The organism is Pelotomaculum propionicicum (assembly GCF_048984525.1).
In the GTDB taxonomy this organism is placed as follows: Bacteria; Bacillota; Desulfotomaculia; order Desulfotomaculales; family Pelotomaculaceae; genus Syntrophopropionicum; species Syntrophopropionicum propionicicum_A.
The window spans coordinates 230,686-273,110 of sequence record NZ_JBMGJC010000003.1; the positions used below are offsets into that span (position 1 = coordinate 230,686).

General features: G+C 47.2%; 46 protein-coding genes and 4 tRNA genes (1 of these 50 running past the window's edge). 37 read left to right on the top strand and 13 right to left on the bottom strand.

Annotated features, from left to right (window positions below; all coding sequences use genetic code 11):
- Positions 1 to 231 carry the beginning of an ABC transporter substrate-binding protein gene (locus ACOBQJ_RS04910; protein WP_421070617.1) on the bottom strand. The gene continues 1,350 nt to the left of window position 1, outside the view, so the window shows 231 of its 1,581 coding nt (coding positions 1–231); the start codon lies at positions 229 to 231; its stop codon lies off the left edge, out of view.
- 126 nt (positions 232 to 357) lie between these two features.
- On the opposite strand from ACOBQJ_RS04910, the gene ACOBQJ_RS04915 reads away from it, so the two are divergent.
- Positions 358 to 1,239: a TIM barrel protein gene (locus ACOBQJ_RS04915; protein ID WP_421070618.1), complete on the top strand. Its 882-nt coding sequence runs from the start codon at positions 358 to 360 to the stop codon at positions 1,237 to 1,239.
- 52 nt (positions 1,240 to 1,291) lie between these two features.
- Here ACOBQJ_RS04915 and ACOBQJ_RS04920 read toward each other — a convergent pair whose 3' ends face one another.
- Positions 1,292 to 1,765: a general stress protein gene (locus ACOBQJ_RS04920; protein WP_421070619.1), complete on the bottom strand. Its 474-nt coding sequence runs from the start codon at positions 1,763 to 1,765 to the stop codon at positions 1,292 to 1,294.
- Between the two features lie 184 nt (positions 1,766 to 1,949).
- Between ACOBQJ_RS04920 and ACOBQJ_RS04925 the strand changes: the two genes are divergently transcribed.
- From ACOBQJ_RS04925 to ACOBQJ_RS04970, 10 genes are all read left to right on the top strand, one after another.
- Positions 1,950 to 2,408 carry a pyruvoyl-dependent arginine decarboxylase gene (locus ACOBQJ_RS04925; RefSeq protein ID WP_421070620.1) on the top strand — a complete coding sequence of 153 codons (459 nt, stop codon included), beginning with the start codon at positions 1,950 to 1,952 and terminating at the stop codon, positions 2,406 to 2,408.
- 76 nt (positions 2,409 to 2,484) lie between these two features.
- On the top strand, positions 2,485 to 3,321 hold the full coding sequence (gene speE / locus ACOBQJ_RS04930; RefSeq protein ID WP_421070667.1) for a polyamine aminopropyltransferase: 837 nt from the start codon (positions 2,485 to 2,487) through the stop codon (positions 3,319 to 3,321).
- A 72-nt stretch (positions 3,322 to 3,393) separates the two neighbouring features.
- A complete protein-coding gene (gene speB, locus ACOBQJ_RS04935) occupies positions 3,394 to 4,263 on the top strand; it encodes an agmatinase (protein ID WP_421070621.1) in 870 nt (289 codons plus the stop codon).
- Between the two features lie 122 nt (positions 4,264 to 4,385).
- A tRNA-Asp gene (locus ACOBQJ_RS04940) sits at positions 4,386 to 4,462 on the top strand.
- A gap of 8 nt (positions 4,463 to 4,470) precedes the next feature.
- Positions 4,471 to 4,546, top strand: a tRNA-Phe gene (locus ACOBQJ_RS04945).
- 199 nt (positions 4,547 to 4,745) lie between these two features.
- Complete coding sequence (locus tag ACOBQJ_RS04950; RefSeq protein ID WP_421070622.1) at positions 4,746 to 5,792, top strand: SPFH domain-containing protein; 1,047 nt, start codon at positions 4,746 to 4,748, stop codon at positions 5,790 to 5,792.
- 125 nt (positions 5,793 to 5,917) lie between these two features.
- Positions 5,918 to 6,097 carry an Arc family DNA-binding protein gene (locus ACOBQJ_RS04955; protein WP_421070623.1) on the top strand — a complete coding sequence of 60 codons (180 nt, stop codon included), beginning with the start codon at positions 5,918 to 5,920 and terminating at the stop codon, positions 6,095 to 6,097.
- A 520-nt stretch (positions 6,098 to 6,617) separates the two neighbouring features.
- Positions 6,618 to 8,267 carry a tetratricopeptide repeat protein gene (locus ACOBQJ_RS04960; RefSeq protein ID WP_421070624.1) on the top strand — a complete coding sequence of 550 codons (1,650 nt, stop codon included), beginning with the start codon at positions 6,618 to 6,620 and terminating at the stop codon, positions 8,265 to 8,267.
- A 45-nt stretch (positions 8,268 to 8,312) separates the two neighbouring features.
- Positions 8,313 to 9,944, top strand: coding sequence for a tetratricopeptide repeat protein (locus ACOBQJ_RS04965; RefSeq protein WP_421070625.1), 1,632 nt, complete (start codon positions 8,313 to 8,315; stop codon positions 9,942 to 9,944).
- Between the two features lie 74 nt (positions 9,945 to 10,018).
- Positions 10,019 to 10,771: a hypothetical protein gene (locus ACOBQJ_RS04970; RefSeq protein ID WP_421070626.1), complete on the top strand. Its 753-nt coding sequence runs from the start codon at positions 10,019 to 10,021 to the stop codon at positions 10,769 to 10,771.
- Positions 10,772 to 10,781: 10 nt separating this feature from the next.
- Here ACOBQJ_RS04970 and ACOBQJ_RS04975 read toward each other — a convergent pair whose 3' ends face one another.
- Positions 10,782 to 11,474: an FHA domain-containing protein gene (locus ACOBQJ_RS04975; RefSeq protein ID WP_421070627.1), complete on the bottom strand. Its 693-nt coding sequence runs from the start codon at positions 11,472 to 11,474 to the stop codon at positions 10,782 to 10,784.
- A gap of 469 nt (positions 11,475 to 11,943) precedes the next feature.
- Between ACOBQJ_RS04975 and ACOBQJ_RS04980 the strand changes: the two genes are divergently transcribed.
- The 8 genes from ACOBQJ_RS04980 to ACOBQJ_RS05015 all read left to right on the top strand — a co-directional run bounded on the left by ACOBQJ_RS04980 (position 11,944) and on the right by ACOBQJ_RS05015 (position 19,376).
- The gene (locus ACOBQJ_RS04980; protein ID WP_421070628.1) at positions 11,944 to 12,753 is read left to right on the top strand and encodes a Stp1/IreP family PP2C-type Ser/Thr phosphatase; all 810 of its coding nucleotides are present in this window, start codon (positions 11,944 to 11,946) and stop codon (positions 12,751 to 12,753) included.
- An 85-nt stretch (positions 12,754 to 12,838) separates the two neighbouring features.
- Complete coding sequence (locus ACOBQJ_RS04985; RefSeq protein ID WP_421070629.1) at positions 12,839 to 15,184, top strand: protein kinase domain-containing protein; 2,346 nt, start codon at positions 12,839 to 12,841, stop codon at positions 15,182 to 15,184.
- Positions 15,185 to 15,356: 172 nt separating this feature from the next.
- Complete coding sequence (locus ACOBQJ_RS04990; protein ID WP_421070630.1) at positions 15,357 to 16,124, top strand: DUF4013 domain-containing protein; 768 nt, start codon at positions 15,357 to 15,359, stop codon at positions 16,122 to 16,124.
- A 201-nt stretch (positions 16,125 to 16,325) separates the two neighbouring features.
- Complete coding sequence (locus ACOBQJ_RS04995; protein WP_421070631.1) at positions 16,326 to 17,342, top strand: FHA domain-containing protein; 1,017 nt, start codon at positions 16,326 to 16,328, stop codon at positions 17,340 to 17,342.
- A 43-nt stretch (positions 17,343 to 17,385) separates the two neighbouring features.
- Positions 17,386 to 17,673 carry an FHA domain-containing protein gene (locus ACOBQJ_RS05000; protein WP_421070632.1) on the top strand — a complete coding sequence of 96 codons (288 nt, stop codon included), beginning with the start codon at positions 17,386 to 17,388 and terminating at the stop codon, positions 17,671 to 17,673.
- Positions 17,588 to 17,902, top strand: coding sequence for a hypothetical protein (locus ACOBQJ_RS05005; RefSeq protein ID WP_421070633.1), 315 nt, complete (start codon positions 17,588 to 17,590; stop codon positions 17,900 to 17,902). Before ACOBQJ_RS05000 ends, ACOBQJ_RS05005 begins: the two co-directional genes overlap by 86 nt.
- A 127-nt stretch (positions 17,903 to 18,029) precedes the next feature.
- Positions 18,030 to 19,052, top strand: coding sequence for a DUF3231 family protein (locus ACOBQJ_RS05010; RefSeq protein WP_421070634.1), 1,023 nt, complete (start codon positions 18,030 to 18,032; stop codon positions 19,050 to 19,052).
- Between the two features lie 126 nt (positions 19,053 to 19,178).
- The gene (locus ACOBQJ_RS05015) at positions 19,179 to 19,376 is read left to right on the top strand and encodes a hypothetical protein (RefSeq protein WP_421070635.1); all 198 of its coding nucleotides are present in this window, start codon (positions 19,179 to 19,181) and stop codon (positions 19,374 to 19,376) included.
- A 35-nt stretch (positions 19,377 to 19,411) separates the two neighbouring features.
- Here ACOBQJ_RS05015 and ACOBQJ_RS05020 read toward each other — a convergent pair whose 3' ends face one another.
- Positions 19,412 to 19,579, bottom strand: a complete 168-nt coding sequence (locus ACOBQJ_RS05020; protein ID WP_421070636.1) for a hypothetical protein — start codon at positions 19,577 to 19,579, stop codon at positions 19,412 to 19,414.
- Positions 19,580 to 19,735: 156 nt separating this feature from the next.
- Between ACOBQJ_RS05020 and ACOBQJ_RS05025 the strand changes: the two genes are divergently transcribed.
- Together ACOBQJ_RS05025 and ACOBQJ_RS05030 are read left to right on the top strand one after the other, a co-directional pair.
- Positions 19,736 to 20,062, top strand: a complete 327-nt coding sequence (locus tag ACOBQJ_RS05025; protein ID WP_421070637.1) for a cupin domain-containing protein — start codon at positions 19,736 to 19,738, stop codon at positions 20,060 to 20,062.
- A gap of 51 nt (positions 20,063 to 20,113) precedes the next feature.
- On the top strand, positions 20,114 to 20,770 hold the full coding sequence (locus tag ACOBQJ_RS05030) for a phosphatase PAP2 family protein (RefSeq protein ID WP_421070638.1): 657 nt from the start codon (positions 20,114 to 20,116) through the stop codon (positions 20,768 to 20,770).
- Positions 20,771 to 20,820: 50 nt separating this feature from the next.
- Here ACOBQJ_RS05030 and ACOBQJ_RS05035 read toward each other — a convergent pair whose 3' ends face one another.
- Positions 20,821 to 21,900: an acyltransferase family protein gene (locus tag ACOBQJ_RS05035; protein ID WP_421070639.1), complete on the bottom strand. Its 1,080-nt coding sequence runs from the start codon at positions 21,898 to 21,900 to the stop codon at positions 20,821 to 20,823.
- A 156-nt stretch (positions 21,901 to 22,056) separates the two neighbouring features.
- On the opposite strand from ACOBQJ_RS05035, the gene ACOBQJ_RS05040 reads away from it, so the two are divergent.
- From ACOBQJ_RS05040 to ACOBQJ_RS05060, 5 genes are all read left to right on the top strand, one after another.
- The gene (locus ACOBQJ_RS05040; RefSeq protein ID WP_421070640.1) at positions 22,057 to 22,203 is read left to right on the top strand and encodes a hypothetical protein; all 147 of its coding nucleotides are present in this window, start codon (positions 22,057 to 22,059) and stop codon (positions 22,201 to 22,203) included.
- Between the two features lie 198 nt (positions 22,204 to 22,401).
- Positions 22,402 to 22,476: transfer RNA gene (locus ACOBQJ_RS05045), tRNA-Gly, on the top strand.
- A gap of 8 nt (positions 22,477 to 22,484) precedes the next feature.
- A tRNA-Cys gene (locus tag ACOBQJ_RS05050) sits at positions 22,485 to 22,559 on the top strand.
- A 311-nt stretch (positions 22,560 to 22,870) separates the two neighbouring features.
- A complete protein-coding gene (locus tag ACOBQJ_RS05055; protein WP_421070641.1) occupies positions 22,871 to 25,009 on the top strand; it encodes an acetate--CoA ligase family protein in 2,139 nt (712 codons plus the stop codon).
- A gap of 25 nt (positions 25,010 to 25,034) precedes the next feature.
- Positions 25,035 to 25,658 (top strand): TetR/AcrR family transcriptional regulator, encoded by a 624-nt coding sequence (locus tag ACOBQJ_RS05060; RefSeq protein WP_421070642.1) that lies wholly within the window; start codon positions 25,035 to 25,037, stop codon positions 25,656 to 25,658.
- Positions 25,659 to 25,787: 129 nt separating this feature from the next.
- Here ACOBQJ_RS05060 and ACOBQJ_RS05065 read toward each other — a convergent pair whose 3' ends face one another.
- The 5 genes from ACOBQJ_RS05065 to ACOBQJ_RS05085 form a co-directional block, all read right to left on the bottom strand.
- Positions 25,788 to 26,216 carry a GreA/GreB family elongation factor gene (locus ACOBQJ_RS05065; RefSeq protein WP_421070643.1) on the bottom strand — a complete coding sequence of 143 codons (429 nt, stop codon included), beginning with the start codon at positions 26,214 to 26,216 and terminating at the stop codon, positions 25,788 to 25,790.
- Between the two features lie 287 nt (positions 26,217 to 26,503).
- Positions 26,504 to 26,797 carry a zf-TFIIB domain-containing protein gene (locus tag ACOBQJ_RS05070; RefSeq protein ID WP_421070644.1) on the bottom strand — a complete coding sequence of 98 codons (294 nt, stop codon included), beginning with the start codon at positions 26,795 to 26,797 and terminating at the stop codon, positions 26,504 to 26,506.
- A 46-nt stretch (positions 26,798 to 26,843) separates the two neighbouring features.
- Entirely contained in the window at positions 26,844 to 27,686 is an 843-nt protein-coding gene (locus ACOBQJ_RS05075) for a zinc metalloprotease HtpX (RefSeq protein WP_421070645.1), read from the bottom strand.
- Between the two features lie 375 nt (positions 27,687 to 28,061).
- The gene (locus ACOBQJ_RS05080; RefSeq protein ID WP_421070646.1) at positions 28,062 to 28,358 is read right to left on the bottom strand and encodes a transporter suffix domain-containing protein; all 297 of its coding nucleotides are present in this window, start codon (positions 28,356 to 28,358) and stop codon (positions 28,062 to 28,064) included.
- The gene (locus ACOBQJ_RS05085) at positions 28,355 to 28,708 is read right to left on the bottom strand and encodes a DUF7670 domain-containing protein (protein WP_421070647.1); all 354 of its coding nucleotides are present in this window, start codon (positions 28,706 to 28,708) and stop codon (positions 28,355 to 28,357) included. The genes ACOBQJ_RS05080 and ACOBQJ_RS05085 overlap by 4 nt, the downstream gene beginning before the upstream one ends.
- 297 nt (positions 28,709 to 29,005) lie before the next feature.
- On the opposite strand from ACOBQJ_RS05085, the gene ACOBQJ_RS05090 reads away from it, so the two are divergent.
- The gene (locus tag ACOBQJ_RS05090; RefSeq protein WP_421070648.1) at positions 29,006 to 29,800 is read left to right on the top strand and encodes a S1C family serine protease; all 795 of its coding nucleotides are present in this window, start codon (positions 29,006 to 29,008) and stop codon (positions 29,798 to 29,800) included.
- A 54-nt stretch (positions 29,801 to 29,854) separates the two neighbouring features.
- Here ACOBQJ_RS05090 and ACOBQJ_RS05095 read toward each other — a convergent pair whose 3' ends face one another.
- The gene (locus tag ACOBQJ_RS05095) at positions 29,855 to 30,643 is read right to left on the bottom strand and encodes a L,D-transpeptidase (protein ID WP_421070649.1); all 789 of its coding nucleotides are present in this window, start codon (positions 30,641 to 30,643) and stop codon (positions 29,855 to 29,857) included.
- Between the two features lie 179 nt (positions 30,644 to 30,822).
- Here ACOBQJ_RS05095 and ACOBQJ_RS05100 point away from each other — a divergent pair, with 179 nt between their 5' ends.
- The 4 genes from ACOBQJ_RS05100 (at position 30,823) to ACOBQJ_RS05115 (ending at position 33,052) form a co-directional block, all read left to right on the top strand.
- Positions 30,823 to 31,050 (top strand): small, acid-soluble spore protein, alpha/beta type, encoded by a 228-nt coding sequence (locus ACOBQJ_RS05100; RefSeq protein WP_421070668.1) that lies wholly within the window; start codon positions 30,823 to 30,825, stop codon positions 31,048 to 31,050.
- Between the two features lie 216 nt (positions 31,051 to 31,266).
- Complete coding sequence (locus ACOBQJ_RS05105) at positions 31,267 to 31,647, top strand: hypothetical protein (protein WP_421070650.1); 381 nt, start codon at positions 31,267 to 31,269, stop codon at positions 31,645 to 31,647.
- Positions 31,635 to 31,766: a hypothetical protein gene (locus tag ACOBQJ_RS05110; RefSeq protein WP_421070651.1), complete on the top strand. Its 132-nt coding sequence runs from the start codon at positions 31,635 to 31,637 to the stop codon at positions 31,764 to 31,766. Before ACOBQJ_RS05105 ends, ACOBQJ_RS05110 begins: the two co-directional genes overlap by 13 nt.
- A gap of 146 nt (positions 31,767 to 31,912) precedes the next feature.
- The gene (locus ACOBQJ_RS05115; RefSeq protein WP_421070652.1) at positions 31,913 to 33,052 is read left to right on the top strand and encodes a two-component system sensor histidine kinase NtrB; all 1,140 of its coding nucleotides are present in this window, start codon (positions 31,913 to 31,915) and stop codon (positions 33,050 to 33,052) included.
- Between the two features lie 23 nt (positions 33,053 to 33,075).
- Here the strand turns inward: ACOBQJ_RS05115 and ACOBQJ_RS05120 are convergent, their stop codons facing one another.
- Positions 33,076 to 33,393, bottom strand: a complete 318-nt coding sequence (locus ACOBQJ_RS05120) for a hypothetical protein (protein ID WP_421070653.1) — start codon at positions 33,391 to 33,393, stop codon at positions 33,076 to 33,078.
- Between the two features lie 686 nt (positions 33,394 to 34,079).
- Between ACOBQJ_RS05120 and ACOBQJ_RS05125 the strand changes: the two genes are divergently transcribed.
- The 4 genes from ACOBQJ_RS05125 to ACOBQJ_RS05140 all read left to right on the top strand — a co-directional run bounded on the left by ACOBQJ_RS05125 (position 34,080) and on the right by ACOBQJ_RS05140 (position 38,417).
- The gene (locus ACOBQJ_RS05125; protein WP_421070654.1) at positions 34,080 to 34,796 is read left to right on the top strand and encodes a succinate dehydrogenase; all 717 of its coding nucleotides are present in this window, start codon (positions 34,080 to 34,082) and stop codon (positions 34,794 to 34,796) included.
- Positions 34,793 to 36,619, top strand: a complete 1,827-nt coding sequence (locus ACOBQJ_RS05130; protein WP_421070655.1) for a fumarate reductase flavoprotein subunit — start codon at positions 34,793 to 34,795, stop codon at positions 36,617 to 36,619. The genes ACOBQJ_RS05125 and ACOBQJ_RS05130 overlap by 4 nt, the downstream gene beginning before the upstream one ends.
- A 30-nt stretch (positions 36,620 to 36,649) precedes the next feature.
- Positions 36,650 to 37,399, top strand: a complete 750-nt coding sequence (locus ACOBQJ_RS05135; RefSeq protein WP_421070656.1) for a fumarate reductase iron-sulfur subunit — start codon at positions 36,650 to 36,652, stop codon at positions 37,397 to 37,399.
- A gap of 202 nt (positions 37,400 to 37,601) precedes the next feature.
- Positions 37,602 to 38,417, top strand: coding sequence for a M55 family metallopeptidase (locus ACOBQJ_RS05140; RefSeq protein ID WP_421070657.1), 816 nt, complete (start codon positions 37,602 to 37,604; stop codon positions 38,415 to 38,417).
- Positions 38,418 to 38,632: 215 nt separating this feature from the next.
- Here the strand turns inward: ACOBQJ_RS05140 and ACOBQJ_RS05145 are convergent, their stop codons facing one another.
- Positions 38,633 to 39,484: a zinc metalloprotease HtpX gene (locus ACOBQJ_RS05145; RefSeq protein ID WP_421070658.1), complete on the bottom strand. Its 852-nt coding sequence runs from the start codon at positions 39,482 to 39,484 to the stop codon at positions 38,633 to 38,635.
- 196 nt (positions 39,485 to 39,680) lie between these two features.
- Here ACOBQJ_RS05145 and tyrS point away from each other — a divergent pair, with 196 nt between their 5' ends.
- A complete protein-coding gene (tyrS, locus tag ACOBQJ_RS05150; RefSeq protein WP_421070659.1) occupies positions 39,681 to 40,895 on the top strand; it encodes a tyrosine--tRNA ligase in 1,215 nt (404 codons plus the stop codon).
- A gap of 457 nt (positions 40,896 to 41,352) precedes the next feature.
- Entirely contained in the window at positions 41,353 to 42,018 is a 666-nt protein-coding gene (yunB, locus tag ACOBQJ_RS05155; RefSeq protein WP_421070660.1) for a sporulation protein YunB, read from the top strand.
- The last annotated feature ends 407 nt before the right edge of the window (positions 42,019 to 42,425 follow it).

Below are 42,425 nucleotides of genomic sequence, written 5' to 3' on the forward strand. Positions count from 1 at the left end.
GGGTTTAAAACGGACCAGGCCTTCAAAGATATTGGCGATTACTTTATTGGACTCGTCGTCCTGGGAAAAAGCCGGATCAAGCGTCACCGCGTCCTGGCTCCTGGCATAAATCAATTCGCTGCCTTTTATTCCGGCAATACGCCCGGCGGCCGGCAGGAAACCGGAATGGCTTAAGAAAAAAAACGGTAGAATAATCAGGAGGAATATTGAAATTATTTTTAGTGTGCGCAATATAATCACTCCACGTAGATGTTTATAATATAAATTCTGGAAATATATGTTAATTCCTTTAATTAAGTCCATAAAAATATTGTCCCTGGCATTAGTGCCTATAAATTTTGAGTGGAGGCATCAGATATGGTTGTTCGTTTCGGCCCTGCCGGAGCCTCAGAATCTTTTTACCAGGAGGGCCACAAAACTTCGCTGGAAATGCCGGAGTGGCTGGAGAAGAAAGGGCTGAACGCCTTTGAGTACCAGTGCAGCCGGGGTGTGAATATAGGTGAGGAAATGGCCAAACGGTTGGGTCAGCTCTGTGCTGAGCGGAATATTCAATTGAGCATCCACGCTCCTTACTATATAAACCTTAGCACCAGCGACCCGGACTTAAAAACCAGGACCATGGGGCACCTGCTGAAGTCATTAACCGCCGCGCAGTCAATGGGAGCAAAAGTGGTGGTATTTCACCCCGGCTCCGGCAGCGGTCCGAACCGCTGGGAACTGATGGCCGCGGCCAAAACATTATTCAAGGAGGTCCTGGCGAGGGCGGAGGCGAAAGGCCTGTCCGGCATCCTCCTGGCTCCCGAGACCATGGGGAAAAGAAATATGCTGGGTTCCCTGGAGGAAGTGCTGGAGCTGTGCGAGCTGGGTGACCAGGTAGTGCCGGCTGTTGATTTCGGCCACATGCACGCGGTCAGCGGGGGAAGATTTAAGGACAAACAAACCTATGAAGAAGCCCTTGACCTGATCGTGGAAAGGTTGGGGAGAGAGTACGTGCAGAATCTTCATATCCATTTCAGTCCTGTGGAATTCACCCATGCGGGTGAGAGAAGGCACCGCACCGCGCTTGAAGCGGACTTCGGTCCCGACTTTACCCCCCTGGCGGAAATACTGGCTGAAAGGGACCTGTCTGCCACCATAATATGTGAATCTGCCGGCCGGCAGGCTGAAGACGCCATGATTTACCGGGATATTTATGATCAGCTGCTTCGAGGAAAAAGCGGGGAGGGGGCAAATACCTGAAGGTCAGCCCCCAATTAACAAGGATTCTATAATTAACGTCAGGTTGTTAAATTTAGTGGATCTCGACGTCACGGGCGCCGTTGCGGCGCAGTATGTCCGCGGCACTGTTAATTTTCCCATCTTCTGTGCGGACTGAAGCCAGGATTTTTCCTTCCTTGACCTTATCCTCATAGAACTTGCCCCGTTCAGCGGGGATGCCCCAGTCTACCAGGCCGCCGGCCACGCCTCCGGTGAGTGCTCCGGATACCAGGCCGGCAATTGGACCGGCCGCGATAATAGGCCCGATCCCGGGGATAGCCAGGGCGCCGGCGCCCAGGCCCAGACCGGCCAGGCCGCCCAGCACGCCGCCGGTGGTCACCCCGGAGGTAAGACTCTCACTTCCGGTGTCGCTGGTTTTGTGCACGGTTTTGTCACGGTCGGCCGCCAGAATGGATATTTCATCTTTAAACCCACTGCCGCGCAGTTCCGACGCGGCTTTTTCCGCTTGATCCCGCGAGTCAAAAAGGCCAATTACAGTTTTTAGCAAGGTTCAATCCTCCTCGTAATTTTTTGGTTCTTTTTTATATTGTCCCCGCGGCATATTTCTTATTCTGTTTGCACTTAAGGGATAATTTTTTGAAAAGGATAAACATTAGTATTAAATTTGATTTATGTTTTGATATAATATTGTATGTTGTTGCAAAAAACAGTAAATTTAGAGGAGGATTAAAATGCTGCCGACCCCAAAAAAATTCTTTGTTACCGCGGGGAGCGCTGAGGGTAAGAATCCTTTAAATGCATTCGACAACGCCCTGCTGAAATGCAGGATCGGCAACCTGAACCTGATGCGGGTGACGAGCATCCTGCCCCCGGGCGTGCAATACTGCCCGGGAATGGAAATACCGCCCGGCTCGCTGGTGCCCACAGCTTACGGCTACATCATAAGCGATGTTCCCGGAGAGCAGATAGCCGCCGCGGTCGGCGTGGGTTTCTCCAATGACAGTTTTGGCGTGATTATGGAGTATTCGGGAAAGTGCGGCAGCCAAGAAGCTGAAAGAGCCATAGAAAGCATGTTGAAAGAAGCTTTTGAAACCAGGAATATGGAATTGGCCGGCACCAAAATCGCCGCGACGGAACACCGCGTGGAAAAAATCGGCTGTGCCCTGGCCGCCGTACCTCTCTGGTATTAAATAAGTTTAAATATGGAGGAGTGAAGACTTGGATCCTAAACAAGATGTATGGTTTACAGAAGACCCGGCAAAAGACATTAATTTGTGGTTTACAGAGCAGCAGACAAAAGACATGAGGATCTCTGTCCGGGTAAAACAAATTCTCCACCGGGAAGAGACGCCGTTTCAGAGCCTGGCTGTCCTTGACACGGACCAGTTCGGCCGCATGCTGGTCCTGGACAATATAATCCAGACAAATATTGCAGACGAGTTTGTCTACCACGAGATGATCACCCACGTGGCCCTGAACACCCATGCCGACCCCAAAAAAGTGCTGGTAATCGGCGGCGGCGACGGGGGAGCGGTGCGGGAAATTATCAAGCACCAGTCCGTGGAAAAAGCGGTCCACTGTGAAATAGACGGCGCGGTGATCGAGGCCTCGCGCAGGTTCCTGCCTGAAATCAGCTGCGCTCTGGACGATCACAGGGTGGAGATCATTGTTGATGACGGTATTAAGCACGTCAAAGAAAACAAAAATACCTACGATGTAATCATGGTGGACTCGACCGACCCTATTGGCCCGGCCGTAGGGCTGTTCAGCGCTGATTTTTACAGAGACATATTTGCATCGTTAAAAGAAGACGGTATTTTTGTGGCGCAGACCGAGTCGCCCTTTTTTAACCGCGACCTCATACCAGGGCTTTATCAGGATATATCGGGGATATTCCCCGTCACACGCCTCTATCTTGCCGTAATTCCCACCTACCCGGGAGGCTTATGGACATTTACCATGGGCTCGAAGAAGTATGACCCGCTGAAGGTGGATATTTCCAGGATACCGCCGATGGACACAAGGTATTACAGCCCGGCTGTTCACCAGACCTGCCTTGTCCTGCCCCCGTTCGTAAGAGAACTGCTGGAGCGGCAGGGATAACGTACCTGCCGATTAATTATCGCGATCCTGGAAAAGATACATGAAAAGCAGTGTTTCTGAGGGGTGGCGCGGATGATTGAGTACACGGAAAGATGCCCCGGATTTATCGGCAGCACTGAAAATTACGAACAGGCTGAGTTTGTAATTGTAGGCGCGCCGATGGACCTGACGGTAAGCTACCGCCCGGGTACGCGGCAGGGTCCTCACGCGATACGCCAGGCCTCCCACGGCCTGGAGGAATACAGCGTTGACCTTGACCGGGAACTCGCAAATTACAGTTACTACGATGCCGGGGATGTTGTCCTCCCGTTCGGGGCGGTCAAAGAGAATTTGCGCCGGATAAGCCTGGTAACCGCCGGTATTCTTTCCGACGGGAAGGTGCCGATGGTCCTTGGCGGCGAGCACCTGATCTCCTGCGCCGTAATCAAAGAAGTTGCCGGCAAGCACCCGGGGCTGGCGGTAATTCACTTTGACGCCCACGCCGACTTGAGGGACGAATTTATTGGCGAGCACTTTTCCCATGCCACCGTTATGCGCCGGGCCGTGGAAACAATTGGCGGCAAAAACCTTTACCAGTTCGGCATCAGGTCGGGTACGCGGGATGAATTTGAATTTGCCCGCTCCAACACCAATACCTACATTGACAGGGTTGTGGAGCCGCTGGTGGAAAACCTGCCGCGCCTGAAAGGGCGTCCGGTGTATGTTTCCCTGGATATTGACGTGGTCGACCCGTCCTACGCTCCCGGCACAGGCACACCTGAGCCTGGCGGTTGTTCGGCCAGGGAGATAATAAAGGCTGTCCATTTGCTCGGCGAGTTGGATATTGTGGGCTTTGACCTGGTGGAAGTGAGCCCGCTTTACGATCCCTCCGAAAGGACCGCGCTCCTGGCGGCAAAACTTATTCGCGAGGCGATCATGTCTTATGGCGGGGCAAAATCATAAAAAAAAAAGCCGTCCGGTAATGGTTAAGTGCAAAAATTCCATTTGACTTCAAACGTCTGATTGGTTATACTTATAAATGTCCGCGATGGATGTACGCGAAGACGCTATTGTGGACCGAATGCGGAGCTGTGGTGTAGTGGCCTAACATGCCTGCCTGTCACGCAGGAGATCGCGAGTTCGACTCTCGTCAGCTCCGCCATTTTATTTGCCACGGTAGCTCAGTTGGTAGAGCAGCGGACTGAAAATCCGCGTGTCGCTGGTTCGATTCCGGCCCGTGGCACCAGCTCAAGTCAGACCCCCGCAAGATTTTGCGGGTTTTTTGTTTTTGTGGGGATTTTATCAACTACCCTGCACGGCATAGAGTGCCGTTTTTTTGTTTACTGCCTTGCTAATATTTAGATTAATTGACTAATTGACACATGCCACTTTTTATGATATTTTAATGATATCAAAATGATATCATTAAAATAGGGGGTGGTTAAATGTCCGAGAAACCCGGAACAAGCGAAAGACAACTGCATTATGAGGAAATCAAGGCAAAAAGCACCAGCGGTATGATGATACTGATACTGAACATTGCCCTGATGATCGGTGCTATTATTGGGTTCATTTACGGCATTGGTCCTGTTGACAAAGGCACGGCATCAGGTTTTCCCTGGTTAGGCTTGGTCATAGTTTGCGCTTTTTATTTTTTCCTGATCGGGCCATTCTTGTTTGTGGGGCTGAAAATACTCCAGCCTAACGAAGCGCTGGTGCTCACCCTGTTTGGTAAATATTACGGGACATTAAGGGGAGAGGGCTTTTTCTTTGTCAATCCCTTTGTCGTCGCAGTGAACCCCGCCTCTGCCGGTGCTCCGGCAGGTACGGCCGTTTCCATTGAAAAAACCTCCTCCGGGGGAAAATCAATTCACGGTCACGGAGTCAGCGTGAAGGTTCCCAATAAAAAAATTTCCCTGAAAAGCATGACCATGAATAACGAGACGCAAAAGATCAACGACGAGCTGGGCAATCCGATCATCATCGGTATTGTGGTCATCTGGAAGGTGGTCAACACAGCCAAGGCGGCTTTTAACGTAGATAACTACGTCGAATTTCTGTCCATTCAATGCGATTCGTCGCTTCGTAATATTGTGCGCCTCTATCCCTATGACGCCTCCACGGAGGACGGGGAAAAATCCCTGCGGGGCAGCAGCCAGGAAGTGGCAGAGAAGATTAAAGAAGAAATCCAATCAAGAGTGGATGTCGCCGGCCTTGAAATACTGGAAGCCCGGATTACTCACCTGGCCTACGCTCCGGAAATAGCCGCCGCCATGCTGCAGCGGCAGCAAGCTTCCGCCATCATCGCCGCAAGGCAGATGATCGTCGAGGGCGCCGTTGGCATGGTGGAAATGGCATTGTCCAAGCTGAGCGAGAACAATATTGTTGAGCTGGATGAAGAGCGTAAGGCAGCCATGGTCAGCAATCTCCTGGTTGTCCTCTGCGGGAATAAGGATCCCCAGCCTATCGTCAACAGCGGTACCATTTACTAGGCCAGAGCGGGGCGAGTCCTAAAATATGTTCAACCATTCAACATGGTAAAACATATATAGAATGGGGAGGAAATGCCGGCCAGCTCACTGATTTAAGAACTGTATGCGCGGAGGGGTGATACCGGTTGGAAAATGCGGCTAGCAAAGAAAAGGATAAGAAGCAGATTCTGCTGAGAGTATCACCCTCTCTATGGAAGGAATTAGCCGCCTGGGCTGAAGACGACTTCCGTTCCATCAACGGTCAGATCGAATACCTGCTGACAGAATGTGTCAAGCGGCGGAAAAAAACAAATAGAAATGTTTAAAAGGCGAAGTCTATCTTCGCCTTTTTTTAATCAACATTTGCAGGATAATAACAGTAATTGAAGAGGATTTTACCATAAAAAGCTGAATAGAATAAAATGATTTAACAATATAATCAGCCGCCTTAAAGGTGGCTGTAATATTTGTTATTATTTCGACAATTTCTGACAATTAAATACAATATCTGTTATTAACATGGAAATCAGGTGGTTTAATAAATGATTGTTTTAACATAGATCCATCATCTCTGAGTCATTTGATTAGTTGCGATTTTTACCTACAATAATTATGATACAAAACCGGAAGACATACATAGGCCAATGAGTTCAAGGTAAAGGGTTGACTCAAACTTTGGTCGGGGAAAAACGCTAAGGAGGGAGTGGTCAGTAAAAACTTTTCTGGCTGCTGTGCAGTTAACGCAATTATATTAGGAGCAAGTTTGCATCTTTTGCAAGTAACCAGTTGTTTTATGCTCATTAAAAGATTCTCTTATGATAAACCCTAGATATTGGAGTGAGAAGATTGTATTACATAAAAAGAATATCAGTTTTTTATGTTTTGGCCATGCTTGTCGCCCTGGCCGCCCTTTTTACAGGCTGCAACTGGTTTAACGCCAGCGCCAAGGTGGAGAAGCAGCTGGAGCTGGGGGTCAAATATTTAAGCGAGAACAAGTTTGAAGAAGCGGTCCTGGCCTACCAGGAGGCAATTAAAATCGACAAGAAAAGCGTTCCCGCCTACAAGGGGCTTGGAGTCGCCTATTCCATGCAGGACAAGCCGGACCAGGCCGAGCAGGCATTGCAGGACGGGCTGAAACAGGTTGCCGGCAGTGTGGCTTTGAAACTGGCCCTGGCCGGGTTGATGACAGACCAGAACAGAAAAGACCAGGCCGAGGCGATCTACAAAGAGGTAATCGCCCAGGACGCGAGCAGCCTCCAGGCCTACCAGGCCTACGCCAGGCTGCTGGCCGGCATGAACAGGCAAAACGACGCCGTGGCCCTACTGGAAAAGGCCGCGTCGGGCAGACCCGGGCAGTACCGGATAAGCGCCCTGCTGGCAGAGCAGTATATCAAAACCGGCAGCAGGGAAAAAGCACTGGCCGCCCTCAGCCAGTCGTTGTCAGCGGAGCCCAACCAGGCCGCCGCCTACAAACTGCTGGAAGAGTTCTATAACGGGCGCTGGGCTGAACTGGTTTCTCTTGGAGAACAGTACATCCTGCAGGGTAAACCCTTGCCCGGAACGGTTATAAAACTCACCGGGCTTTACAAGCTCGGCAAATATGGCGATATGGTCAAACTATATGACCAACTGGCGGGCGATATTAAAGCCAGCCCGAAGGTCCGGCTGCTGGCGGCGCAGGCATATCTCAAGCTGGGCCAAAAAGACCAGGGGCTGGCCCTTGGCAGCGACTTAAAGCCGACAGACATAAAAGACCCGGCCCTGCTAGCCGAGATAGCAGCCTTCTACCTGGATGCAGGGGATAAAGCCGCCGCCCGCGGCCTGGCCCTGAGGGGCATCAGCCTGGACGACACGGTTATGGACAACTACATCATCCTCTCCAAAAGCTACGAGGAAGAAGACAAGGCCCAGTCCGGCATCTGGCTGACCAAATACCTGCTGGGCAGCGCCTACAGCGTTAAAGATGCAAAGGCTCTTACAACACCTGGCGCAAATAACAGCCAGGTTGTTACACCTGTGAAAAATGAGGCAGCCAATGTGAAGCCGGTTCAGACACAAATAACAGAGGATTACTCGAAAAATAAAGATATACTGGTTAATGACATCCTGGCTAAGATGGGGTTCAAAATCGGCACACCCCCCAGTGAAATAATCAAAGCCCTGGGCCAGCCAAACGGCAGCGACTGGTATAACGGCGGCCAATACCTTTCTTACAGCAGCAAAGGTATAACCTATATAATCGGCGGTGATTACCAGACGCTGGTAGGCGCCTATATCGGCAATTATGAGCTGAAACCAGGCATCAGGCCGGGCATGAGCCAGGCTGAAGTCAAGCGTATTTTAGGCAAGCCTGATTATGACGACTACAGTGTGGAAGAGGGCGGTTACTACTTAATCTACCATTGCAGCGGGGATTACCACCTGACGTTTTCTGCCGCTGACAGTAATAGCCCTGTCGATGGGGTTGAGATGCATTATAATCCTGACTATTTTTAAAAATTATAATCCCACATTAAGCATGCTTTGGAGGGGACTGACCGGATGAGACCTGACAAGATGAAAACCGTTTTAAAAGTTTTGGCCCTGCTTATTATTCCCGCCGCGTTTCTGGCTGGCTGCAACTGGTTTAACGCCAGCGCCAAGGTGGATAAGCAGCTTGATCTTGCTGTGAAATATCTCAGTGAAAGTAAATTTGAAGAGGCGGTGCTTACTTACAATGATGTTATAAAAATAGACAGCAAGAACCTCCAGGCCCACAAGGGATTAAGCCGGTCCTATGAATTACAGGGCAAGTTCCCGGAAGCCGAAAAGACTCTGCAGGACGGTCTTGCCAAAGTGGACGACAAATACGTGCTGAAGCTTTGCCTGGCAAGCCTTTATATTGATCAGGGCAAGAACTCCGAGGCTGAAAAAACATTTACCGGCATTATTGCGGAAAACAAGTCGCAGGTTTCCGCCTATGAAGGCCTGGCCAGGGTGCTCATGGATCAGGGCAGGGTTGACGAAGCAGTGAAAATAGCCAGTCAGTGCGTCCTGTCCAACAGCGCCAGCGAGAAAAGCTACAACCTGCTGGCCGGTGCATATTTGAACAAAAAGGACCAGAAACAGGTCCTGGACCTGCTTTCCCAGTCGCTCAAAATAAATGCCAACCAGCAGGGGGCCTATATCCTGCTGGAGGTCCTCTATAACAAGGACTGGAACAAAATGATTGAATTCGGCTCCACCCTGATGGTCTCTGACGAGACGGCCGGCAGGACGCTTAAGGTCTACGCTTATTCCAAGGCGGGCCAGCATAACAAAGCAGTTGAAGAATTTGCTGCTTTAAAAGACAGCGGCTCTCGCGCGGACAAAGCCAGGTCTATCGCGGCAATCTCTTACACAAAGGCAGGGGATAACAAATCAGCTGATAAGTTAATAGGTGAAGTCAACCTCAAAAGCTCTAAAAACCCCTTCTTGTATGCCGACGCTGCCAGGTATTACCTGGAGGCGGGCAATTTAAAACAGGCCAGGTCAACCGCCCTGGCAGGGATTGCTCTCGACGATACCTGCGTGGAAAATTACCTGGTCCTGATCGAGGCGGCCAAAAAGGAAAGCCAGGTGGAAGCTGTTTACTACGGTTACATGCTGCTGGTCCGCTCTACCGATACGGCAAAGAACCTGGGACAAAATCTGAAGACATACGGAATAGAGGTTAAAGTCCCCGTGGGTAAAGAGACAGCTGTTTCAGGGCCGGTAGGCAGGAAACCGCTGACAAGAGAAGATTTCACCTTGTACGGCGTCAAGCTTGACATGAAGAAGTCACAAGTCATTGGGATACTGGGCCAACCATTAAATGATATTACAATTGGCGGCGGGTTCAGTCAATTGACTTATAAAGACGGTTTTTTCATAGACTTTCTGAATGATAAACTCATCAGCGTTACGATTTGGAGCAATTTCCTGGTGGATTACCAGCGAAGAATTCCAACTTCAAGAGGGCTAAAATCCGGGGACAATATCAGCAAGTTATATGAACTATATGGTGAGCCGGACAAAATTGATACTGAAAGAGATGATAAAAATACGGATAAGGGGCTCACTTATTGTGACCCGGCTGATAAAGAAAGATTCTTTACCTTTGGCATTAAGGGCGATACAGTCAATGAAATTTTTATGGCCGGACCATTGCCATAAGAGTTCTTAGTAAACAGGTGGAGTGAACAGTAACATGAATTGTTGAGAGTTTGGGTAATAGGGGAGAGGTAATTGTGAAAAAAATATTGATTTTGTTTCTTGTCTGCCTGGTGTCTTACCTGGCAGCCGGTTGTTCTGTCATCAGCGATGAATCCAAACAGAGACTCAGGGACCAGGCGAAGCAGCCAACTGCAAGCGATGTCCAGCAGCCAGGACAAAAACCAGCCGGCAGTGAGCCGGAACAGGCCTCAAAAAATAACGAACTGCAAAGCGTAATTCAAGAAAAAGAAATTGATATGGACATGGATACCAGGAAGAAACTCAATACCTTTTTCTCGAATTTTTCCGAAGTATCACTGGCGCCTTTTGAGAGAGGGAAAATAAGCCAGAGCGAGCTCATAAGGTTCGGTATTTACCACAACTGGCTGAATAACTATAATTTATTCACTATAGAAGGTAGTAAAGCCTATATTGATGAGGCCGCAGTTTATTCATCCATTAAAAAGTATTTTGGCCTGGATGTTGACAAACCCGTAAATGAATTTTCATATAGTAATGGTATGTACCAGATAACTGCTGCTACCGGCGAAGCTTACCGTTTTTCACAAATTGCAAAGCTGGTGGATAAAGGCAATGGATATTATGAGGCAGATGTAAATGTTTATGAGGCTTCTTCCGGCTTTACCGGGAACCCGCACGGTTCCCTGGACGAGTGGAAAAGAGAGGCTGAAGGTCCTTATGACATTCCCGAAGTGATAGGCATGATGAAGGCGACAATTAAAAAAGCTGAAGACGGAAGGTACATTTTAGTTGATTACCTGCCGTAAAAATAGAAGGTTACAAGTCGAGCATATAGCCAAAACGGGGTATGGTAATAATCCTGTGCCCGTGCTTGCCAAGCCTTTTCCTCAGCCGGTAAACCAGCGCTGTGATTTCGTCAGTGCCGACGTCGGGAATCCCTTCCGCAGTGCTTGATAAACGTTCCGGCCATATTTTTATTTTTATTTCATTATAGCTTACTGCTGTACACCTGTTCCTGTGAAGAAGCAAAAGCAGTTCTATATCTTTGCCGGATAAATACAGCTGCCGGCCGTCGATTAATATTTCCCTCCGTTCCTGGTTTATAGAAAATGAATCATGTAAAGTTCCGGGCGATATGGATTTTGAATTTACAAACTCGGATGTTTCTCCCGATACACTTTGGCTGCAATTAAATATAAATATAACTTCATTCTTGGAAAGGCTAATCTGATCACCGTTTCCAAGTATGTAAGGATGGTTTGGAACTATAACGGAACCATTAACAGCTGTGCCATGCTTACTTGACTGGTCGGTTAATGTAAATTGGTTGTTGACATAATTAATGTGTGCATGCCTTTTAGATATGTATGGACTTGAAAAAGAAATGTCCGGTTTGTTTGTTTCCCATTGGCGGCCAAGCAGGGTTTCTTCTGATATCAGTTTGATGCTGCTGCCTTTTTCAAACGGCTCACCTTTTTCAATAATCAAAAACGCTGTCTGAAAAACCATGTTTGGCCTCCCCAAAGGATAAATATTTTATATTATATCACTATTTTAAATGAAATTATTTTTAAACAGGTAAACATTTGAAAACATTGCATAAAAGTAAATTTGTTGCATCTTGCAAGAGGATTTTACAGCAAAAAGCTGAATAAAAGATTCATAGTTTAAAATATAACAGCCGCCTTTTAAGGTGGCTGTAGTATTTGTATAATTTATGAGCATACACGGATTATTGATAAAAATTTATAATTTTGAATCTATATATTTATTCATTAGCGCCATTTATCAAAAATTTCTGTTAATTCATTGATCTATCATGGATTTATCATCTTTATATAATTCTTTTTTATTTTAGCCTTTCCTATAATGATTAAGGGACATTAAATATGAATAGTGGGCTGGTAAAATGTATCATCTATTAGGTATTTCGCGTGTAATAGTATTAATTACATGTATAATTATTGTTTTTTATTATGTGAAAAGAATATTTAACCGGAAAAAGAATTCGCCTTTCGGCACTGTTTTATCAGCAGAAGGCCTCACAGACTGTGGTCTGGTCAGAAATAATAATGAAGACAGTTTTATAATTATACGGAACTCCGGCTGCAGCGATAACATTTCACCTTCCCTCCTCTGCGCCGTAGCTGATGGCATGGGCGGCAAAGATTACGGTGAGTTGGCCAGCTCTAAGGCAGTAGAAATATTGCAGCATGAGTTTAATCAAATTAAAGCCGGCAGTCCTTCAGACTGGAAAGCCTGGCTGCAAAAGTCCTTTCTAAAAGCTCATCTTGTTGTTGCCAAAAAGTCCGGCGAACTCAAAATTAAAGGCGCTATTGGCACGACACTGGTTGCCTTGGTAATAGCCGGGGAGAAAGCTGTCGTGGCCAATGTGGGGGACAGCAGGGCCTATCTTTTCAGGGGCGGGGATTTACAACAGATTACTAAAGACCATTCTCTTGTAAGTTTATTAGTCGAAAAAGAGTTGATTGAACCGGATGAAATCTATACTCACCCCCGCCGCAGCGAGATCATGCGGTTTCTTGGACAGAGCGTGGATTTAGAGGTGGATGTTTTTGAAATAGACCTGGTCAAGGGAGATATCCTTATGTTGTGTTCAGATGGATTGTGGGAAATGGCCAGGGACCCGTTGATAAAAGACATAATGGCTAACAGCCCAAACCTGACGGATGCCTGTACAAAGCTGATTAGATCGGCAAACCAGGCTGGTGGAAAAGATAATATAACAGTTGTATGCGTTAAGGTTGATACAGAATTGGTCTCATAACCTTATAATCTCTTAAAGATACTTAACCGGTTATGTGATAAATGTACAACTATTTTGTTTTTGTTTTGTAGGGGGAGAGATTAATATGCCCACGTGTTCATTATGCGGCACAGATAACCAGGACGATAACAAGTATTGCTCCAACTGCGGGACCAACCTTGCTGATCCCACCGGCCAGCTGGCATCGCAAACTGTCCTTGAAGGCCGCTATATCATAGTGGAGGTCCTGGGGCGCGGCGGCATGGGCGCTGTTTACAAGGCTCTGGACCAGCGGCTTAATAATATGCCTGTCGCTATAAAGGAGATGAGCACAGGAGCAGTCGGCAAGAGAAATCTCCAGGCCTCGATTGATTCGTTTAAAAAAGAGGCCACTATGCTTATCAATCTCAAGCATCCCGCCCTGCCGCACATCACAGATTTCTTCTCGCTGGGGGAAGATCGATTTTACCTGGTTATGGACTATATTGAAGGCCAGACCTTAAAAGAAATCGCTGTCCGGCGCGGCCCCATACCTGAGATTGAGGTGCTGGACTGGCTGGAACAGCTTGGCGATATCCTGGACTACCTGCACAATCAAAAGCCCCCGGTTATTTTCAGGGACCTGAAGCCGTCCAATATCATGCTGACACCGGACGGGACCATAAAACTAATCGATTTTGGCATTGCCCGCCACTTCAGGCCCGACTCCACTTCAGACACCGCCCCTTACGGTTCACCCGGCTACGCCCCGCCCGAGCAGCACGGCAAAACGCAGACTGACGCCCGGTCTGATATATATGCCCTGGGAGCCACCCTGCACCACTTGCTGACGGGGATAGACCCTTCAAAAAAGCCTTTTTTCTTTGAAGTGCCGGGTAAAGTGGTAAAAGTATCCCCGGAGATTGAATCGGCGATCATGAAATCACTTCAATTAAAACTGGAAAACAGGCCGTCAAGCATTAAAGATATGCTTGCTATGATACCCGGTACAGCGGTGCCTGATCAAAAACGAGGCAAAAAAGCGCCCGCTAGCGCGCAAGATCTTGTGCCGGCCGGCGCTGGAATTCAATACGACGACAGGACAGGCACGCTTTACCTGGCAGGGGATATACAGCCAACATTGAGCCAAACCATGCAGGAGACTCAGGAACTGGGCCAATGGCCGGGGCAAGCCGGGGCAAGCGCTCCCACCATGCCTTCGCTGGCTGCGGGCGGCAGCACTCTCCCAATGTCCGGCGGGGCTGAGGCGCCTGCAGTAAAATCAGAGAAAAAAAGCAATAAAGCTGCCCTTATATCTGCGTGCCTGATCGGGCTGGCTATCATCGCCCTTGCCGTTAATTTTGCTTTTGAGAAACACGCGGCGGCTAACGCAAAGTTATACCAGGAGAAAGTAGCCGATGCTATTAAATTCAGCGGCAGCGGCAAGTATGACGAAGCCGAAAAATCGCTCAACGAAGCTTTAAAATACCAGAATAATAAGCTGGAAGTATACCAAAACCTCGGCAGGCTTTATTTAAAAAAAGGCGACCCCCAAAAAGCGATTGAGCTGCTGACCGGGCAGATTGAGAAAGGCGTAATAAAGAACGATAACGCTGCTTTGTATATCCTTGGCTCAGCCTATTTTGATTTAAAAGACTACGAAAAAGCGGCCTCGTATTTCCAGGAAGTAATCCAGGCTAGCCCCGCCTCAGCGGGGGATATCTATGAGACGTCAATGCGCGACCTGGCTGTCTGCAACGGCAGGCTCGGCAAGTACGGCGAAGCAGAATCATTGCTAAAAACTATTGAAAAATCAAAAGGCTCTGCTGACCCAACAGTCAGCTATATACTGGCGGACCTGAACTATGCCAGAAAAAATTACGCCGAATCCGCCAGGTACTACGAGCAGGCCCTAACAGGCGATCCTGCCAATATAAGGTACAAATTAAGCTCAGCCAGGCTGTACAGTTACCTGAGCGCTTCCGCTTCATCAGCGCCTGAAAAGGAGGACGACCTGAAAAGAGCGGTAGCAATACTGAAAGAAGGAGAAGATATTGACCCTTATAATATCCAGCTGCTGACCGATTTCGGCAAATACAACTTTGATCTGGGGGAACTGTACAGGTCAACCGGCAGCAGCGCCAGTACCGGGTATTATCAACAGGCCTTAGTTATTTTCAATAAGCTTAAGGACCTGGGTATAAAAACGGCAAACACTTATTTAAACATTGCCATAGTTCAGGATAAGTTAGGCGGCTACGCAGAGGCGGAAAACGCCTTCCAGCAGGCTCTGAATATTGACGAAGGGGATTCACACACCAATTTCGTTTACGGTTTGTATAACCTTAACCGCAGGGATTATGTAAAGGCCGGTAAATATCTTCAGCGGACGGTAGATTTAAATAAGAACCCGGAAGAAGTTACTTATGCCAGTGGAAAAATCAGAGAGCTTAAGGAAAAGGGTTGGATTTAACGTTGATGGAACGAATTAATTTCAGATGCTGTTACCAGTTTTTATAGCACGGGAAGAAAGTGGGCATAAAGCAGACAAGAATTATCCCGGCAATAAAAATAACTTGTAAGGGGTGATGCTTTGGCAGACAGTGGTGTTTTTCAAGAGCTGTATAAAAAGGAGGCTTTTTAGAATGACTTTTGATAAGATTTTAGCTCTACCGTTCAGAGATGGAGGGATAGTAAAACTCCTTATAGGTGGAATCATTCAGATTATTCCTATCGTCAACTTTTTCTCAATTGGTTATTTTGTTGATTGTTATGAAAGAGGAGCAAAAAACCAACAGTCGATGCCCGAGTGGTCTGACTGGGGCAGGAAATTTGTGGACGGCTTAATTATTTTAGTTATTAATATTGTTTACCTCCTGATACCGATGCTGATACTGGGTTCCATGGGTGTGTTTAAGGCTGTCACCAATCCAAGATACCACCTTGGTTCAGGAACAATATTTCTCGGGGTATTATTATTTATCATATTTACGATCGCGGTGCCAATGGCAATTTCCAACTACGCTGTAAAGAGGAGCTTTTTTGCAGCGTTTGATTTGCTCTATATTTTTAAACTAATTGGACTCTCACTGGGCAGTTATATAGGAGCGTATTTCTTATTGTTCTTTGCCGGAATGTTAACCGGTTTTGTTCTGATGGTCCCGATAATCGGCTGGTTGTTTGCAATCTTTGCCGGTTTTTATTTGGGATGTGTCGCCAGCTTCCTATTCGGTTCAGTGTATGGAAAGGCAAGTCGAAAAGCGGGAGGCAGCAGTTACAAGCCGTTTGCTGAGAGTGCCCGGACAGCTAATGAAACTGCAGCAGCGTCAGTAACATCTTTTTGTGGTAATTGTGGATGCACTGTTTCTCCAGACGCTAAATTTTGTGGTAATTGCGGCTCTAAAATAGGCTAAACCGTGACGGGGTAATGGAAAATTGGATAAGGTTTATCAGAGCTTTATCATTGAGCTGTCATCCCGGGCACATTACGTGATTTTATACTTTTGCTTATTATTATCACAAGAAGAAGTCCTTAGATTTTCGAGGGGGGTAAAAAATGCTGCCAAGGACGATCTGTTTTCCTTACCTGAATAAAGGAGGGGGGGTAAAAGCAAATGGATAAGAAAAAAATATCCCCGGCCATATTTGCCCTCGCCGCGCTGTTCTTCCTGCTCCCGTTTGTTACTGTTTCCTGTTCCGGGCATGAAGTTGCGACTTTAAGCGGCACAGATCTCCTGACGGGTGTAAAAATGCCGACAGGGGGGACCACAGACCCTTACCTGCCGGCAATTATACTGGTGATTCCGGCAATCTGCGGTATCGTTTTCGGCCTGGTCTTTTTGAAAAACAAAAAGTTATCTTTGATATCTGCTGTGACAGGCGCGGTGGGTTTACTGGCCACATTTATAATAAAGTTCTTAATTGACCATGAAGCGTCATCCGAGGGTTTGGGCACGAGCTACCAGGCTGGATTTTATCTGATGCTGCTTTCTTACGCGGCGGCTGCCGGGTTTAACGGGTACATATTCGCCAGGGAAGACAGCAGGGCAGGACAGGGCACGACGCCGGAACGGGCGGCTCCATCAAAAGGTCCCAGTCCTCCCGCGGGTCCCGCACCGGCTCCAACTGCTCCTCCCGCGCCACAGGTTAATGACGGGGGCGGCAGGTTGTGCGTCAGCTGCCTTGCTGTTAATAAACCAGGCAGCAAATACTGTGAAAAATGTGGGAACCCTCTGGTTGAGGCCCCCAAAGAAAACGATGCGGCTCAAAAAAGGGAAAACCCTTTATTCATCGATTTATCCCCCGCCAAGAGGGATGATGAAACGTGCTTATTGTGCCCGCTAATGAAAATCCTGAGCGGCGGCCAAGAGGAAATAATCCCCATAAACAAACCTGAATTCTTAATAGGCAGGGATAAAGACGCGGTGGATTATTGGGTAAAAGACAACAAATATGTGGGAAGAGTACATGCAAAAATAACCTTTGACCAGGGTATCTACTCCATTACTGACCTAAATTCTAAAAACGGAACTTTGTTAAACGGTGAACGGCTTGCAAGCAACAAACCTTATAAGTTGACCGCAGGGGATAAAGCGTCTCTGGCAAACTTTGAGTTTATCTTTATTGCTTAAGCAGGAATAAGAGAGAATATATGCCATAAAGGTGGAAAAAGAAATGGCCTGCCTGGTAGTCACCCTTGGCCCGGACCAGGGGCAAAAAGCCGGTCTGGAGACCGGGACCATATACATAGGAAGGGACGCCTCATCCTGCAGCCTCGTCCTGTCCGACCCTAAAGTATCACGGGTCCATGCCGTAGTGAGGCTCCTGCCTGGCGGCACTGCCGTGGTGGAGGACGGTTTCGGCGGTAGCTACCAATATGGACAAGGCATTGAGCGCGGTCCAGCTGTTATTGATTCCTCAGATTATACTGTCCGGCGCCATAATACCCATGAACGAGGTTAAGCCCGAATTATTTCAAAAAGTTTTTTACCTGGCTGTCAGCAAATGGGGTTATGAACTGGTTGGCGGCGGCATTTGCAGGATAAACGAGAAGGGGGCTGCTTTGAAGCCCCTGCCGGAGTTATCCGGCAGTTTTACCGGCCACTGGTGGGCACTGTTCGGGTTTGTGGTCCTGCTGTATATCATAACCACCTTCGCTTTGCTTAAAAAGGACAGCCAGCAGGTAAGATGATAATATGTCCCCGATTCTGCCGAACTAAATCATATTTATCCAATAGCAGCAAACCCGCTAATGAATAAATCGATGTCTTTTCAGCAAATTATATGTAATATTCGCAATCTGAAAGCGGGGAGCCGTAATGGACCTTTTGCAATATGTTAACATCTTACCGAAAGACCGTAATAAACTTAATTGGGCCGAGGCAAACGGCTTATGGGCGATAGCCAGGAATAAACTGATCGGGCTTTCCACCCTGGAGGTCTATATTGACCAGGCTCAGGATAAAGAACTTAAAATGCTCGTTGAGTTGGGCACCACGAAAAACGCGGTGCCTCATATTAAGATGATCGTCAAGCTGCTGCATGAAGAAGGGCTGGATGTGCCAAGCATGCTCGGCAGGTCATCACTGGAGAACATCGGTAAAAACACCGGGGAGAAGAATTTCTTTAAAGACCATGAAATTGCCGTATCATTAAGAGAGGTTATCAGGTTATCCCTGTTCATTACATTTCGGGCTATAGAGAGCGCTGTCAGAAGTGATGTAATGGACCTTGCGTTTAAGGTATTCAGGGACGATTTCATCGGATTTAGGCAGCTGATAGATCTTCAAACGAGAAAGAACTGGCTGATGTCGTCCCCGGGTGTGGGGACGCAGAACATAAATGCCAGAGAAAGATTAAACTGGGGTGAGGCATGTGGCTTGTGGAGCATAGCCAGAGATAAACTCATCAAACTCAACCTGTATGAGATCTACTTGTCCCAGGTTGTTGATGCGGAACTAAAAAAAGCATTGGAGTCAGCGGCTAAGAAAACTGTTATTCCACATATAAAAAAAATCAACCTTATGCTGCACGAAGAAGAATTTGAAATACCCAGTATGTTTGGCCGGACAAGTTTGGATTTAAACGTCAGAGACACCGGTGACTTGTATTTTCTAAAAGATTACGATATAGCCGTGAACATGAGGGAACATCTCAGGACGGTATTGTTTTTGGACTTTGAAGCGATAATGGATTCTGTGAGAAGTGATGCGATGGACCTGCTGTGGGATATTTTCAGCGAAGATCTGCAGGGCTTAAGGGATATAATAGAAATACAAAAGAAAAAGAACTGGCTGCTTTCTCCGCCGGCTGTCGGCCCGGAGCATAAAGCACAGCGTTAAGCCCCATAAATGTCTGCAGGTGTATTCAGGCGCTCAGGGAAACCATGGGCGTCTATTTATCTGTCCCCGGCAATCAGCTATAATATTTGGTAGTGCTGTGAAATATTTTATAAGGAAGTGATATCTTTGCAGGAATATAAAGTAATAGCGGCTATTACGGAATATCTGGATATCGTAAAATACAGCGCTGGAGCTAACTTATACGGGTTGCTTTTTGCCGCCGGCTCAGCCAGGACTGCTCAGGTTATACAGTATGAAGCTAAAAACGATGATGACGCTATTTTTAAAGGCGCTATGATGGCCAAAGAAAAAGGTTTCTTTTAGGTAAGAATTTTAATTCCAGGCGGGAAGGGTGGTGGTTATTCATCCCCCGGACCCTTTATGTCTGATCTGCCGCCCGCCTTGATTGTGCCGCCAAACCTCCTTCTCGCCAGGAAATAGTATAACAACAGGACTGCTGACACAGCCAGCACAAAAAACAGCGCCGCTATGGAAAAACCGATATATTGGTCAAAAAAACCAGGCAAAATAACCGCCTCCTGCAAACTGAAATTTGAATTAATTATTCCCCCATGATGTTCCCAGTATACTGAACGGCTTTTAAACACAGCGCTTCTTGGGGAGGGTTTTTCTTTTTTTTGGAGAATCATCCTTTGTGTCGGCTAAAAGAGGAGGTAGTGAGCTTGTTTTCTAAACAAAGCAGCCATGGATATATTACAGTCCTTGACGGAATCCAGAGAAAAACTGTTGTCCACGGGGATAATACTTTAATGACTGAATTCCTGCTGAAGAAAGGGAGATTCCTGCCTTTCCACAAACATCCGGAGGAGCAGACCGGCTATCTCGTATCAGGTAAAATAAAACTGAATATTGGCGGGGATGAATATGAGGCTGGACCCGGCGACAGCTGGGTTATTCCAGGCGGCACGGAGCACGGTGCCGATATCATTGAAGACTCTGTGGCTGTAGAGGTGTTTGCGCCCGTCAGAGAGGATTATATTAATAAATAAGGAAAAAGTGGGGGTATAAATATAAAAAAGTCAGAGCACAGGAGCCCCTTTTTGCGCACTTCACTGGACATACTGGGGGCCAACCTGACCTGGGGGATAATAGCCGGGTCGCTGCTCCTGGCATTATTCGCAAAGCTGGCCAGGGATTTAATCGGACAGGAACTGGGTGAATTTGACGCGCTGGTCGGCGGTTTTATCCGCAGCCCTGCCTGCGACAGCTTGGACCACCTGGCTGTTTTTATAACAAATATGGGGTCTGCCACTTTTGAAATTGGTTTATTCCTTATCACGGGCGGCTACCTGTTATATAATCTGAAACAGGTTTGGGAAACATCGATGCTGGCAGCCAGCCTGGCGGGGGGCTGGCTTTTGAACACCGTGCTAAAGGAAGCTTTTCACCGTACCCGCCCGGATATTCAGCACCTGGTTTCGGCGGGGGGTTACAGTTTCCCCAGCGGCCACGCCATGATTGCGACAGCTTTCTACGGGATGCTTGGCTATTTGATATGGATAAACCTGAGGCGGAGCAGCAAACCCTCCTGGTATGTGATGGTATTAACATTTGTTTTGGTTGTGGCTATCGGGATCAGCCGGGTATACCTTGGAGTCCACTTCCCCAGCGATGTTATCGCCGGGTTTGCGGCCGGCGGCGTGTGGTTGTTAGCCTGCGTCCTTGCCCTTGGAGCTGTCAGGCGCCGCAGGGATTGATAAAAAATGCAGACAAAGTATCTATGGTGTCTGAGGCCAGGTCTCTGGCCTTATTTTGTTTTTATCGCAGCCGGCTGGGCGCCGCGGCTCTCCCGCCAGCTGAAAATCCTTTCAGGAACAGGCAGCGGACTCAAGCATCCCATCAGCAGCAGGTTCGTCAGCCAAAAACGCTCGAATAAGATGCCCAGAACTGTTGGAACAGCCAGCCCGATCAGAACAAAATAGAAGGGCCCGAAGATAATATTATAATAATTATGCAGAATGATATTTACAGGCAGGTGCAGATACATTATCGGCAGGGAATATTTGCCCAGTGTCACCAGGATGTCCGACGCTCTAGAAGAGGAGCATTTTTGGCTTACGGCAAACAGCGCCACTGATATGGTGACCGGCACAATCAGATCTAATATCAGGTTACTGCAGGTGCCGTATTTAACGTTTATGGAGTAACTGAATAACTCCAGTACGCTTAAAAATGTCAGCACCGCGGTAAAGGTTATTGAAGCCGCAGACAATATATTATTTAAGCGCTTTATAACATCCCTGGCAAAAAATCCAAAAGCATAATAGGTAAGTGTCAGCATGGCCACGTCTATATCCCATGGGACAATTATCTGCCTGGTTTCAGCAATTGCTGACTCATAGTGAGCCAACAGGTAGAAAGCCCCTATTATCATCAAACAAACGCCGCTGGACTTGAATGTCTTGTGGATGACAGCAAAAACAATCTGGGTTATGTAAAGGCATGTTATAAACCAGAAAGTAACATAGAAACCGCCGATAAATCTCCCGCCGGGGTATAGATTAAAAGTGAAACTGTCGGCAATTTTCTTGTAGTCAAAGGCCCTGTTGCCCAGGTAAAATTCTACAACGACTATAATTGCCAGGAAGGATATATACGGTAAAAGAAGCTGGCAGGTGCGCCTGAGCGACCAGTTAAAAACCGAAAGCCAGTCTTTCAGAGGTTTGAATAAATAACCGCTGATGATAAAGAAAAGGGGCATGTGAAACCAGTACAGGTAATAAGCGGCTCCGCTTCCGGAGTGCCCCGCGGCTACTGCGATAATGCCCAGCCCTTTTGCTATGTCAACCCACTTCTGCCTGTCATTGAAGCCGGACGTAAATACCACTCCAACTAGTTTTTTCTTGTTTATTCGACAAACAAAACCAGCACCCTTTTTTTGGAATTATCAAAAAAAGAGGATAGATTGTATTGTATATTTGAAAAGAGGGATATGTTAACATTTATCGAAATATATTTTGAGGTTTGGAGAGGAGTGTTTTTTATGGATTGGCGTCTGATTATATCAATTATCGTGATTATAGCCTCCCTGGCGGGACTGTTTTTTTCCGTGAAAACCAAAAAACCCAAAGCGGGTTGGATTGCCACTCTAATAGTGGGTATCTACGGGGCTATTGTTTTTTCGATTTAAAAGATGACAGGGACGGGTGTGTTTCAGACATCCATATTTGGTAAGGCGGGGAATAAATAATACTGCCAGTAAATCGAGGTTGACAGGGTGCACCCAGTTGTGCTAATCTATATTTCGCGAGGTTTTAAAGGGCGCGGTTCGCACGAACTGTCAGCGCTGTCCTTGACAAAATAATTTAATATAGTACAATATCAATATGCGGAAGTGGCTCAGTGGTAGAGCATCGCCTTGCCAAGGCGAGGGTCGCGGGTTCGAATCCCGTCTTCCGCTCCATTTTATGTGGCGACATAGCCAAGTGGTAAGGCAGAGGACTGCAAATCCTCCATTCCCCGGTTCAAATCCGGGTGTCGCCTCCATAAGCGAAAATGACGGTCTTCCCGTTAAAGGGATTGGCCGTTTTTTATTTGCATTTTTAGCTGTAGTCCACCAGCCATGAAACGCAAATGTTTTTGGCATTGATGGTATTGGAGCTTCGAAAAATTTCGAGCCTTGCCAACGTTTTATAGCCGTGATACTATGAAAACTGAATATAGTTCACTCTGTATGAGACCTTGTAATATTGAATATATAAAGTGCGATAAATCATATCATGCAAATCATTTAAAAAAACCTTCTGAATTTTGAACGTTATTCAGTTTATGAGTTTTGACAGTAAGGAGGATTTCATATGCTGCCGGAAAGCGTTTACAAAAAGTTAACTGAACCATCGTCAGTCGCGCTGGTTGGAGTGACCAGCCGGACTGGCCTGGGCAGCAACAGCCCGCTGGAAGTATTGCTTAAACAGGGCTACCAGGGGCGGATATACCCGGTCAACCCAAAAGGGGGAGAAATCTTGGGCATGCGTGTCTACACCACCCTTTTGGACGTACCGGAAATACCCGACCTTGCGGTAATTTGCGCGCCGCGTGACGCGGTGGTCGAGCTTTTCGGCCATTGCGCCGCCAAAGGGGTCACAGTTGTGATCATCATCGCCCAGGGCTTTCTTGACGGAGATGAGCAGGGCAAATTAATGCAGCAGGAACTATTTGAACAGGCTGCTAAAAACAATATCCGTATGCTGGGGCCTAACACCCTCGGTATTGTAAACAACTATCATCATTTCTGCACTTCGTTCATGGATTTTGTCAACCCTGTCAAACCCATCGGGATAACCTGCCAAACCGGCACTTTTTTCTTAGGCGCCTCTCAATTATGTACCGGTATCGGAATCATCGTCGATACGGGAAACACCACCGATATCAGTGTCACCGATGTGATTGGCTACCTGGCACGGGATCCCCGCCTGAAAGTTATCAATATCCATATGGAGAGCCTGCGCGACGGGACCAGGTTTATAGAGGCGGCCAGAGACGCTGTGGCGCTAAAACCGGTTATTATATATAAGACGGGAGTCAGCCCCGCCGGCTTACTGGCGGTGAGTTCGCATACAGGCTCCCTGGCCGGGGAGGACCGGGTGTTTGACGCCGCATTTAAGCAGTGTGGCTTGCTAAGGGCGGTGGACATTGAGGAAATCGGCGACCTGAATAAAATGTTCTGCACTTTCAGCGGGATTAAGGGAAACCGGATCGGATTGATTTCGATCTCCGGCGGCGCCGGTGTATGGGCTGTGGATGCCTGTACCCGCTTCGGCCTGGAAATTGCCAAATTCAGCCAGGCTACCATTGAGCGGCTCGATAGGTTGTTTCCCAAGTGGGGGCATTGCGCTAACCCGATGGATATTTGGCCGGCCAGTATGTTTCACGGCTACCATTATTGCTTCCGCCAAGCTCTGGAAGCCTATATGGAAGACCCGGAGATAGACGCGGTAATATGCATGACTGGATCATTCCTGGCTCCGGAAGAAGACTTTTTGGACATCACCGGGATCATCAGGGAAATAGCCGGGAGGTACCCGGAAAAGCCAGTGGTCGTTTCCTCCTGGGGCAATTACTACCGCTACTATGAAGAAGAATTAGAAAAAGACAACACGGTAGTGTATTATTTTTCAGTTGACCGCGCCGCCAGGGCGCTCGCAGGGCTGTATAAATATCACCATCTGATCAAGAATAAAGAGCGCGGGCCGGTAATACTGCCTGCGCATCCGGGGCAAAGCGAGGCCGCCGGGATTCTTGCCGGCAAGACAGGAAATCTGTCTCAAGCCGACGCTTTTAGATTAATGGAAGCCTACGGCATTGCCACCGCCCGCTGGGGTCAGGCGCGGAACCTTGAGGAGGCCTCAGTTCTGGCCGCTCAGATCGGCTACCCGGTGACCATGAAAATTTTGAGTCCTGATATCGTTCATAAATCGGATGTGGGCGGGGTGCGGCTCAACATCCAAAACGCCCGGGAGCTTGAAAAGGCCTTTACGGCCATGCACACTGAAATAGAACAAAAACAACCTGTCGCCCGCCTGGACGGGGTGATTATCCAGGAGCACCTGACCGGGGGGATAGAGCTGCTGCTGGGAAGTAAGAGGGATTCAACATTTGGACCGGTGTTGGCTTTTGGCGCGGGGGGAGTCTTTACGGAGATATTAGATGACATTTCCTTAAGAATTCCACCCTTGAGCAGGGAAGAAATAAAGACAATGATAGAAGAAACAAAAGTAAGCAAAATATTCGCCGGGGCCAGGGGTACCGCAGCGTTAAATTTAGAATTACTGATTGATTGCCTTGCCGGTTTATCTGAATTGATGCTGGCGAACCCGGCCATCTCGGAAATAGATTTAAACCCCATACTGGCCTGTTCAGACCGGGTGGCAGCGCTGGATGCCAGAGTAATCCTGGGTAATCAGCGGGAGCCGGCTGAAAAAGACACTGAACGTTAAAAATTAAAAAGATTGGGTAGTTTATATGCGTAACAAGATAAATAAAAGCGACTTGATCATGAAAGCTGCTTTAGAGATTTTTGACAACAAAAATTTTAAAGATGTCACTATTTCTGAGATAGCAGAGCGGGCAGGCGTTGCGGTGGGCACAGTCTATGAATATTTTAATAACAAAGAAGATCTTTACTTCAGCATACCCCAAAAGACATCGGAACATTTCAATGAACAGCTCAGGCTGCAATTGGATGGCCTTTACAGCTCTGCTGAGAAAATACGGAAGTTTATCTGGTTCTACCTCTATTACTTTGAGAATAATCCCGTTTACACTGAGCTTTTGCTTATGGAGTTGAGGGTTAATAAAAATTTCTTCAATACAGAACATTACCGTGGGCTCAGTGACGGTACTACCGAGATACTTATACTAATTAAGGAAGGCCAGCAGCAAGGAGAAATCAGGAATGACATCAGTCCCTATCTTATCCGTCATATGATTTTAGGAGTGCTAGAGCACATAACCACGAATTGGCTGCTTAAAGGGAAGAAGGGTGATCTGGTTTCATTCAGTAAGGATACGGCAGCATTGGTATTGCCCGGTATTATCCTTAAGCAGGATGATAAAAAGAGGGAAGACGCCAATGAAATTATTTGATTTAAGGTTGCGTTTATTTGACGGTTTTAGTATTACGGCTTTATAAATAAAAAAAGCAGGTCTCATCGTACCTGCCTGTATATTATTTAACTCAGGTACCATGTACCTGAGTTGCCGTACTAAAATTATTTACGACGGCTGGCTTAAAGGCATCTTTATGGATTGTATTTTATACTTTAATTTGCCTCCCGGCGTATTTATCGTTACTTCATCGCCCACCTTTTTCAGCAGCATCGATTTTCCCACCGGCGAAAAAATTGATACGTCGTGGGCTTCCTTGTTGTTGTAAGGTGTAACCATCCGGTAATTAAAAACGTCGTTTGTTTTCATGTCGATGACTTCGATGTCGCTGCCGATGACGACAAATGGCAAGGAGTTGTCCGAATTCTCACCTATACATAAATTATTTGTGATTAATATATCTATTTTAGCTATATAGTTGTCTAATAAGTCCCTAAACCTGTTGCGTTCTTTTGTTTGCCCGGGAAAGTATTCGTCAACCAGCTTGTTTTTATCGTGCTCCAGGTTTACCATGTGCAGTAATAAGTTTTCAAACACAGGTTTCGATAATGTAATTTTTTTTGACGTAAGTACCACCCCTCAATAAAACATTAAATGGTAATTCACGATATAATACACGAGGCATCTCGCGGGGAAGCGAAATGCCCTCTATATGTAAATACAATAACATAATAGTCAATGATTGTCAACAGTGGTTCATGCTTCCATTTAATTGTAGATCATTAATTAAATGTAATTTGCAATGTGGGAAAGGGCCGAGGCAAAAATGCCTCGGCCCTTTTCTAAAAAACTCAATAACTTAGGTACCGGGTACCGCCCTGCTATTAATCGAAAATGTCTGACAGTGTTTTAAACAGGTTCTTTTTCTTGTGTTGACCATACTTGTAATTGTGCTTATCATAATGATGCTTATCATAGTGATCACTCTTGGGCTCTCCGTGATAGGAGCTTTCATAATACTCGTCATATTCCCGCTGATGTTCTTTCATCCGCTCGAGCAGCAGCTCTAATTCGCCCCGGTCAAGCCAGACGCCCCTGCATTTCGGGCATACATCAATCAGGATCCCCGTTTTAGATACCTCATCCATAAATGTGGAACAAACCGGACAGTTTTTCATTCTACGACACCTCTTTCTATTTTTTTGTTATTGATTTGTTTACTGATTAAATCTTTATTTCGCCAAGCCGTTTAACCCTTTCGCTGACAGGTGGGTGGGTGCTGAAAAGCCTGGCTATGGATTCTCCGGACAGCGGGTTGACGATGAAGAGGTGTGACGCTGCCGGGTTAAGCTGCATAGGTATACGCCCCGCGGCGTACTCCAGTTTCTGGAGCGCGTTGGAAAGCCCGCCCGGACTGCCGGCAATGCGCGCCCCGGTATCGTCCGCCTGGTATTCACGCGAGCGGGAGATAGCCATTTGGATAAGCATGGCGGCGATCGGCGCAATAAAGGCCATCAGGATCGATCCCAGAAAGCTGCCGCCTCCTTCTTCGTCATCTCGTCCCATCCCTAAGATAGCCCCCCACTGGATGATATTGGCGATCATTGTAATCGCGCCGGCAAACGCGGCGGCGACGGTACCCACCAGGACGTCCCGGTTTTTTATGTGGGCCAGTTCATGGGACAGCACGCCTTCCAGCTCACTGCGGTCTAATATTTTTAGCAGCCCTTCGGTAACGGCCACAGCTGAATGCTCAGGATTTCTTCCGGTGGCAAAGGCATTTGGCTGCGGTGAAGGAGTGATATAGAGGCGGGGCATGGGCAGGCCTGCCCTTTCTGTCAGCCTCTCTATAATGTTATATAACTCCGGGGCCTCTTCTTTTGAGACCGGCCGGGACCCGGTCATCTTAATGGCAATCTTGTCGCTGTAATAGTAGCTGAAAAAGTTCATGCCCAGTGAAATCAGGAAGAACAGGGCTGCCCCGTTGCTTCCTCCCACCGCGCCGCCGATAAGGACCAGGATTACTGAAAGTATACCCATTAACAACCATACTTTAAAATTGTTCATATTTTTAACCCTCCCCATATTTATAAAGTTGACCTTAACCAGCCCAGTGCTGCACTCAATCACCCCGCATTTATTTAGGACACTATTTCTCATGTTTATAACTTGCACGGGGTACCCAAAAATAAAAGACCTCCGCATTTTCCCTTGAAAATACGAAGGTCTTGCCATGACATTAAAAGTCTCAGAGACCGGGTTTTTACAACCGTACTGACGATCTCTGTCCCGGGCGGACTGCCCGGTGGCTACTCCCCTTGCAGTTAATAAACTTGTCTTAAGAAGTATTATTGCAGTTATTTGGAAAAGTGTCAAGTGTTTTACGACTGCCAAAAACCTTAAAAAATGCTGAAAACAAAGGCTCACTCTAAACGCTTAAGGTTAGCTGTCGCGCTTCTTAAACCACCTGACGGGATTAAGATAACTTCTGTACTTTGTTACTATCTCTTTCCCGAGTATCAGGGCGCCCAGCCAGAACGAAGCTTCCCCTGATACAACGAGCGCGGATGAAATCGCAGCTTTTGTGCCAGTCGTATAAGGGGTAAATGGCACAAGTATAAGGCCAGCGTATAAAACACAAGAGAGTATGACCAACAAGAGCCCAATTTTCTTAATCCGCGGGCTGCCTGTGGCCTCATCTTTTTTTAAGGTTGGTTCTTCCTGGCTCCGTTCACTCATATCGGATGCTTGCTCCTTTTTATATGGGAAATAATGAGGAGAATGCCGATAAGCGTTATGGGCAGGGAAATGATCAAAAGCGTCAGGATGTTTTCATAAGTGTTAAAGCTCAGGGTGAAGAGCAGGCTGAAAAAAATAAACGCTATGCCGCTATGCACCGGATATTTCCAGGAGGCTGCCAGGGTTATGAGCAGGATGAACGACGGCAGCAGGTGAAACACAAAGCCGAGCAGTTCCCGGTAAAACGGGCCCTCACCAGTGAATGCGTCCAGCGCGAAAAGCGACAGGAATAAAATATATAAGATTGCCAGTATGCGCGGGGTCCAGAATAGTTTTATATTTTTGTCCATACCTAGCCACCTTGCAATTGGTATCTTTCCCCCTATTATACATCCAAACCAAAATTCTTAAAAATATATTGGATTTTCCTGTTTTGCGGACCAAATCTTCAATGAGAGCCTGGAATACCGCACCTGATACACTGTAGATGTGATAAGATATATTAATATAATAAAAACACCAATATCCTGGAAGAAGGGGATATCTATCGTACGTTATTCAAGATAAATTAGTGTGGTGATGTTATTATAGCGCCGGATGATAGTGGATTTAATGATGAAGACCTTAAGGCAGCGGATTCTCCGGAATTGGCGCAAAACTATGACGACGGGCAGGATGAATATGAGGAAAAACCGGCCCGCCGCCCGCTGTGGATACGCCTGGTGGCTTTTATGACCGCCCTGGCCGTCCTCGGCCTGGCTGTTGTGACTGCGTTCCCCGGTGACAGGTTGTCTCTGGGCGACCTGGTAAAAAACTCGTTTCAACTAAAGAAAAACGTTGATCCCCAACTCACTGCGGCGGTTGTAAAAATTGACGTGATAACACGCCGGCAGGGTACTGTCTCGGTGGAGAAAAAGCTGGGAACAGGTTTTAATATTGACCCCGGCGGGGTGATAATAACAAATCACCACGTGATCGAGGACGCTTTGAATATGTCTATAACGTTCCCGGACGGAAAGGTCTGCCGGGCTGACCGCTGGTCCAGCCGGCCGGAAGCGGACCTGGCGGTAATCGCCCTGCAGTCGGAAAACCTTCCGGTGGCGCCTGTTGATTTTTCTAGGCTGCCGGCCCCGGGGGATAAAATCAGGGTGGTGGGAAACCCGCTGGAGCTGAATAATATCCTGGTCGAGGGAAAAGTTGAGCAGTATTTGAAAATTAGGGACAGACAGGGTAAGATTTTCAGTATTGACGCCCCCATCTACCCGGGTAACAGCGGCAGCCCGGTGTATAATATGAGCGGGCAGGTTGTTGGCGTCATATTTGGCAGCCTGCAGGGAGAAAAAGACGGGAGCGGCAGGGCTAAAGGGCTGGCTGTGGCCGTTGTTGAGGCGCGCGGGTTAATAGATGCCGTGCTTGCTGAAAAACAGGCTGGGGCAAATTAATATTTATATCTACAGTGGTAGGGCATAATAGAAGGCGGCAATTAAAACCGCCTTTTATGTTTTTTTATGAATATCTTCCACAATATCCACCCTGGTCCCTACTTTAACAAGCGGTTGGAGCTCGCCGATGTCCTGGTTGTTCATCCTGATACAGCCCCCTGAGGCATGGCTTCCTATTGAGCCGGGTTCGTCCGTGCCGTGAATTCCGTATTTCAAGCCTTTGGGAGCCCTGTGGTCAGTTTCCGCCCTTTTGTCATTTTCAAAGGGTACGCCAAGCCCCATCCACCTGGTTCCAAAAGCTTCATCCAGGTCCTCACCGCCAATTTTGTTCATAATTATAAAATTGCCCACAGGAGTGAAATGGGACTCCCTCCCGGTGGCAACCCGGTAGCTTTTGTAGAGTTCACTGCTTTTATAAAAATAAAGCGTGTTTGTATTTTTATCTACTATAATGCTGTCGCCGCCTGCTTCAGGCGCCGGATAGGAGGCTAGGAGCGTCAATTCGGGCTGAGTGTCCGCAATATAAATTCTCCTGCCGCTTAATATTTTAATGCCGTTTAAAATGCTTACACCATACAGGGGAAGTTCCTCCGCCGGCTTGTTTTTTATCGCCGTTATCTCTGCCGGTACGCTGTCGCCGCCGGCCGGCACGGCAAGCTGTTCATTTGTCCTTTTATTTACTAGAATGTACTGGCCTTGTTGGCTGTAAACCGCCAGAGCACCGTCATTATAAAGGGGTTTAATAAAGATAAACTTGCCCTGGGGCGACTGGAGTTTTATAAATGCGGCAGGGAGTGTAAGCGCAAGAGCAGCAAAGATCAATAAAATAGCATATCTTTTCATATTAAGTACCCAGTTTTGATTGTTGTTATCAGTTGATATAAATATTGCTAACATAATAATGTTTCATGATTGAGAGAATAAAAATAAAATGTTTTAGTAAAGGAGGCTGCCAGTTGATCAAGGATTTGACTGTAATAACAAATGACGCTCCCGATTTGATTAAAAATATATCTACCGGTATGATTCCAAAAGATCTGGAGCCATATGTATCACCTGCTTTGGAAGAGTTTAGAAACGAGATGGCCGCCGAGCTTGGCATGCCTGATTATGAAAATATCGACAAGGGCGAGTTGCCTTCCAGGGCCAACGGTAACGTTGGCGGTAATATGACCAGTAAAATGGTGAAATTTGCGGAAGCGGTCCTGGCCTGGAATTATAAAAACCGGCTGATGCTGGACGGCAAATAAAGCGGATAGGCACAGGCATAAGGCAAAAACCAAAATGGCATGTTCCTTAAAGGGACACAGCCATTTATTTTTTTAGCAATTACCCGCCATTATTGTTGTCTATTTAAGTATGGCTATAGAATTCCAATATTTTGCCAAACCGTGTATCAATTAAGATAAAACATACATATAATAATGCAAATAAAATACTTATGGCAGCGCAAAAGAAGGGATAACATGGACAATAAGGACCTGAGTAATATTATAAGATTTATGGATTATAAAATTGGCAAGTATCTTGAGCCTTCGTATACAGACGACGAAGTTATTGTAATGTACACCAAAGGTAAGCAAAAAGCTTGTTTTGATGTAAAAAATTTATTTTTAAAAATACTGTATGATAAATTTCAGCATGTGCCGCTGGCCAAAGAGGATGTTTTGGATTTAATACTCATAATGGACTCTAAAAAAAATAACTGTGATGTAAAATCTTTAAATACCCCAAACGGTTTGCATGATGTCAGCGTTAAAGGCCAAAGCGATCTGTATAGTGAAGTTAAGGGAATATTAGAGGACTTTCTTTGTGAGTACGACGAGGAGTCGCTTTGCCAGCACTGACATACATAACAATCGGAGGGCTGGAGCCAAGCGGATTCAACACCATGGAGACTTTGTCTGCAACCTGGGGCCGGATTAATCCGGCCTTTTCCTTTTCTGCTTACCAGCAGCTTGGTTAAATACTAAAATGGTCGTATTGATATAAGCAGCGGAATATTTAAAAAAATATTAAATATGTTAAAATTCGACAAATTATCTGAAGGTAATTTTTGATCCCTTATTGAACGAATAACACCAATAAAAATTTGTTGATTGGTGGATAAAAATGGTAAGATTGATAGAAAAAGCTGAGCAGCTGACAATTGACGCCATCATTTTTCAGGAGTTAGCGCACGAGATAGAGCAGCCCGGGGAAAGGAGGGCTGTTGACCGCAGGCAGTCAGACAGGGATGTCCGCACATTAAATAAAAAAATCACTTATGTCCTGGAGAATATTACAGACGGCTTATTTATCATTGATAAAAGATGGCGGTTCATTTATCTGAACGCGGAAGCAGAGAAGTTCTGGTCAAGAAAGAAGGGAGAACTTCTTGGGAAGTCTATTTGGGACGAATTTCCCGAGGTTATTTACTCGCCGTTGTATAAATACTTTCACCGGGCCTTCCTGAACCAGGCATCCGAAAATTTTGAGATGTACTGCCCGGGCTGTAACAAATGGGTTGAGGTAGATGTAAACCCTTCGAAGGAAGGTGTTTCTTTTTACTTTCGTGATATAGGCGAGCGGAAGCAGTTCGAAAAGGAAATGTACCGTTTAGACCGTTTAAACCTGATTGGACAGATGGCGGCCGGGATCGGTCACGAAATAAGGAACCCGCTGACTACTGTGAGAGGTTTTCTGCAGCTGTTGTCAGGAAAGGATAACTGCCTGCAGTACAGGGAATTTTTCGGCCTGATGATAGATGAACTGGACCGGGCAAATACCATAATTACAGAATTCCTTTCACTGGCCAAAGACAAGGCTATAGAATTAAAATTGAATAATATTAACAGCATTATAGAAGCGATCAAGCCTTTAATCAGCTCTGACGCCAGTGTAAGCCAGGTCAACATAAATATTGATTTGGCTGAAGTGCCGGATATCCTGGTTGATGAAAAAGAAATTCGCCAGCTCGTTTTGAACCTTGTGCGGAATGGTTTCGAGGCGATGCCCACGGGCGGCGAGCTGTCAATCAGCACTTACGCTGATAACGGCGAAATCATACTGGCAGTCAAGGACCAGGGAAACGGTATAGCAGACGATATAATTGAAAAATTGGGCACCCCTTTTTTTACCACCAAAGATAAGGGCACAGGCCTCGGGCTGGCTGTTTGTTACAGCATAGCGGCAAGGCACCGGGCCAAAATAAAAGTAGAAACCGGAAAAACAGGCACGACCTTTTTTGTGCGGTTTCAACAGGAAAATTAATTTTGCAGTATTATTTGATCAGTTTACGAAGGTTCTTTCCTGGACTTTTCCCAGATGGCGACCCCTATTTGGTCTATTGCTTTTTTCAGTCCCCTGGGGTCATCAAGGCTATAACCCTTTTCCCAGTAATCTGCCAGCACCCCGACAAATTTTGTGAATCCAGTCACTCCCGTCACTATCCAGAGGTGAATATATCCCACATGACGGGGATCGCATGTGTGGTTTTGGTCGGTTTTGTGGGTTATTCTGAAATCTCGCAGGGATTTACCCTCGTCCACCCAGGACAGTGTTCCTTCCTCCACGGTAACTTCTTTTCCACAGGTTTCGCATGTAAATATCACTTTTTTAACACTCCTTATCGATTGATGAAGTAATTTTGAATACATTGTATCCAATATCAAATTATTAATATATCACATAAGTTGTAATAATTCCATAGGCATGTCAGTAAATTATATTATTGGAAAAAGCCAGTAAATAGGATTTTTTTCAAACATTTTAATTTGATTAACAAGAAAATTTTTTATAAAAACTTGTTTTAAATTATTACTTAAAAAAGGATTTTCCGAAGCAACGTCGAAAATCTACAAACAAGGTATATACTTATAAGTTTTCCTTATGATATTAATAATAGCCTGGGGGGTAATAAGCGCTGCTTGCAGTAAGCTCTCTGGTTTATTATCTCTTTTGCATTAAAGATAAGATCTGTTTTACTTATTTTTTTTGAAGGAGGGGATGTGAAAGTAAAAACTATTTAACTGCTATCTTGAGGAGATAGCTTATTTTTTGGTAAGCCCGGAACATTACATTTAAAACAGGAAGGACACCGGCCTTGCCGAAAGGAGGGAAAGTGGAAGTTTAGGTTTTTGCGCATGTCGTGTTGGTAGAGTTGAGTGTTTGGTTTAGAGTTTAGTTTTATTAAAAAGTGTGTTGTTTAGTTTTATTGAGAAGAGTGTTGTTGCATTTCATTGGCCCGGTGTAAGGGGGTTTTAGGTCTTTAAAAGTCCCTTAGGGAAAGGAGAATAATATGGAACTAGCGAAGAATTTGCAGGTGACTTTAAACAGGTCATACGGCAAGACTGACCTGTATGTCGACCTCGCTCAGTCAATCAGTGGAGTAATACTTATAGGTTTCTTATGGATGCACATGCTTTTTGTATCCACCATTATTGTTAGTCCAGCTCTATTTGATACCTTATCTGAAGGCCTGGATAAATATTACCTCGCACAGCTTGGTATACCCGCGACCATCCTGATTATTGTTATCCACATATTCCTTGCAGGGCGCAGGGCGCCGCTCCGCCTTCGCGATTTGAGGATAACCTACCGGATGGCAAAATTGATGGGTCACTTTGACACTTGGGTATGGGTTGGTCAGGTTGTCACCGCGCTGATGGTAGGCATTATGGCCAGCATACACCTGTGGACAATATTAGGCGCATGGCCGCTCAGGGCGGCAACAAGCGCCGCGCGTGTAGCTTCCAGCGGCCCTGCAGATATTACCTGGGGCGGCTTTGCTTTCCCATTCTATATTCTATTTTACGTGGTATTCCTGATTGCAGGAGAATATCACGGCGGTTTCGGCCTCTATCGCATCCTGGTCAAGTGGGGCTGGTGGGAGCGCCACACCATGGGTTATGTTCTTAAAGGTATCACCGTAATAATCGTTGCTCTTGGTTTTATTTCCTTATATACCTTTACTAAGATAGCTGCTAATCCGGCGATTGGAGGTGCCATACATTGAGCGCAAAAAATACCCATGTATGTGATGTTTTAGTTATCGGCGCTGGCTTGGCTGCCAACCGTTCAGCTATTGAGGCTGCCCAAGCCGGCTTAAGTGTTATTATCCTAAGCTTGGTACCACCGCGCCGTTCCCACAGTACTGCTGCCCAGGGCGGTATGCAGGCTTCCCTTGGGAACATCGCGATGGGCAAAGGCGACAACCCTGAGACCCACTTTGCAGATACTGTGAAGGGTTCGGACTGGGGCTGCGACCAGGAAGTCGCCAAGATGTTCTGTGAAACTGTTCCTTCGATGATTAGACAGCTCGATTACTGGGGCGTGCCCTGGAACCGGGTTACCGCCGGCAAAAAGAAATACGCCAGCGGCATTGAAACCGAAGACCCCAAGGAAAAGGAAGGTTTAATCACCGCCCGTGACTTCGGCGGCACGGCCAAGTGGCGCTGTTGCTATACTTCAGACGGCACTGGCCATACAGTAGTGTTTGTGGTGGACACCGTGGTCTGCAAGTTGGGGATCCCCGTACATGACAGGATGGAAGCTATTTCTCTTATTCACGACGGAGAAACATGCTATGGCTGCGTGGCCAGGGACCTGCGTAACGGCGAACTGAATGTTTACCTGGCTAAATCAACCATTATCGGCACCGGCGGCGCGGGACGTATTTACGCTGCTTCTACCAACGCCGTCATCTGCGAAGGAACCGGGGGGGCTATCGCCCTCAACACCGGCCTCGTACCCCTCGGCAACATGGAAGCGATTCAGTTCCACCCGACTGGGATGCCCCCGGTATATATCCTGATGACTGAGGGCGCCCGTGGTGACGGCGGCTACCTGCTGGACAAGAACATGCACAGGTTTATGCCCGACTACGAGCCCAAGAAGAAGGAACTTGCCTCCCGTGACGTTGTTTCCCGCCGCATGGTCCAGCATATCCGGGCCGGCTACGGCGTAGACAGCAAATATTCCACCCAGCAGCACCTGTGGCTGGACATCCGCCACCTGGGCCGCCAGTGGGTCTGGAAAAACTTGCGTGAGATCGCCACTATCGCCACCAACTTCAACGGAATTGACCCGGCCAAGGAACTGGTGCCGGTTATCCCGACCCAGCACTACACCATGGGCGGCATCCGCACCAACAAGGACGGCGCCGCGTACGGACTCAAAGGGCTGTTTGCCATGGGCGAAGCGGCCTGCTGGGACCTGCACGGATTCAACCGCCTTGGCGGCAACTCGCTGGCTGAGACTGTCACCGCCGGCTATATTTGCGGCAAGCAAGTCGCCAAGTACACACTTGGCGAGACTCGCAACTTCAACATGAAACTGGTTGAAGACTTCGTCAAGATAGAAGAAGAAAAGATTAAAAACCTCATTTCCGGCAAAAACGGCAGGGAAAACGTGTACGATATCAGAGCCGCTATGGGGACAGCCATGATGGACCATGTCCACATTTTCCGGACTGGTAAAGCCCTGGAGCAGGGCGTGGCGAAGCTGCAAGAACTTTACAGGCGTTCACTGAAGATCGGCCTCCGTTCCTCCGGCCAGGGCGCCAATCCGGAACTGGCCCTTGCGATCAAGATGCCGGGACAGGTCCGCACAGCGCTCTGTGTTGCATATGGCGCGTTAATGCGTACCGAGAGCCGCGGCAGCCACTTCCGGGAAGACTATCCGAAGCGGGACGACGTGAACTGGCTCAAGCGTACACTGGCTTACTGGAAAGAAGGGGCCGACCTGCCCACGCTTGACTATGAGCCTGTACCATGTCCGATACTGCCTCCGGGCGACCGCGGATACGGCGAAGCGAGCGCGGGACCCAAGGGAAAATAACGTAGTATAAGGAGGAGGGTGAAGAAGAGTATGGGACGCCAGTTAACTATATCTTGTTTTCGCTATAACCCTAACATCCCCGGTGACAAGCCCAGGATGCAGGATTATCAAATTGAAGAATACGAAGGTATGACCTTATTTGTGGCGCTTAATGATATTCGCGAAAAGCTTGACCCCACATTAATGTTTGACTTCGTCTGCCGGGCGGCAATCTGCGGCTCCTGCGCCATGCTGATCAACGGCAGGCCCAGGCTGGCATGCAAGACCATGACCAGGTTGCTGCCGAGCAAGTTTACAGTGATGCCGCTGCCGGTATTTAAACTGATCGGTGACCTTGCGGTCGATACAGGCACCTGGTACAGGGATTTACAGGTGAGGACAGAAGCCTGGGTCCACACCAACAAGAAGTTTGATTTCAACGCTCTTGAAATCAGGCTGGATAACAAAACTGCTGAGGCGATTTACGATCCTGAGCAGTGCATTGAGTGCGGCTGCTGTGTAGCTGCCTGCGTAACTGCCAACATCCGTGAAGACTTCCTGGGTGCTACAGGGATCAACAGGGTGTACCGCTTCCTTATTGACCCGCGGGATGAGCGCTCGGATGCCGAGTACTTTGACGTGGTCGGCAACGAAGACGGAGCGTTTGGCTGCGTAGGCCTCATGGCTTGCGCCGACCTCTGCCCGAAGGAAATTCCGCTGCAGGACAACCTGGCCTTTGTCCGCCGCAAGATGGCGGCAGCCGGCCTGAAGCTGTCATTTAACGGAGTCAAAATCTCGTAGCTTAAATAAAGCATTTAAAACCCGTGGAGGCATAAGCCGCCACGGGTTTTTTTTTCTCTGAAGCATAGCAGACCTAATTCCCTTCCATTATTAATAAATACCCCAGCAAAAATAAAAACTGGCTTTAGGGCATTTATTGATATTTATAGATGCGTATTTTTTCAAAAACAAAAAATATATTCCTTTATGGGGGGGATTTTTTATGTTCAAAGTTTTTATTGCCGCCGACATAGAGGGTACCTGTGGTTACGTGGACTGGCCCGAAAAGCAGCCGGAAAACGACCTGCGCAGGGAGGAGATGACCGCTGAGGTTAACGCGGCTATAGAGGGAGCGCTGGCCGGGGGTGCCACAGATATAGTGGTTTCGGATATCCATATGAGAAAGCAAAATATTTATCACGGCAAACTGGCGGGGAATGCGTCATTGATAAGCGGAACAAAAAGAAGGTTGATGTGGATGGACACCGTGCAGGAATGCGACCTTGTTTTTCTAATAGGCTTTCATGCCCGGGGCGGAACATCTGGTGCGGTTTTACCCCATACCATGAATATGTGGATAACGGACTTGATATTAAACGGCGTCGATGCTGGAGAGTCCTATATAAGCGCCGCCTGCGCCGGGCATTTCGGAGTCCCTGTAGGAATGGCCTCGGGAGACCGTGCTTTTGTGGATGAGATTAATTCCTTTCTGCCAGGCCTGGAGACGGTGGTAGTAAAGGAAGCTGTAGGCAGCACCGCAGCGCTTAATATTCATCCTGTCATATCCGCGGCAAAGATAACCGAAGCGGCAAGAATTGCCGCCTGCAGGGGACTAAAGGGTGATTTCAAACCGTTTTGTGTCGCTGAGCCTGTGGAGATGCGGCTGGGAGTGACCTGGCCCGGATATGCGGAAGCGCTCAGCCTTGTCCCGGGCGTGCGGAGGAACGGCGGCAGGGAGATCCTTTATACGGGCGCCTTTCTTGACGTAATGAATATAATATCGCTCTTTGTCAGCTGGATAGAGAAAAAACAAGTGTAAACAAATTGACAGGATTTACAGGATTATTAGGATTTACAGGATTTCCAAAGAAATATAAATTATTAATTAATTTTAATAATCTTTTGCCCTTATGTAAGGTGAAAATCTTATTTAATCCAGTTAATCGATTTAAATCCTGTTAATCCTGTCAGATTGTTTTAATTATTGCCTGTGCTAAATTAATTAATCCCGGGGGATAGCCCCGGGATTATTATCTAAATTCTCATTTCTTCAAGCCGCCTGACCCTTTCCTCTATGGGCGGGTGGGTGCTGAAAAGCCGTGCCAGTGATTGGCCGGAAAGAGGATTCACAATAAACAGGTGGGAAGTCGCCGGATTGACTTGCATTGGGATCTGTTGCGCTCCCCGTTCCATCTTTAACAGGGCGCCGGACAGGCCTTCCGCACGTCCTGCAATACGGGCCCCGTCCGCGTCGGCCTCAAATTCTCTTGAGCGTGATATTGCCATCTGGACCAGCATGGCCGCGATAGGGGCTAATATTATCATCAGCAGTGTGCCGGCAAGCCCTATGATGCCGCCGCCTTCTTCATCGTCACCGCTTAAACCGCCGAACATCAAACCCCACTGAAGCATATTGGCTATCATTGTAATAGCCCCGGCCAGGGCGGCTGCTATAGTCCCGATCAGCACGTCCCGGTTTTTAACGTGTGCCAGCTCGTGTGCCAGCACTCCTTCCAGTTCAGTGCGGTTCAGTAGTCGCATAATCCCCTCAGTCACCGCCACGGCAGAGTGTGAAGGACCCCGCCCGGTGGCGAATGCGTTTGGCTGATCTGACGGCGTGATAAAGATGCGCGGCATGGGAATGCGCGCCTGCTGGGAAAGGCGCCTGACAATTTCGTAAAGTTCTGGTGCTTCATTTTCTGAAACCGGGTAGGAGCGTGTCATTTTAATTGCTATCGAATCGCTGAAATAATAGCTGATGAGGTTCATAAACAGGGCAATGATGAAGAACAGCATAGCGCCAGAACTGCCGCCTATAGCGTTTCCGATCAGCACGAGCAATACTGAGAGAAAGCCCATTAAAAGCCAAGCCTTCAGGTTGTTCACTCTGATACCCCCGTTAAAAATTAGAAATATATATTCATATACACTGTTGTATTATATAATATTATCCGCCCGTTTTCAAACAGAGAACTGGCCAAAAATGGCTTCCTGGGCTGATGGCTGTTGATTTAGCAGGTAAAATACTGGTATAATTAATGAGATTTTTACAGACGGGCTTTTTTGCGAAAGGAGTATTGTTTTGGTCGATTTAGATAAGCAATTGGAGATTATAAAAAGGGGCACAATTGAAATTATTCCGGAGGCGGAGTTGACGGACAAGCTAAAGTCTTCTATTAAGGAAGGCCGGCCGCTCACGATCAAGCTCGGGCTTGACCCTACCGCTCCGGACATCCACCTCGGCCATACGGTAGTTCTGCAAAAACTGAGACAGTTCCAGGACCTTGGACACCAGGTCATACTGATCCTCGGCGACTTCACTGCAAGGATTGGCGATCCCACCGGCAAGTCGGAAACGCGAAAACAGCTTACAGAAGAACAGGTGCTGGAAAATGCCAGGACTTACGAGAGGCAGATTTTTAAAATCCTGGATCGTGCAAAAACCAGAGTGGTATTTAACAGCCAGTGGCTGGCCCCGCTGAATTTTACCCAGGTAATTGAACTCGCCGCCAAGTACACTTTAGCCAGGATAATGGAACGTGATGATTTCGCCAAGCGCTACAAAGAAGGCCTTCCAATCAGCATCCACGAGTTGTTCTACCCGCTGATGCAGGGATATGATTCAGTTGAGCTGAAGGCTGATGTTGAGATAGGCGGCACGGATCAAAAGTTCAACCTTTTAATGGGCCGCACACTGCAAAAAGAGTACGGCTATGAACCACAAATAGCCATTACGATGCCCATACTGGAAGGTCTGGACGGGGTCCATAAGATGAGCAAGAGCCTCGGAAACTATATCGGCATCGACGAACCGCCGCGTGAGATGTACGGCAAAACCATGTCCCTGCCGGACGACATGATGGTCAGGTATTTTGAGCTGGTCACGGCAGTGTCTCTGGAAGAGCTTCGCTCTATTGATAAAGGCCTTAAAAGCGGTGACCTGCACCCGAGAGACGTCAAGATGAGGCTGGCCAGGGAAATAGTGACACAGTACCATGACAGCGGACAGGCCAGGGCTGCCGAAGAAGAGTTTATAAGGATGTTTCAGCAAAAAGACCTGCCGGATGAAATCCCTGAATTCAAGCCTGCCGGTGACATGCTGGACACTGTGTGGCTGCCGAAGCTGATGGTGGCCGCCGGCAGCGTCAGCAGCACCAGCGAGGCCAGGCGTTTAATCCAGCAGGGTGCGGTAAAGGTTGACGGAATAAGAGTTGACGACCCCAACATTAATATAAAACCATCCGCAGGTATGATCATACAGGTGGGCAAAAGGAAATTTTTTAAAATAGTTATATAACAAGGATGATTAAAATACTTGAAGCCCAAGGAGTTAAACCTGCTGCTCCATTGCTGAAGCGTTAGCGTGTTCAGGGACGGTCCGCCGAGCGTGTCTTGGGGACGGTTTTGTTGACACGATTTCCAATATTAAATCTTGAGATAAAAGCGTGTCAACAGAACTGTCCTCATGACACGATCGAGAGAAAAATCCTCTTAAAAAGAACGGTCCCCCTCGGCACGGTCCAAAGAGACGTGTGAATAACTGACATGTCTTAAGAGCCTAAAAAGACCATTGGGAATACCAGAATCCCACGACTTACGGCCAACGAATCGATACCATAGAGATTTTGTCTGCAATCTCAAGCGCTCAGGCGCTTTTTTTGTTTGGGTTGCTATCATTTTTCAAGCCGTGACATAAATTATAAACGGGTATGTTTTACGGGGGTATATCAAAACTGCCTGGGTTATTAAAGGAGGTGACAGATTTGTTCAAAAGAAGGCGAAAAAGAAAAACTGTTTTTAGTATCGCTTTCATAAATATAATAGTAATCGGTGCTGTATTGATGGCTGACCTGGCCCTGAGGGACACCTTTTTCAATATCGCCGAAACCAGGGCAGTGCAAATTGCTACTGAGGCGGCAAATAAAGCCTTACAGCAAGAGGTGGCAGACGAAAATATTCAATACCAGGACTTTATACTAATTCACAAAGACAGCGACGGGCATATCGTGCTGATGCAGGCTAATACAGTGAGGGTGAATAAGTTTGCTTCCGACACCACCCTGGCGGTACAGAAAGCCCTGGAGGATTTGAGGTGGCAGTCATTCGGCATACCTGCAGGGCAGATCCTGGGAATTCCCTTTTTCGCCAACCTTGGGCCCAAGATTAATTACATCATTTTGCCTGTCGGGTCAGTCAGGGTTAACGTGGTTGATAAATTTGAAACTGCCGGGATAAACCAAACGCGCCATTCGATCTATTTAAATTTTGACACCAATGTCCGGGTAGTCATCCCTTCCAAGGGAGGCGAAGCTGTGGTCGGGATGCAGGTGCCCCTGGTTGACAGTATAATTGTCGGCAATGTACCAAGTACCTTTGTCAGTGTGCCGGGCGGCATTTTGAGCAGCGGTTTGTTAAAATAAAAAGTTTATTTTTCTTTTGCGGAAAATGGTGAATAATATTCCAGGCTGTTAACACAGAATATAAAGAAAATTAAAACTTGTAATATTTTGCGCCAGGGTGCTTGACAAAAGATGACCCGGTATGGTAACTTAATAAACGTTGTTGTCATATCTAGCAGGTAACGGAACCACAAATTACCGGTTGACCGGAGCGCTAGAAAAAGATAAGATAGTTATTGTCGCCGCCAAAAAGGCGCCGGCGAAAAAAAAGATTATATCAGCCCCAAACGGCTTATATAATAGGTCTTTGAAAACTAAACAGTGGATGGATGTAAAAACGAGACGTGAGAAATGAGACGTGAGACGTGAGGATGGATGACAGGCCTTGAAAGTCCAAAAGACTAAAGAGGAATGCCCTGAATCACACG

What these genes read in the sequence shown, in the direction of transcription:
- ACOBQJ_RS04915 (WP_421070618.1), top strand. Translation starts at nt 358, where the DNA reads ATGGTTGTTCGTTTCGGCCCTGCCGGAGCCTCAGAATCTTTTTACCAG.
- ACOBQJ_RS04925 (WP_421070620.1), top strand. Translation starts at nt 1,950, where the DNA reads ATGCTGCCGACCCCAAAAAAATTCTTTGTTACCGCGGGGAGCGCTGAG.
- speB (WP_421070621.1), top strand. Translation starts at nt 3,394, where the DNA reads ATGATTGAGTACACGGAAAGATGCCCCGGATTTATCGGCAGCACTGAA.
- ACOBQJ_RS04950 (WP_421070622.1), top strand. Translation starts at nt 4,746, where the DNA reads ATGTCCGAGAAACCCGGAACAAGCGAAAGACAACTGCATTATGAGGAA.
- ACOBQJ_RS04965 (WP_421070625.1), top strand. Translation starts at nt 8,313, where the DNA reads ATGAGACCTGACAAGATGAAAACCGTTTTAAAAGTTTTGGCCCTGCTT.
- ACOBQJ_RS04975 (WP_421070627.1), bottom strand. Translation starts at nt 11,474, where the DNA reads ATGGTTTTTCAGACAGCGTTTTTGATTATTGAAAAAGGTGAGCCGTTT.
- ACOBQJ_RS04985 (WP_421070629.1), top strand. Translation starts at nt 12,839, where the DNA reads ATGCCCACGTGTTCATTATGCGGCACAGATAACCAGGACGATAACAAG.
- ACOBQJ_RS04990 (WP_421070630.1), top strand. Translation starts at nt 15,357, where the DNA reads ATGACTTTTGATAAGATTTTAGCTCTACCGTTCAGAGATGGAGGGATA.
- ACOBQJ_RS04995 (WP_421070631.1), top strand. Translation starts at nt 16,326, where the DNA reads ATGGATAAGAAAAAAATATCCCCGGCCATATTTGCCCTCGCCGCGCTG.
- ACOBQJ_RS05000 (WP_421070632.1), top strand. Translation starts at nt 17,386, where the DNA reads ATGGCCTGCCTGGTAGTCACCCTTGGCCCGGACCAGGGGCAAAAAGCC.
- ACOBQJ_RS05005 (WP_421070633.1), top strand. Translation starts at nt 17,588, where the DNA reads ATGGACAAGGCATTGAGCGCGGTCCAGCTGTTATTGATTCCTCAGATT.
- ACOBQJ_RS05010 (WP_421070634.1), top strand. Translation starts at nt 18,030, where the DNA reads ATGGACCTTTTGCAATATGTTAACATCTTACCGAAAGACCGTAATAAA.
- ACOBQJ_RS05040 (WP_421070640.1), top strand. Translation starts at nt 22,057, where the DNA reads ATGGATTGGCGTCTGATTATATCAATTATCGTGATTATAGCCTCCCTG.
- ACOBQJ_RS05055 (WP_421070641.1), top strand. Translation starts at nt 22,871, where the DNA reads ATGCTGCCGGAAAGCGTTTACAAAAAGTTAACTGAACCATCGTCAGTC.
- ACOBQJ_RS05060 (WP_421070642.1), top strand. Translation starts at nt 25,035, where the DNA reads ATGCGTAACAAGATAAATAAAAGCGACTTGATCATGAAAGCTGCTTTA.
- ACOBQJ_RS05070 (WP_421070644.1), bottom strand. Translation starts at nt 26,797, where the DNA reads ATGAAAAACTGTCCGGTTTGTTCCACATTTATGGATGAGGTATCTAAA.
- ACOBQJ_RS05075 (WP_421070645.1), bottom strand. Translation starts at nt 27,686, where the DNA reads ATGAACAATTTTAAAGTATGGTTGTTAATGGGTATACTTTCAGTAATC.
- ACOBQJ_RS05080 (WP_421070646.1), bottom strand. Translation starts at nt 28,358, where the DNA reads ATGAGTGAACGGAGCCAGGAAGAACCAACCTTAAAAAAAGATGAGGCC.
- ACOBQJ_RS05085 (WP_421070647.1), bottom strand. Translation starts at nt 28,708, where the DNA reads ATGGACAAAAATATAAAACTATTCTGGACCCCGCGCATACTGGCAATC.
- ACOBQJ_RS05095 (WP_421070649.1), bottom strand. Translation starts at nt 30,643, where the DNA reads ATGAAAAGATATGCTATTTTATTGATCTTTGCTGCTCTTGCGCTTACA.
- ACOBQJ_RS05100 (WP_421070668.1), top strand. Translation starts at nt 30,823, where the DNA reads ATGATTCCAAAAGATCTGGAGCCATATGTATCACCTGCTTTGGAAGAG.
- ACOBQJ_RS05105 (WP_421070650.1), top strand. Translation starts at nt 31,267, where the DNA reads ATGGACAATAAGGACCTGAGTAATATTATAAGATTTATGGATTATAAA.
- ACOBQJ_RS05115 (WP_421070652.1), top strand. Translation starts at nt 31,913, where the DNA reads ATGGTAAGATTGATAGAAAAAGCTGAGCAGCTGACAATTGACGCCATC.
- ACOBQJ_RS05125 (WP_421070654.1), top strand. Translation starts at nt 34,080, where the DNA reads ATGGAACTAGCGAAGAATTTGCAGGTGACTTTAAACAGGTCATACGGC.
- ACOBQJ_RS05135 (WP_421070656.1), top strand. Translation starts at nt 36,650, where the DNA reads ATGGGACGCCAGTTAACTATATCTTGTTTTCGCTATAACCCTAACATC.
- ACOBQJ_RS05140 (WP_421070657.1), top strand. Translation starts at nt 37,602, where the DNA reads ATGTTCAAAGTTTTTATTGCCGCCGACATAGAGGGTACCTGTGGTTAC.